Raw genomic sequence first — 55496 nt, 5'->3', positions numbered from 1 at the left:
ATCCAGCAGCTTTGGATCCACCACATCGACTTCGTTGGCGAAAAGATGTTTTTCTTCGCCCACCCAGACCGTGTTGTCAGAGGCATCGATTTTAATCACGAACAGCTTTTCGTGATAATCCATACCCAGGCCTTTGGATTGACCATAGGTGTAATTGTGAATGCCTTCATGAGAAGCCATCACCTGACCTTCCGGGAAGCGCTTGATCAGACCTTTTTTGCTGGCCAGAATTTCGGACTTCACGTGGTCTTTGATAAAGTTCTGATACCCTTGGTTACCGACAAAACAGATGCCTTGGGAATCTTTCTTGCGCGCAGTTACGAGTCCACGGCTTTCAGAATACTCACGCACCTGCGGCTTTTTCATGTCGCCCACCGGGAACAAAAGTTTCGGCACAAGCTCTGGATCAATCGTGAACAGGAAGTAAGTCTGATCTTTCCAGTCATCCGTGGATGTGTGGATAGAGGCTTTGCCTTTGTCGTCATAAACGATTTTGGCATAGTGGCCGGTGGCGATATAGTCGCACTCAAGCTCACGCATTTTTTTAACCAAGTGATCAAATTTCAAATAGGTATTGCAGTTCACACATGGAAGCGGTGTTTGCCCTTCCAGGTAAGCTTTCAAGAAAGGATCAATAACCGCGGCACGGAATTTTGCTTCGCAATTGATCACATAAAACGGAATACCCAGACGGTCTGCAACCGAACGAGCGTCATCCACGTCGATACTGGAACAGCATGTGCCGTTTCCTTCCTCGATATCGCAGGTGGAATAATCCCAGACCTGCATCGTGGCTCCGATAACTTCATAACCCTGTTCGACCAAGAGCGCAGCCGCGGCGGAACTGTCCACGCCTCCGCTCATAGCAACAAGGACTCTCCCTTTAGACATGACAAGTCTCTCCTTTGTCGTCGTTCAAGGATCGCAAGCGATCCACTACTGTTTTCAATGTATCCACAAACGAATCCACCTGCTCCAGTGTACTGTCCCAGCCAAGACTTAAACGCAGGCTGTTCTGAGCTTCGTCGCGAGAAAGCCCCATCGCCAAAAGCACCGGGCTTGGCTCGGGATTCCCGGAAGAACAAGCAGCTCCGGTGGAAACCGCATAGCCCTTGATATCCAAAGACATCAGCATGGTTTCCCCATCAGCGCCCTTCAGTACCAATGAACTTGTGTTCGGCAAACGCGGAGTTTCCCCGGCCGTCACCGTCACTTCGGAAATTTCAGAAAGGATGCGGGCTTCCATGTGATCGCGAAGAACAGCCAAGGCTTTGGCTTTTTCCGCAATCATTGGTGCACGCTTGGCCACCACACCCAGAGCACCAATACCCAGTGTGTTTTCAGTGCCACCACGGCGGTGTCTTTCCTGAGCACCTCCGTGAATCAAAGAACTCAGGTTGTTGCCTTTTTTCACGTAAAGAAAACCCGTGCCCTTCACTGAATAAAACTTGTGACCCGAGAAAGAGGCAAAGTCGACATTCAATTCTTTCAGGTTCACCGGCACTTTACCGAAGGCCTGGACTGCATCCGTATGGAAGAGCGCGCCTTTTTTGTGCGCCATCTCGGCCATTTCTTTGATTGGGAACAACGTGCCCGTTTCATTATTGGCAAACATCACGGACACCAATGCGGTCTCTTCGCTCAGATGCTCTTCATAGAATTTCAGATCAATCTGCCCCTGACGATTCACCGGAATGAAATCCACGCGTGCGCCCAGATCTTTCAGGTGCTGCATGGTTTTCATGATGCTTGGGTGCTCCACTTCAGAACTCATGAAGTGAGTGCGTTTGCGCTGTTCCGGAGTCAGGAACTGTGCTGTCTGATAGTGTTCAAGCAGACCTTTCAGAACTGTGTTGTTGGCTTCGCTGCCACCGGAAGTGAAAATGATTTCCAGCGGACTTGCGTTCACCATTTCTGCCACGGCCTTGCGCGCGTCACGCAGAATATTCTTCGGCTGACGACCACCCCAATGGATGGAACTTGGGTTCCCCCAAGCTTGTGCGAACTCGGGCAGAGATTCCAAAACCTCTTTGCACACCGGAGTCGTGGCATTGTGATCGAAATAATGAAGGACCTTGGTCTGTATCATAAGCTGCCGGAACCTATCATAGTTCTTAAGTATTGAGAACCTCTAAGATAATTTGCCCTTTTAGGGTGTCCACTGCGTTAACAGATCAGGAAATTTCTACACCCCGATTCTGCCTGTTTTCCGGGCCGACCGAGGATTTTTCGGGGCTTAACTGGACTAGACCTCAGTTTTCACTCAGGTTTTTAACAGGAATTCCGATAAACACAGGGATGAGTCATCATTTATGGTTTGAACATTTTAAAGAGCAACTTCAAGGACTTACCGAAGCCTTTGAACAAAGCGCTACGCCTCTGAGCCTCTTGGCTTACGCCATCAAGGAGCAACGCCTGAGCTCTGAAGACTATCTTCGTTGGGCAATGACTCACCATAAACTGCCTTTGCTTCAGTCACGATTTTTTACAGAAACTCCCGTGTCCCAGGAAATGTTCGCGAAGTGGGCGACCCATTATCCGTGGTCTGCGGAGTGTCTGCCTGTGGCGGAGTGGGATGGATCCCTCATCGTAGCATGTCTTCAGCCGCCGCAGGATTTTCCTTCCATGCCTTCCAGTATTCTGGTTCTGGCGACCTATGAAAATCTGGAAGCCACCTGGAATCTGCTGCACCCGGAAAGACAACAAGCCCCTGCTGCAACCCCGGTGGCCGAAGAAGCCCCTGAGGGTATCGACCTTTCCGTGGTCACAACTACAAAACAAGCTTCCGACAGCTTCTCTTTCGAGGATCTGGGTGTAAAAACCGACTCCAACGCAGCTCCGGAATTCCAGCCTCTAAGTGAGGATGAGCTTCAATTGGGCGAAACCGGTGGTGAAAAACTCGATGGTCTGTTTGACGGCCCGACGGTGATTCGTCTTGAGGCTTTAAGTCCATCCGCAGAAGCACCTGCACAAGCTGCTCCGGTTCTTGAACCGGTTGCCGTTTCCTCTGAAACTCCCGAGACTGAACTTAAAACTGTGATTTCTCCTCTGTCACCGCTGACTCCGCTTACGCCGGCACCAGCGGTAACAGCGCCAACTGAATCGGCGGCTGTGGCAACCGCTGTGGAAAATTCTGCACCAAAACGTGCAACGCCTCCACCGCCTCCGCCTAAAGCTGAAATGCCTCCTCCATTTGAAGACAGCTTCAGCAACAAACCCATTGCGATCACTCCGCGCCCGGCGGGTGTGGCCAAGCCAACCATCAATCCGGTGGCCAGTGGTCATTTTGCTTTGGAAAAAATCAAAAAGAAAAATGCGGCTTTGCTGAATGAGAAAATCAAAACGGCCCTAAGCCAGATGAAAGTGCACTTTGAAAAGTCCATGATTCTGACTTTGGACGAACAAGAAACGCAGATGACCGCCTTTGCCTGGGATGAAAACTTCCAGGGCATGAAGGACACGTCCATGCGCTTCCCACTTCAGACTCCGAGCGTGTTCAACATCGTGGCTACGACGCAAAAACCGTATCACGGCTATATCTCCTTAAATGCGATCAACGAGAAATTCTTTGATGGCTGGAATCAGGGCCGCATCCCAGATCATGTGACCATCACCCCGATCATTATTAATGAAAAACTGGTGGGCATGCTGATGGGCTTTGCTGAAAAAGCGGCCTACAACAAGGTCTCTTTGACTCTGGCTGAAAAGCTTTCCGGCGAATTCACAAAAGGTCTGCAGGCGGCATAGTCATGACCATTTTCCTGCAGATCCTCCTGAGTTTCTTTCTGACTGAGGCTTCTGCAAATTCCTGTTCCCAGCACAACCCGATGGCCGCCGATGTTCCACTCTGTCCTGCTGGCGGCAGCAAACTGCTTTCTGAAAATTTTCCGATAATGGCGGCCACTGTTTCTGATGATATGGGGGGACCTGGTTACGTTAAAGAATACGTCACCAAGGTTTTAAAAGCCCAGTCGCAAAAACCACCGCAATTCTTCCTGGCCGTGACTGATGAAACCTGGGACGACGTCGTTCGGGAAATCAAAAAACAGGCTCCGGATCAGGCCACCGCCCAGCAATGGATTTCAGGTCTGAGCCGCGTAAAAACCAACAGTCGCTGGAACTGGCAGCAGGATTACTTTGAAAGCTTCTTTGATGCAAATACCGGGAAACCGGTTTTGCGCGAAGTGCAGGGGTATGGTCGACACGGCAACGCTTTCAATGATTTGATGAAACAATCCGGCAAGGATTGCTCTTTTCAAGAGGGAAAAAAGCTGACGAACAACCCGTACAAATCCGGGCACAGCGGCGGCAACATCGAAGCCGTCAACGGACTTTGCCTGATTGGTTCGGATCACTTCGAGGGCAACGAATGGGACCGGTACGCCAAAGTCACTTGCGAAAATCCGGCCATGGCCGTAAAAACACCGTCAGATTTTTTAAGCGTTGGTCACACCGATGAGTTTTTCAAAACCTTGAAAGATCCAACCCAAAAAGCCCCTTGCGATTTCAGCCTGGCGTTTGCAAGTCCAAAAAAAGCACTGGACCTGCTGAAGAAAAACCCGCAAGGCCGGGCTTTTGATTTTTCGCACCTGACTCCGGATGAAGCTCTGGCCCGCATGAGCCAGACCCCTTACACTTATATCTGTCAGGAATTTTCTTACAGCAAAGCCCTGAAAAACAATGGTGGCAATCCGCAAAAATCCCGCGAAAAACGTTCGCGCGGAGTCAGTCAGTTCCTTTTTGAAATCATTCTGCCACCCGTCTCTGCTGGCGCCACGGTTCAGCCCCTGAAAGACGCGGAATCCAAACGCATGCAGGAATATCTGGAAAGAATTTCCGAAGGTGGCATTGACGATCCCGCCCTGGAGCGCAGCAAACGTGAAGAAAAGTACGCTCGCTTAAACCGTCGCCGCGCACTGATGCGCCAGGCGGGTATGATCAAGGATTCAACCAGCATCCAGAACACCATGGATTGCTACAATATGACCAATAAGGATCTGGCCGACCTGATCGAAGAGGATTTTGAGTTCAAAGAATTCAATGACTCCATCGAAGAGGCGACTCAAAAGTTCAAAAAAGACCTGCTGGCGAAAGTTAAAAAGTCCTATCCGCAATGCAGCCCAAAAACGGTGGAACTTCCTGATCTTTTCATGGGGGAAATGGACTATGACAGCAATCCTCCGAAATACGTGAACGGTTCAGCTGATTCGATTTTCCCGAATCCCACCAACGGCGATATCGTGGAAAACACCTTTATTTTGCCTGAACCAGTGAACCCGGCATTTAAAGCGGATATTGATTCTTCGATTAAAAATCTAGGTCTTAAAACGGACTATATCGACACGCATTTTGCCCATTCCATGAATGGAAATCTGCACTGTTCCAGCCACACCATGCGCTATTGCCGCCCTCAAGGAGGCACCAAATGATCCGTCACCTTCTGATTTTCACCTTTATATTCGGATTGATTGCAGCGGCCGAAGCTCAAAACAAAAAAACTCTTTATTCCTGCCAACTGCAGGACGAATGGCTTCAGGCCAAGAGTCTCTCGGCTGGAATTAATATCGAAGATCTCGACCACGCGACAATCACCATCAAGTCCGAATCTGAAACCGTGGTCTGCCCGATGGCGGTAGAAACGGTTCAGGATGCCTCTCGCAGCCGAATCGCACGCATTATATTTAGCATGACTCCTTCCGGATGCTCGCCTCAGGAAAAGCTTTTCCATCGCAATTTGCGCCGTCGCGTGGAGCTTTTTATCGACGCCCATCCCGATGCCAAAGGATCAGCCCAGCTGTCCTGGCGTCATCGTGGGGCTCGTTCCGAGTGCAAAGAAACCGTGAACAACCTGAAGGCCCTCGGGATTGGAAATAAATTCCATCCAACCGCGACGACTCCATCCAGGAATGCCTCAGGAACAAGATAAGCCCGTCTCACAAAATAGGCCGGGAAATTAATACGTTATCCCCCTGCCACTATTGAGTTTTCACCTTAAAGCCGCTACTTTTCAGGGCCATGAAAAACCTTTCAGTTCTTTTCATTGTCCTGCTTCTTCCTTCTCTTCTTTGGGCCCAAGGCACACGCATTAAAGTTCTCAGTGTTCATGACGGCGACACTCTGACAGCGGTGGATGTTGCAAACAACACCCGTGTTAAAGTGCGCTTGATGGGCGTGGACACTCCGGAAGTGGACTTTATGAAAGAAACCCAAGGCGATGTAGCTCTGGCCGCGCGCGATTTCCTGCGATCCCTGATTCCGGCCGACGGCATCATCACCCTAAGCGAAGACAGCCAGATCGACAAACACGGACGCATCCTGGGTCGCTTGTTGAATGGAAAAACTGAACTCAATATCGAAATGCTTAAAAACGGCTGGGGTATGATTTACTTCATCTACCCGTTTGAAAAACGTGTGGTGAGTGATTACAGCAAAGCTTCCAAAGAAGCTTACGACAACCGTCTGGGCATCTTCTCGAACGACTATCGCGACACCCAAGAGCCTTATCAGTTCCGCATGCGTGTGCAAAAGCAAGTGGGCAGAAATCCAGTCGGTGATCTGGAATTAAAAAAGGTCGTGCCACCAGAAGAGATCAACAAGATCCCCGTCTGGAAACGAGTCTTCTTCCCGAACTATGAAATGGCCTATCAAAACGGTTACAACTAACGCATCACCTATTAGACTTGGCGGGTGGTGATTTTTCTTTCGGTGTCGCTGAGTTTTTCAAAGCGCACTTCGATGCGCTGCCAGTTGAGTGGCAGGTAATCGAAATCCAGGCGGTTTGCCCATTCGATAATGATCAGTGAATTCTTCTGGGCAAACAGGTCCCAGAAACCGGAACTTTCCAGATCATCGTCATCTTTCAGACGATACAGGTCCAGATGATCCATAGCTTTGCCTTCCGCGTTTTCATAGCGCAGATGAATGGCAAAGCTTGGTGACTGTACGTCCCGCATTCCCAACTCGCCGGCAATCATTTGCACCGACGTCGTTTTACCGGCACCGACATCCCCGCTCATCAGCAAGATGCAGCGGTCATTCAGGTGCGGCAAAAACTCCTGCCAGAAGCTTTTCAGCTCCTGGAGGTTTTTTACGATGTGCTGGGAATTCAAAATGGTCATATTATTTCAGGATTTTTCTCATCTTACGCACAGACTCTTCCATGCCATGCTCCAGCGCATAACACACCAGAGAATGCCCAATATTCACTTCCTGCAGATGCGGCAACTTATTAATAAGCTTGGAGTGCTCATAATCAAGCCCGTGGCCTGCGTGCACATTCAAACCCAGATAGTGCGCCCATTCAGCGGCATCACAAAGACGCTTCCATTCAGCGGCTTTACGAGCGCCTTTTAGCATCACCCATTTGCCGGTGTGGAACTCAACCGCATCCGCCCCGATCTCATAGGAAGCTTCAACCTGCTCAAGGGAAGGCTCAACAAACATGGAAATTTCAATGCCGATGCGCTGAAGCTTTTCAACCATCGGGAACATTTTCTTAAAGCCTTTCTTTACATCCAGGCCGCCTTCCGTTGTCAGCTCAGCACGCTTTTCCGGGACGAAACAAACCCAGTCAGGACGGTATTTCTTGGCGAAAGTCACCATCTGAGAGGTCGCTGCCATCTCCAGATTCAACGGCACTGAACAATGCTTGGAAAGCACTTTAAGATCTTCCAATTGAATATGACGGCGGTCCTCACGAAGATGAATCGTGATTTGTTCCGCGCCACCTTTGACGGACTTTTTCACCATATCCAGCAAATTAGGATAAGCCGTTGTTCCCCCACGCACCTGACGAAGCGTCGCCACGTGGTCCACATTTACACCCAAACGAATTTTATGTTTCATAGACTTTTAGGACGGCAGAACTGCCATCCCCCTTTAATTAAGACAGTTCTTTTTCCAGGAAAGAGGCGATCTCTTCAGCAAATTGAGTGATCTGAGCTTTCTCAGTCCCCTCAACCAGCACACGAATCACCGGCTCAGTTCCAGAGAAACGAACGAAGACACGACCATTGCCAGCCAGTTTCTTTTCAATATTGCGAATCATGTCGTTGTAGCCAGCAAGCTCAGAAAGCTCGGCCCGGCGTTTTACACGGCAGTTGATCAGGATCTGCGGAACGTCTTCAAAGACGTGATTCAGATCGCTCATCTTCTTGCCAGTTTGTTTCATCACCGCCAGAACACTCAACGCCGCAATACAACCATCACCCGTTGTGGTGTGATCCAGGAAGATGATGTGGCCAGACTGCTCGCCACCCAGGTTGTAACCGTGTTTACGCATCTCTTCGACCACGTACTTGTCACCCACGCCGGTTTTCACAAGCTTGATGCCTGCTTCATTCATGCGCTTTTCAAGACCGAAGTTCGACATCTGAGTCGCCACCAGAGTGTCACCTTTCAGCAAGCCACGCTCTTTCATATGCAAAGCACAGATCGCCAAAATGCGGTCTCCGTTTACGATCTCGCCTTTTTCATCGACCATGATCACACGATCCGCATCCCCGTCCAGACTGATGCCCACGTCCGCACGATAGTGCAAAACGGATTCAGCCAGCTTCTGCGGATACAAAGCACCAACCTTGTCATTGATGTTAGTGCCATTGGGATCATCACCCAGCTGAATCACTTCCGCACCCAGCTCCTGGAAGATGGATGGAGCAACCTTATAAGACGCTCCATTAGCGGTATCCAGAACGATACGCATGCCATCCAGGGTGTACTCCAGAGGGAATGTGCCCTTTACGTAAACGATATAACGACCCTGAGAGTCTTCAATACGACGGGTGCGACCGATTTCTTTGCTTGGAGGCAGAAGTGGCGTCAGGTCTTCTTCAAGCACCAGGCGCTCGATTTCACGTTCCATCTCTTCAGAGATTTTGAAACCATCAGAACCAAACACTTTGATCCCGTTGTCATGGAATGGATTGTGGGAAGCAGAGATCACGATCCCGGCTGCTGCACGCATGGTGCGGGTCAAATAACCGATCCCTGGAGTCGGCAGTGGTCCCACCAGTTGCACGAACACACCCATGGAGTTTAACCCGGAAGCCAAAGCCTGCTCGATCATGTAACCGGACAGACGCGTGTCTTTTCCGATAACCACTTTGCGCACGCTGGAGGATTTTTCTTCAGCCTCTTTGCGCAAAAGATAACCGATGGCCTGACCAATTTTAACGACCATTTCCGGAGTCATTGGATACTGATTCGCAGTCCCGCGAATACCATCAGTTCCAAACAGTCTTGTTTTCTTTTCCACTTTATCGGTTTTCTTGTTCGTCACGGGGCTTTTCCTTTATCAGCAACACTTCTGCTTGAATTTGATTTGGACGGACACCCAGAATTCGCACACCCAGCGGCACTTCAATTTTGCTGAGAGGGATATCCACATTCACCACACCTTCTCCTCTTTGCGAGATGTCCAGCGTGATACTTTGAGCCAGCGAGCTTTCCAGGAACTTCTTCAATGAAGAACGAGGACCTGAAACCTTCACCTTGATATGATCCGTTGTCTGAGCCACCACATGGGTGCCTGGAGCAGTGATCAGCTCAATATCAATATTTTTGCTTAGAACAAAATCACGGCGACCCAAAATGGTCAGCCACAGGATCAACGAAATAAACAACGCCACAACTTTGTAGCTGAAGTTTTCGGTAATGACATTCGACCAACGCCGTCTCATTAAACCTCCCCTTGCTGAGAGAAGGCCTTGTACTTAAGACCGAAGGTTTCATAAAGAGCTTTACGAATGTCACCCAGTTCCACGTTAGGACTCAAGTGACCCCCTTGGACGATACCAATGGATTTGTTTTCTTCAGAAACCACAAACACCAAAGCATCAGTTTCTTCAGTCAAACCAATAGCCGCGCGGTGACGGGTCCCCAGGTTTTTATCCAGAGCCGGATTTTTACTGAGCGGCAGGAAGCAGCCGGCAGAATGAATTTTACCATTGCGAATTAAGACAGCTCCGTCGTGCATCGGACTTTCCGGGTGGAAAATCGAAGCCAGCAATTCCGCGGACACCTTGGAATCCATCTCGGTTCCGAATTCAATGTGATAATCGATGACGATTTCACGCTCCACCACCACCAATGCGCCGAAGCCCTTTTGCGCAGTCAGGATAATACCCTTGGCGATCTCTTCAATCACCTGGGTTTCCTGGATTGTGGAGGCATCGCTGAAGAACGGGTTGCTGCCGATGTGAGCCAGCGCACGACGAATCTCGCCCTGGAACAGGACAACCACGATCACAAACAAATTAGAGAAGAATTTTTCCAGGATCCAGTTAAAGGTGAAAAGCTCCAGCCAGATACTCAGAATATATCCGATCGCCAGAACCCCCAGGCCGGAAAGCATTTGGATCGTCCCGGTTCGTTTGATCAGAACCAGAATGCGATAAACAACCATCCAAACCAGGAGCATGTCGATAGCATCCTGCACCCGCAAGTGCTGGACTATAAACACAAGGTTGTCGACAAACTGCTGCAACATCAAGATGCCTTTGTAAAAATGTTGTCGTCAAAAAGGCTCTGCCGACGGGGTGTCGGCAGATTGGGTTTCAGAATTTTTAGATCGTCACCGGGCCGGTGCTACCCACCGGATCTCCAGATCCTTTCTTTTCCGCCGCGTTCATGATGGCCGCGTTGGTGTCTTTCTTGGTGTTGCGGTATTTTTCAATTTCCGCAACTGCCGCGCCGTTCACCAGCATGTCGACTTCATGACCGTCGATTGTTTCGTATTCAAGCAATGCCTGAGTCAGGCGCTCCAGAGCATCCTGGTGGTCACGCAGAATCTGGATAGAAACATCGTAACCGTGCTTGATGATCTTTTCGACTTCAGTGTCGATCTCCTGTGCTTTCGCATCAGAGTACTCTTTGGACTTGTTGCCATAGCCCATACCCATGAACACCGGATTGTCGCGGGTTTCATAAGCCAAAGGACCCAGCTTACTCATGCCCCATTCACACACCATGCGACGGGCGATTTCAGTCGCACGCTCGATGTCGTTGCCGGCACCGGTGGTGATGTCCTTAAAGATCAGCTCTTCAGCCGCACGACCACCAAACAGGAAGGCGATCATGTTTTCAGCTTTGGATTTGGACAAAGACACGCTTTCTTTTTCCGGCAGAGTCTGAGTCACACCCAACGCCATACCACGAGGAATGATGGTCACTTTGTGGATCGGATCCAAGCCAACAAGCTTTTTACCCACCAGCGTATGACCCGCTTCATGGTAAGCAGTGACTTTTTTGTCTTCGTCAGAAATCACCATAGAGCGTCTTTCCGCACCCATTGTGACTTTGTCTTTCGCTTTTTCGAAATCATCCATTTCAAGATACTTCTTGTCAGAACGAGCCGCCACCAGGGCTGCTTCATTCACAAGGTTCTCAAGATCGGCACCCGAGAAGCCCGGCGTACCACGTGCGATTTTGGAAGCATCCACATCAGGACCCAATGGAGTCTTGCGCATATGAACCGCAAGGATCTGCTCACGGCCTTTAAGATCCGGTTTATTCACGATCACACGGCGGTCGAAACGACCCGGACGGAGCAACGCAGGATCCAGAACGTCTGGACGGTTGGTTGCAGCGATCATGATAACACCTTCAGAAGATTCAAAACCATCCATCTCAACCAGCAACTGATTCAGAGTCTGTTCACGTTCATCGTGACCACCACCCATGCCAGCACCACGATGGCGACCGACAGCATCGATCTCATCAATAAAGATCAGACATGGAGCATTCTTTTTACCTTGTTCGAACAAATCACGAACACGGCTGGCACCAACACCAACGAACATTTCGACGAAGTCAGAACCGGAAATAGTGAAGAATGGAACTCCCGCCTCACCCGCAACGGCGCGAGCCAGCAAGGTCTTACCAGTCCCTGGAGAACCCACCAGCAAAACCCCCTTAGGGATGCGACCACCAAGTTTGGTGTATTTTTTTGGATCTTTCAGGAAGCTTACGATTTCTTGCAGGTCTTCTTTGGCCTCATCCACGCCAGCAACCTCTTTGAAGGTCACACGGTTTTTATGCTCCGTCAGCAGACGGGCGCGGGATTTACCAAAGGACATGGCTTTGCCGCCACCGGCCTGAATCTGGCGCATGATGAACAGGAACATCGCTACGATCAGAATCAGAGGCAGCCAGTTCACAAGCAATGACTGGAAGAAACCACCATTGTCAGCACGCTCATAATTGGGCGTGATGCCGTGTTGTTGCAGGAATTTATAACCCTCATCCTGGGTGTTCCCGATAATGGCAAAGTGGGTGCCGTTGTATTTCTTTTCAAACTCCGGCTTCATTTCACCAACGACTTCGCTGGTATCCTGACGGAAGGTGACAGTCGCCACCTCGCCGGCCTTTACGGCTTCAGTGAATTTGGAGAAATTAAAGTCAGCAATCGCTTTTTGATGCTTGCTCTCATAGGCTTGAAATAGAAACACAGCCATGATGATCAGGAAGAACCATAGAGCCAGCGTTTTCTGGGTTGATCGCATTTCAGTTCCTTTCAGTCGAAGGTAATACCCCCAAAGGGTAGCATGAATGCCCTCTCAAAAAAAGAAACTTTAGAGTGAGAAACCAGTCCTCTCAAATCAGGACTGGACCTTGATTTGCTCTGCGTTAACTTCCCATTGGCACCCAGCGACTTTGAATGTGATCACTTTTTGCGACTTGTCCAGGCGCTTTTGAACTTCTTCCAAGTGAGATTGCGAAAAATCTCGTTTCCCGAGGGAAAACAGGTACTGAGCCAACAGTCTTTTTTGTTCAAACGGACTCAATGTGAGGTAAAAGGCTCTGCGCAGCCCCTGTGTCTTATAAGCCTCATTCTGCCCCAGCAAATCTCCCCAAGGGCGATTTTCAATCTCTTGGGCAATGGTCTCCAATGACCGGGCCAAAGCCGCAGTCGAGCCTCTGGAGCGCCTTTCAAGGGATTTTAACCACTCTTCGCGCAGCCAGTTACGCAAAGGGTCCAGGGCCTTGTTAGTTGGGTCCTCAAAGCTTCGAAGCCGCTCTTCACGCAGATATTTTTTAAGCTCTTTTTTGGAGATCTCCAAAAGGGGGCGGAACAAACCATCCCGCAAAACATGCATCGCCGCAAACCCCTGAGCCCCGGTGCCGCGAATCAAGCGAATCAATCTTGTCTCCAACAGGTCGTCCCGATGGTGCCCTGTAGCCACAAGTTCGAACCCCTCCTCCTTCTTCAGGCGGTCCAAAGCCTCATAACGCAGCTCGCGATATTCTGCCTCTGATTTAGCCAATTGCGAGGCGCGCAACGGGTAAAAGTCAATTTCTAGTTTCTTGCAAAGCTTTTCGCAAAACTCCTGAGCCTCTTTGCGATACTCCTGATTGGAGTCCTCGCCATGATGAAAATAACAAGCCCCGAGAAGATTTTTTTTGTGCACTTTCGTTAAGCTGCGCAGTAAAGCCACTGAATCCGTGCCGCCAGAAAGCGCCACCAGAATCTTTTTATCCTGAAGCGAATGAAGTTTGATCAGCTTCCATACATGATGATCCAGATCCTGCTTGGCCTTTGACAGTTTCACTCTACTCCCCCGCAACCGCGACGGTCTTGATGTTCACGAATTCCATGATTCCGAAATGACCCAATTCGCGGCCATAGCCGGATTCTTTGATCCCGCCAAACGGGATTCTTGGGTCCGACTTCACATAATCATTCACCACGACAAAACCGGCCTGCAACTCTTTTTCAATCAGCTCTTTGCCCTTTTTCACGTCTCGAGTAAAGACTCCACCACCCAGACCATACGGCGAAGAGTTGGCCACTGCCAGGGCCTCTTCTGTGTTCTTCACGATGAAAACCGACGCCACGGGGCCGAATATTTCCTCGCGATGAACCTCGGGATGATCTTTTTCAAAGACCACCACCGTCGCCGGATAAAAGGCCCCCGCCCCTTGCGGTGCCGAACCACCCAGGACCACTTTGCCACCCCATTTTTTCAGTTTTTCCACCTGGTCCACGATGGTTTTTTGAAACTTCACGGAAGCCAAAGGTGCCAGCTCCGTTTCTTTCATCTCTTTAGTGAAATGATGGATAAAGTCTTTGGCGACTTTTTCGTTCACGATAAACCTTTTCCCCGCCACGCAACTCTGCCCGCAGTTCACCAGACGCACTTTCGCACACGCCTTGGCCGCAGCCTCAACATCGGCATCTTCCAAAACCAGATAAGCATCACTGCCGCCAAGCTCCAGAACGATCTTTTTCAGATTCTTGGCCGCTTCGGTTGCAACCGATCTGCCCCCCTGACTGCTGCCAGTGAAGGTCACCCCATGCACCACCGGATGAGCAATCACCTGGGCTGCCACATCGTGATTGACCTGAATGTTGCGCAAAAGTTTATAGTCCGGCGTCAGGTCATTAAAAATTTTCCCAATCAGCTCAGAGGTGCCTGCTGTTAAATCCGCATGCTTCAGCAAAATCACATTCCCCGCCATCAATGCCGGAGCCGCAAAACGGATCACCTGCCACAGCGGAAAATTCCAGGGCATGACACTGAATACAACCCCGACTGGCTGAAAACTGACTTCGGCATGTTTGTACGGAGAAGAAGCTGCCACCTGGTTCTTTAGCATCGTTTCAGCTTCCTTGGCGTAGTGTTCGCATGTGACGGCGCACTTTTCAACTTCGGCTTTTCCTTCGCTGATGAGCTTTCCCATCTCCTGATTCATCATTTGCGCCAATTCGGATTTATGACTGCGCAAAGCCTGCGCAAGCTTTAGCAAAACTTCCGAGCGTTCTTTGAAAGAAACCTTGCGCCAGATTTGAAAATCCTTCGCTGCTTGTTCAATATTTTTTTCTGTGTCGGACCAGGAAAGGTGATTGTAGGATCCAAGAACATCGCCAGTGGCGGGATTCACGGTTTGAAAAGCACTCATGACAACCTCCGAAAATTTAAGGCTGCCATAAGAATGAAAGATGCGCCTCTCTCGGCGCATCAAAGAAACAAACTACAAAGTCAGAAAGACCTGCTGGAAAGAAACGACAAGGCCTCCTAAGAAAGCCATGGTCATCGTGCCCCAGGCCATGGACTTATAGAACTTGCCAAGCTGCATAGCACCCCGGGCATAGGGTCTTTCCGACGCCAGCACAGGAATAGGCTTCACCATCGTGCGAATGAACTGATGGCAGCACAGGCAGAATAAAACGACAGAGATCAGGCTAAGGATAAGTTGTTCCATGCTGAACTCTTCGGCAGAAGTCCGTCTCAACTTGAGACGGACTTTGGTCTTGTATTTTAAGCTTTGTCTTCGGATTCGTCCTTGGATGCAGGCGTATCCTTTTTGATGATATCGATTTCGGCGGTGATTTTAAACTTGTGCGTTTCAGCGAACTTCGAGGCTTCTTTGACGAAGTCGATCTTCTGAATGATCCCGACGATCTCTTTGGTCACACGCTGAGTGACTTCGTCCTTGGATTTTTGCGCCCCTTGAATCAGCAAATTCAAAGCTTCTTTCGGAAGTTTCAACTCAGAGACATAGGCGCGCAGGCTTTCCTCGGTCATAAACGCCGCACTGACACCGGCGGTGAAAACCTTTTTCACGGTATCACCCAGAAGACCTTTCAGGTCCCCGGAGTTGTCCTTGTCGTCTTTTTTGCTTCCATCAGTTGCCATAAAGTTGTTTCACTCGCTTGTGATAACTGCTGATCATATTCGGAAGATTCACACTGACCAAGGCATTGGCAATCGGACCTGGTACGAACATGCTGAAAGTGGCTTCAACAGTGTACGTCGCGCGGGTTTTACCAGCTTCGTCTTCAAGCTTCCAGGAACCCACGGAAGTTTTAAACACATCGCCGGAAGCAAATTCCCAGGTAATGCTTTTCGGTGCAGATTCAGTCATCCACAATGAATATTTGAAACTTTTGACTACAGAAACATTGTATTCCACCAGCTTGCGGTTGCCTTCGGTCTTAAGAACCGAGCACTTTTTCACTTCCGGCAGAAACTCATGGTACTTGTCGTAGTCAGAGATGATTTTGAAGAATTGTTCGACGCTGCAGTTGAAAACTTCGGTTGTGGATGCTTTTGCCATAGGCCCTTAGTGTGTCGATTTCAAAGCATCGAGTCAACGCGGGCCTAGACCATCAAACGATTATGTTACATCGCCTTTGCTATTTCGCTCCCACGCGTGCGTACCAATCCTCAACCCAGGAATGCCATTTGGACTCACCCTCGCCATCATCCACGATCAAAGAATCATGGCTGATCATTGTTCCGTTGGGCTTTTGCACCATCTGATAGTGCGCAATCCAGTCAATTTCGCCATCCACAGACACGCGGAACAACCATTGATCGATCGACCAGTTGCCATCTGTATCAATCAGCCATTGTTCGGACACACCCTCCAGGTGCCCGGCGTGAAAATTTCCATTTTCATCATAACCGCCCACGGCACTCAGATAATCCGCCTGACGAGCCCCTTCGGTCCCAATCGGCACAATACTGGACAATGTCAGGTAAATCCCAAACTGGGTTTCTGAAACCGTGCCGGTGTCTTTGATGATTTGATTTAGATTTTCCCACTGGGAACCAGAGGCCAACGCCGCAGAACCCAACATCAGAACAGAAACAAAAATGGATGCGATCAGTTTTTTCATGCTTTAAAGCATATCCAAAAACCAATCAGACTAAAGAACAAACACAGATAACGCAGTGTGGGCCTAAAAAAGAACCGGGAACCTTTTTAGTAGTTTTCGAAAAACTGCTTGCGGGGGGTGGTTCTGTCCATCTCCAAATTACAATCTCGTCCGATGCAATAAATCTTATTGGCCGACGTGGTGACATACAAATTATCCCCACCACTGATACTGACCGGCGTCCCCGTCATGCCAGTTTTCAACACCGCCACTGGGAGCGGATTCACTTCCCCCGATAACCCTGAAGGAATGTCTCGGCCCCAGCAGTAAATATTGATGGCCGAATCCAGAATCCCACAGGCAAAACGTTCAAATGATTTCACCATCAGTGGAGCCGCCGGCGCCAACAAGCCCCCGACAGAAACCGGTACCGGAGAATTAGACACCACTGCCGTGTTGTTTCCTAAATTACCGTAATACCCTTCACCCCAGCAATGGGTGACGTCATCCGTAGTGATCCCGCAGAAAGTTTCATCATCGCCGTGAATATCCTTGAATAAGGTCGATCCAACCATACCCGACTTATCCAGTGCCGCCGGAGTGTATACCGAAAACATACTGCTGTGACCCAGGCGACTGTAGACCGAGTTACCCCAGCAATAAACTTCCCCGTCGGTCATAAGACCACAGGCATGATACTGACCGACTGAAATCTTTTTGAAAGTTTTGGCACCCGCAATGCCCGTGACATTTATAGGGTGGGGCTTGTAGCGTATCATTGCCGACCCGTTACCCATGACCGGGTTATAAAGTCCGGAAGCATACGAGGCTCCACCCCAGCAGTATCCGATCCCATCTGTCGCCACACCACAGGCAACCATTTCGCCCATTTCCACATCCGCAAAAGTGGTCGCACCCGTCATAGAACTTGTGTCGACAGCCTTCAGGGTGGTTTGTTCGACTATCGCGCCTCCCTGTCCCACGACGGCGCCCCATCCCATGCAATGCAAAATATCATCATTGTTGATTCCGCAAATCGCCCCGCGATTCAGGGTCAACATTCTAAACTTAGTGCTGCCGCTCATCGTGGATGTATCCAAAAGTCGTGGAGCTAAATCCCCATTCTCTGTTCCCGGTGAACCACTTCCCAAAGCATAGGCCGTCCCATCAGAAGAGCGCAGCACCAAACCGTGCCCGCCGGAATACTGGGTGACGGCGGACCAATACTGTCCAGACGGCAGAACAGAGGTGTCAACCTCCACCGGCACAAAGGCCTCGGTATCCCTGAAGAATGCCTCATTGTAAGGACTTCCCCAGCAGTATAATTCATCCCCGGTACTGCCAGCGCAAGTGCGACCCTCATGCATATAGACTTCGCGATAACGCTGCCCTGAAGGGAGCATGGATGAGTCCACAAGAGTCGGAACAAAAATCACTCCGGAACTGCCGTTCCCCGACAGGTAATGCCAGTTGGAACCGAAACAATAAATCTTACCTGCCGAAGACGTTGCGCAAGTTCCCTCATAGCTGGCCGTCACGGCCTGAAACTTTTCTGATCCACTTAACATGGAGTTCACAACTAGCACCGGAGTGGCCCGATTATCATCAGTGCCATCCCCCAGTTGACCATAGGAATTGCTGCCCCAGCAATAAACCAAACCCTCCACCGTCACGCCGCAGGTGTGGTTCTCCCCTGACGCCAGATGGATGAACTTGGGCTCACTGGAAAACGCACTCCAGTCAGGCAATACGGCCACTGCCGAATCAACAAAAGTGCCATCGCCGAGCTGCCCCTGATCATTAACACCCCAGCAAAAAATACGACCGTGTTCCGTCAGGCCGCAGGCAAAATCATATCCCACTGACACCTGAACAATCCGCGCAGCGGATTGCGCCAGACTTGTCCAATCAATCTTCGTCAGCAGGCCCGTGGTGGCCGATGAAACTTTGCCCGCGCAGTACAAATCTCCGGCAATGGAAATCGCACACATGGATTCATGCGCCATTGCAAAATCAATAAATCGAGCCTCACCCGTCACATTCGTCATCAACGCCGGAGTCGGCAAAAGAACTTCGATTATACCAGGGCCGATCCCCAGCTCATCCTCATAGTTGTCACCCCAGCAGTACAACTGGCCTTCTTTCGACAAAGCACAGGAACTATAGCTTGCACCGGAGGCCTTCACGAATTCACCAGAACCGGCAATAAGCGAGGTGTCCACCGTTCGCCCCGTATAGTACGATCCGGAACTGCTGTCGCCAATGCCAGTCTGGCCGCCGTAATAATACCCCTGACAACGAATGGCTTTAGCCTGATCCACATAGCAAAGATGTTCTTCTCCGACAGCAACACGGGATTGCTTGGCCGCAAATGTACTGACAGACTCGTCAGAGCGAGTACCGATGTTTATCGTGCCATCCTGAAATTCAACGGCCCCTTCAGGCAAATCCAGCACCACCGTGCCTTCCTGGGAAGACACCGAGACATATATATCAAATTCAAAAGGCGAGTCTGTGGGCTCCACCACGACCACCACCCCCAGAGCCGAACCACTGTGCACGAAGTCTTCTGCACGGACCGACTCCGGCTTCAAAGGTTGCTGCGAAATCAGTTTGTATTTTTTTAAACTGTCCAGTGGTGAGGCGGAAAGCGCATTCACCTGCTCAACGATGCGAATATCCTGCGTGGAGGAAAAAGTGCCTTCCGTCAGCAGCGAAGCGGATAACATGCATCCCAACTGTGAGTACGAAATCAAAAGAAGAAGAATGTGAGCTAAATACGTCCAAAATGTGCCCATACTCACATTTCGGATTTTTGAGTACCAAACTAGATATATATTATGAAGATCAGTTCATCATTGCGGCTTCACAATCAAGCCACACTGCCGCCGTCTCAAAATGAACCAACTGAATTACTTTTTCTTAAACAACGCTTCAGCCGCAGCTCTCAATGCGGCTTTTTTGTCTTCGGCGGAACTGGCCCCTTTGCGAGGCGCGAAGTAATCGCAGAAGTTGGCGCGGTCCTTTTCGCGGACAACATCAGCCTGAGTTTCGCGGCATTCGTTATAGACCTTGGGATCATAATGCTCACAGTTTTTACAAACATGAACGTCCGCGCGACAGTGAGGACACTCATCGCGACGGCCGACATTCCCGGGGAATGTCAGCTCTTTGTTGCAGCTAAAACAGTGAAGCGATGTTGCCATCTATTTGCTCGGTTTGCGGGACAGATCGTGGAAAGCTTCAATGGTACGAATCGTCCCGGTCTGGGAACGCATCACCACGGAATGACTTTTTGCTTTACCATCCGGAAGGAAGCGAACACCCTTCAGGAATGGCCCATCAGTCACACCTGTAGCCACAAACATCACAGAACCAGAAGCCAGTTCATCCACGGTGAATTTCTTGTCGAGATCTTTCAGACCCATGCGAGTGGCGCGTGCGCGCTCTTCATCATTGCGGAACTTCAGACGACCCTGGAAGTCGCCCCCCAGGCACTGCATAGCCGCGGCAGAGATCACACCTTCTGGTGCGCCACCGACACCCATCAAAAGATCGATACCGGAATCTGGCCATGCTGCACCCACCGCCGCAGAAACGTCACCGTCCCCAATCAGATGAATACGCGCGCCGGTTCTGCGCACTTCAGCAATCAGAGCCTCATGACGAGGGCGGTTCAAAATCACCACGGTCAGGTCGTTCACCGCTTTGTCCAAAGCTTTGGCAACCGCGTGAATATTTTCAGTCGCGGATTTATCAATGTCGATCACACCTTTGGCCGCAGGACCACAGGCAATTTTATCCATGTAGGTGTCCGGGGCATGCAGGAATTTTCCTTTTTCAGCCACCGCGATCACAGAAATAGAACCCACACCACCCGTTGCACAAATCGTTGTGCCTTCCAATGGATCCAAAGCAATGTCCAATGCCGGAGCATCGCCAGAATTAGTACCGACTTTTTCACCGATATAAAGCATGGGAGCTTCGTCGCGCTCGCCTTCACCGATAACCACGGTGCCATCCATATTGATGATGTCGAAAGCTTTTCTCATGGCGTCCACGGCAGCAGCGTCAGCGGGCTTTTCCTCGCCACGCCCCACCCAACGGGCGGAAGCCAGAGCAGCTGCTTCGGTCACACGTACGAATTCTAAAGCCAGGTTTCGATCCATGCTTCTTTCTCCAATTCTTTATTCACAATGGCTTTCATATCTGCCGGGAATCTTAGTAGTTTCAAATCCAACCCCAGTGGGACGTGAACTGTCTTTGCAACAGAGCACACTTCGTTACCGCGCCCATGCAGACGGTACTGGAACACCAGCCTGTTGCCTTCGGTGCGCGCCTGCACTTCGATCTCCAGGTCATCCCCGAAGAACGTGGGTTTCAAATGTTTTACCTGAGTTTCATAGACCGCAAAATGACTCGCCGAACCCGGTTTTTGGTAATCCAACAACCCATGAGCATGCGCCCAGGCAACGCGGGCTTCCTCATAAAATCTGAGGTAATTGCTGTGGTGAACAATTCCCATAAGATCTGTTTCGTAAAACTGCACTTTGTGACGATGAATAAACATTGATTCTTTCTAGTCTAAATTGCTACCTTTAGTCCAGCGCGAAGCGATTGGAGTGTTTGTGGCAGTTACAGAATTTCAGAAGAATCTTCCAACAAGAATCACCTTAAGCCGGGTGTTCTTTGTGCCTGTTATTGTGGCACTGATGTGGCCCAACACTCTGGGCTGGAATGTCGCTGCTGCCTGCTTTTTCATTCTAGCCTCTATCACCGATTACTATGACGGTTACTATGCCCGCAAATACAACGCCGTCAGCAATTTCGGCAAATTCATGGACCCGATCGCTGACAAGATTCTGGTCACCAGCGTTCTGGCTATGTTGCTGGCTCAGGGCAAAATTGACGCCTGGATGGTGATCATTATCCTGGCCCGGGACAACTTTATCGGGGGCATCCGCTCCGTTGCTGCGGCAGATCAAATCATTATCGCGGCCAAACCAGCCGGCAAATGGAAGACCGCTATGCAAATGGTGGCCATCCCTATTGTAATTATTGGAAACCTAGAGCCCCAAATCCCTTATTTGGACAAAATCGGGTACGGAGTCTTGTGGGTGAGCGTCATTTTGAGTATAACTAGCGGAGTTGAGTACTATTTAGGCTATCTTAAAAGTCGTAAAGACTAATGGACACTTATGCTTTTGCAGCTAACCCCAAGTAATTGGTTCTTCATTTTCCTGGCTTTGCTTTTATGCAGCTGGGTGAAGCTGTCTTCCGGTAAGCCGCAAAGTCCGATCCAATTCGCCAGCGCCACAATCATCTCGGCGATCCGATAGAAAAAGCCCTCTTTCACGAGGGCTTTTTTTTTGCTTAGTGAGCATCCACGACTGTATTAGTCTTGTTTTTAAAACGGATCAGCGCCAGTGGGATGAAGGCCGTCGCAAAAATGATCATCATCAGGAACATCAGCTGGCGGAAGCTCAACATAAACACCTGATTCTGAATGCGCCCATAAAGACTTTTTAGCGCCGCCTCATTTCCCGTCGCCATCCCCAGCCCTTCACTCATTTTAGAGCCCAGCGTGTTGGCTGCTCCGTAATAAGCGCTTTGAGTGTTGGCGTTCAAAAGAGACACCTTGGAAGTCAGATCCAAATAGTTTTGATGGCTGTTTTTGTTCAGCATCGTGCCGATCAAAGCAATCCCCACGCTGCCACCGATTTGACGAGACAGATTCAACAACCCCGACACCTGACCCATCTCGACACCTTTAAACTGACTTAAGATGCTTGAGTTGATCGGTACGAACAAGAAGGCCATACCGAAACCGCGGATAAAGAGCATGCGCAGTATCTCGCCTTCCGAAGAAAGCGGCGAAAGCAGAGTCATCGTGTACAGGCACACTTCCAAGGACAGAAGCCCCACAAAGATCAGCTTTCTTGGGTCCACCCCTTGCACCATGGCCCTGCCAATGAACGGCATCAATGCCGCCGTCAGAATCGATCCCGGAATAAACAGCACCCCAATCTGAGTTGCATCATAGTGCAGAGTTCTGGAAACAAACACCGGCAGAATAAAGACCACACCGTAAAGGAAGAAGCCGATCATGCCCATCAAAAAGACGCCATTACTTACCAGCGGCTGCAGGAACAGGCGCACGTTGATGATCGGATTTTTCACGCGCAGTTCCCACCATACAAAAAGAGGCAATGCAACTGCCGCAATGACGGCGTTGAACAAGATAATGTTCGAAGCAAACCAGTCATCCGCCTCGCCGCGCTCCAGAACGTATTGAAGACAACCAATCCCCAGTACCAGGAATGTAAGTCCCCAGATGTCGAGTTCAGATTTCTGATTTTCTTTACCCGGTTCTTTTTCGCGATCAAAGATAACCAGGCTTCCGATAAACAGCGCCAGCAAGCCCAACGGCAGATTGATGTTGAAGATGGATCTCCAGCCGAAGGTATCAGTCAGGTAACCGCCCAGCACCGGACCCAATGCAGGGCCGATCATCACGCTCATCCCAAAGATGGCTCCGGCGATACCGGCTTTTTCTTTCGGGAATTGTTCGTAAATCAAGGTCTGGGAAGTCGGCAGCAGCGCGCCCCCGGCAAGACCTTGCAGGATGCGAAACACGGTCAGCGTTTCCAGATTCGGCGCCAGACCACAGGCCACCGATGTGACCGTGAAGAGCGCAATACATCCCAGGAAATACACGCGGCGGCCAATGCGTTCGCCCAGCCAAGCCGATACGGGAAGGATGATGGCATTGGCGATGGCGTAACCGGTGATCACCATACTGATGTCCTCCAGGGTCGCCCCCAGATTTCCCATCATCGACGACAGCGCCACATTCACAATGGACGCATCGACGATCTCAAGCAGGGAGGCCATCACGGCCACCACGATAATCAGTACGGATTCTCTTTTCATATAGCCCTCTAACAGGAGGATTTAGTGCTTATGCACTTTCACGAATGCTGAAAGCCCCGCTTTCAGGGTTTCAACTTGTTCAGCAGTGACGTTTTCAAAACGGATTTTCACCGGCACACGCTGCACCACTTTGGTAAAGTTCCCGGTGGCATTGTCTGGCGGAAGCAAAGTGAACGTCGCCCCGGTTGCAGAACTGACGGACTCCACCACTCCGACAAAGCTGTGGCCCGAAATCGCATCCACATCGATATTCACTTTCTTGCCCGGGACCACACCTTCAATTTCAGTTTCTTTGAAGTTTGCCGTCACCCAGCGTTCACCCGCGTCGACAAAACCGACCAAAGGAACACCCGGAGAAGCCAACTGCCCCACTTCTGCGGCGCGCTTGGCGATAAAGCCATCTGATGGCGCAAGAATTTTAGTGTTCTGGAAATTCAATTCTGCCTGAGCCACCTGAGCACTGACAGCTTCGTACTTGGCTTTAACTTCTGCCAAAGATGTCGTCGTGCCATCAAACTGCTGTTGGGAAACCACGCCCTTGGAGAATAATTCAGAGATACGGCGCAGATTTTTATCCGCGTCTCTTTTCTTCGCTTCCAAAGAGGCCAGCTCGCCTTTGATCTGACGCAGGTGATTTTGATAGTCGCGATCGTCGATCTCGATCAGCACATCGCCTTTTTTAACTTTCATGCCTTCATTAATATGAACCGCGTTGATATAACCACCCACTTTGGCAGCGATCATCACCGAGTGCGCTTCGACCTGCGCGTTGTCAGTCGTAACGTACATCATGTGTTCATACAGAAAATATCCTGCAACCAGCACCGCCACAGTTCCGAAACCTGCCAATAACTTCTTCTTTTTATCCATTGTCCTGATCCTTAATTAAAATTAACCAATTGCTGACCGGTGCTAAGCTCCAGATTGACGATCGCTTCGATCGCGCCGACCTGGGCATTCACCGCACCCGCGCGAGCGCGGTAAAGTTCGGCCTCGGCATCCAACACGTCCGTATTGGTGCGGGCCCCTACCTTCTGACCTTCGCGGGCCAGACGAACGCTTTCCTCTGATTTGGAAATATCGTTCAAACGGGCTTCATATACTTTGCAGTAATAAAGAAACTTCTTTTTCCACATGTCGAAGTCGCGCTGACTTTTCAGCTCAGCCTGACGCACTGTCTTTTCAGCCTGGTATTTCTGTTCAATGCTTTGCTTGGAACGGGAAATCGAAGTCATGCCGTCGAACAAATTCCAATTCAGCATCACACCGAACTGATAGGCATCACGGAACTGATCGAAATCATCAAAGCGGTCGTTGCGATTGTTGTAGTACTGATATTGACCGATCAAAGAAATACGCGGCACCCAGTATTTTTCCGCAGAGTCCTCTTGATGTTTAAAACCTTCGGCGCGCTGACGCAGAGCCTGCAAATCCTTGCGACCTTCCAAGGTCGCCTTATCAAGCTTTGCGACAACCTCCGGACTCAAGCGCGGCAGAGTCCCGTCGACCTCCGGCACGTCCTGATCCATCCCCAAGGACTCACTTAAACGTCCGCGGGAAAGTTCGACGTTGTCGGTGGCATTTAAAAGTTCAGACTGAGCCTCGCTCATCTGAACTTCCACACGCAGGACATCATAATTGGTGGAAGATCCGACTTTTTTAAACAGACGCACGTCTTTCAGATGATCTTCCAGGGCGCGCACGTTTTGCTCAGCCACGGCTTTAAGCTCTTTGGCAGCCAGTGCCTTATAGAAAAGCACCGTCACTTCGCGCTGAACCTGAAAACGAGTCCAGTCAAAGTCACTCTTGGCGGATTCATTAAATGCATCCGCACTCAGGTAACGGTTCGTACTGGCGAAGCCATCAAAGATCGACCATTGAGCCGTCAAATAGGCATTGGTCGTCGGCACCACCTGCGGGATCGCCAAGGGCACATTATTAAGATTTACATCCACCAGGGCGTACTTCTTGTCAAAGAGGTAACTGGCCTGAGCTGACAGCGTGGGCAGAAATCCTGAATAGGACTCTGTCTTTTTCCAGCCGGTTTCGCGGTATTGGGATTCGGATTTTTGCACTTTTGGAGAGTTATTCAGTGCTTCACTCAAGGCATCCTGCAGATGCAGACCTGCCGCCCGAGACTGGAGACAAGACCCCAGCAACGCACCAACAACAAGAACTTTGCCGTAGTTTTTCAATGTGATCATAAGCCACCTAACCTTTATTGGTTGTACGCCCAAATGGTTTGCGTTGCAAACGGTTTGTGTTACAATCTATCAAACAGGAGGTCTTCTTTGAAAAAATCATCTGCAACCCCTTCCAACTGCGATGCCACCTCGTTCAATCCTGTTCTAAAGGCCTTCTTTGGGTACTGTCTCAATAAGTGTGCACTTAGATACAAGGACATGATGGGACGCGCCCTGCTTCAACATAAGATTGTCGGCCCTCAATTGGGAATTATGAAGCTTCTTCAAGTTCAGGGGCCCAAGAGTCAAATCGCTCTGGGGCAGGAAATGTATATAGACAAAGCTTCCATGGTAAAATTCATCGATGGACTGGAAAAACTGAAATATGTGCGCCGGGTGCCGGGCGCAGAAGACCGTCGCATCAAGGTCATCGAACTGACCCCGAAAGGACTAAAAGATCTAAATGCCATCGCAAAAACCCAGCGAATGGTAGAGGACGAGTTCCTTTCACCCCTGTCCAAAAAAGACAAAGACCTGCTGAAAGAAATCCTGCCAAAGCTTCTTACTTAAAAGGGAGTTCCTTATGAACAGCGACCAAATCAGATTTTTGGAAATGGCCGTAAATCTTGCCGCAGAAAATCTGCAGGAACAACATGGACGCCCTTTTGGCGCGGTGCTAGTTAAAAACAATGAAGTCATCGCCACCGGAGTGAATCAGATCCTGCTAACGCAAGATCCGACTTCTCATGCGGAACTTTCCGCCATTCGCGCCGCCAGTCAGGTTCTGGAAAGTCCGCGCCTGGATGGATGTGTGATTTATGCCAGCGGCCAACCCTGCCCGATGTGCCTGGCCGCCATGCACATGACCGGAATCAAGGAAGTGTACTTCGCTCTTTCCAACGAAGACGGCGAAGCGGTGGGGCTTTCCACCGCCCGCATCTATGAACAAATGCAAAAGCCCCTGACTGAACAGTCCATTAGAATCACCCACACCCCACTGGCCGGAGCCCGGGACCGCCTTTACGAAGGCTGGAAGCGGCTTCAGAGACTTTAAGGTGCGTAGGCTTCCGGCGGAAGCTCGCGCGCACTCTTGCCAGACCCCGGCAGCTTGTCGGCAATGACATCGATTTGCTCAATACGAGGTTCGGTTGCAAACAGATCCGGCGACTGTGCAAACAGCGCTTCTGCCACTTTACCGGCCAGATGAGCTTTTCGCCCGGACTCATCCGGAAAAGCATCAAAGATACCAAATTCATGGGAATTCAATCTTAAGGCGAACCACGCCGTGGTTTCTGGCTCATCCTCCACCAAAGCAAGACCATCCTTTAAAAATCTTTCCACTTCAGCCTCTTTACCCGGCTTGGCCTCAAGACGAACCAACAGTGCACACTGAACCATAAAAAACCTCTCTTGTTGCCTTTGAGTACATGCCATTTTTCTGCGAACACCAAGAGACAAGATTTCACTCTGTCAGCTTTCAGACTAATAACACGGTCAAACTCAAACCTTGGACCTGTGTTCCCCACAAAAATACAAATTGGAACTTGTTAATTGGTGAACATTGAAAGCAAACTAAGAATATGAAAACACTCATGATGATCGCCACTCTGATTTTTGTTGCAGGCTGCTCCAGTCAGCCTAAAACCACACCGTCTGCTGAAGCCGAGCTGCCTAAGGCATCTCCACCTCCTGGCGGCGGGACACGTATGTACGAAGGCGCAGCTCCTACAGCCATCGAGGCCTCTCCGTCCAAAGCTGCTCCCGTAGTCAGCGAAAAAAGAAGTTGCGACACTCCGCTGGGCACAATCCCTGACGGAGGAAAAGCCACAGGCTGGCTTAAACCATCTGTACCTGCGGATGAAATATGCATCTCAGACACACTGACTTGCAAAGACGGCACCTGGTCCGGCCAGGCCATTTACCCAACCTGCAAAAAAGAAAAAGCCAAGTAGTTCATTTATCAGGCGCGGCGCCGATGCAGCGCCTGATACACCACCAGCACGAAAGTCACAATTCCCACTCCGACATAGTAAACCTGCTCTTCAAAATGAAATAAAAAGAACAAAGCAATCCCGGCAGCCAACACCGGCAGCACCGGCCATCCACCCACTGATCCCGGAACTTGAAACGGTCTTTTCCGCTTCGGATCTTTGCGGCGCAGATATATAACTGCTGCATTAACAATAATAAAAACCACAATCGTCACAAAAGAAGATACGCTGGCGATGATTTCAATTTTCTCCAATGGCAGAAACAGCAATGTCAAAACAAACACCAACAGTGATGCCAACCAAGGACTTTGCCGCTTTGGCAGGATTGTGGAGAAAACTTTGGGCAAATCCCCGCCGCGCGCCATCCCCAGACCGATCCGGCTGGCCGCCAAAAGAGCAATCATCACTGTATTGGCAGTGGCAAACAAGGCGATGGCTCCCAATGCCCTGGCGGCCTCGGGCGAATGCCTCATCAGAGCTCCACTCAAAACAGCATCCGACTTTTGCAAACCATCAGGACTCATCATCGCCAAAGCTGCCAGACTGACCGCCACATAGAGCACGGTCGTCAGGGCAAGGCTGACTAATATCGCGCGGGGGATGTTCTTTTCTGGCTCTTTGGCTTCTTCCGCCAAATTCACCATGCTTTCAAATCCCAGGTAGGCAAAAAAAATCAGCGATGCACCTGTTGCCACTCCCCAGGAAAGCGGGGCCGAAAGAGCCTCACCGAAGCCCGGCTGCTTGATGCCGAAATAGACAAAAATCACCAGCCCCGAAAGCTCCACCAGCGTGAAAAAAATATTCATCCAGCCTGACTCACGCACGCCCCAGATATTCACCAGGGTAAAAAGCGCCAGCACCGCCACCGCAACCAGTGCTTGCGACGCCTGGAAAAAGTCCTGCAGATAGGCGGCAAAGGACAGAGCAACGGTGGACGCCGTGCAAATTGCAGCAAAAATCATCAGACATCCACATAAAAAAGAAAGGATCTTTCTTTGCGGAAAGATCTCTTTCATATAGACATATTCTGCGCCCGCTTTGGGAAAAAGTGCCGCCAGTTCCGCATAGGAAAGCGCCGTCAACAGAGCTGCCACGGCGGCCAGCAAAAAACTCAGCCACAATCCTTCATGAGCAACGCCGGCAGCCTTGCCAATCACCGAATAAACACCCGCCCCCAGAATCATGCCAGTGGCATAGAAGATCAGCATTAGCAAACCCAGGGTTTTTTGCACTAGTATCCCTCTTCGATTTCCTGCTTAACACTCATGACCAAACGGTCTTTATTGTATATGTACTCGGTCGGATACAAAACCCCGCCGTCAGTTCGCAGTGACGCCAGAATGCGCGCATAGAGCTCGGCCGCATGCAACCCCTGATCTGCCACATTCTTGAACTTCGCGCGAACCTTCGAACTTCGCTTGCTGATATTCAGATATATTATATCCATACGCAACTCCACCTCGTGCGCCACACAGGGAAGATCCACAGGAACCCCGCACTTTTGATCCGCCGGAACAAAGTCCGTCACCTCTTCAGTAAGGTCTGCGATGTTGCCTGACGGATTGGCCGCCAGATTTTCAAGGCGAGTGGATATGTAAAGAATCTTGCTGGCATAGTGATCCTCGCGCTGTTTTTTGTTTTTCAGATATGTGTGGGTTTGCGCTGCCGAATTGGAATAGGCTTTGTAAGCCGTCTTATAACCATTCAGATCCGACACCAGAAGCAACTTGTCGATTTCAGTGATCTGTCCTGAATTAAAAAGTCCGTCCACCAGCAGAAGCATCTTCTGATGAGCCTGATCCAACACCAGATCCGCCTCTTTGGGGGTGGCCGAAAAAACTTGCAAACTGAAAAGAAGAACACCGAGGATCGTTGAAAGGAAAAAGCCATGCGCCATAGATCACCTCTCTGCCCTTGAGTGTAGTGACAATATCTTCAGACGGTAGCTTGAAGGGGAAAATACAAGGGCGCCTAAAAGTCCTGCAGGCCCAGAATCTCTTTGCAGGCTTCCATTTGACGGTCAATTTCGGTCAGGGCTTTTTCAAGCTTCAGCATGTCGCGATCATCCAGGTCAGCTTCCATCGCAGCCACTACAATGGGGTGCTTTTTCAGCCACTGCCCCTGTCGGGAAGCGTAGTTTTCAGGCACACCGGATCGCAAAGCCGCCAGCCGGGCATCGCGGTCCTTGAAAAACTCGACAATAAATTTCAATGTTTCCAAAGTGAGAAGTTTGCGATGCGCCTTCAAACGCGAAGAAAAACCCATTTGCCTGATCCGCATGAGACCGCCTCCGAAAAGAAAAGCTTCTCATCTCGCACCCAAAGACGCAAGCCCCCTCTAATCCTCCCAGCGTGCGGCGTGCCCACTGCTCCATGAAGGAGGATCACTGGCCGGGAATGAATCCTCCGAAGAGGTGTCCACCTCGTGCTCTTCATGGGGATGGGTTTCTTCGCGCACCTCCCGATAGGAAGACTTGTATTTGCTGTAAGCATAAAGCCCCAATGCAGCGCCACCAAATATCCCCAGCAACGCAGTCAGCGGCAGACGGCGGGACGCAGACGACACAGAAATGGCTTCTTTCATAAGACACCTCCATAACAAAAGAGAGGCGATAACGCCCCTCTTCTGCAAACCTCACAAGTTCGTCACTCTTCCATTTCCTCATCGCGTGAGTATCTTTCAGTGGTTGAGCGCGAACTTCTATTATCGCCTTCTTTATGGGAAGGCTGTTGAGTTCTTTCGGTTCTTTCAGCGGGTTTGGCAGCAGGTTGTTTTACGCTGCTGCTTTTATCCGCGCTTTTTTCGTTAAAGTTTTTATTGGTAGCCATAAAGACCTCCCTTTAAACCTACCCTATGATAAGCCCCGGGGAGTCAGATGGTACTGGACCGCTGTGCAAAAGCAGCGATATCGAAAGTCCAGTGTCCAGAAAATAAAAAAGCCCGCTGCATTAGCGGGCTTGTTCACGGCCACAGTCTACGGCCTAAGTGGGCCTAGTCTAAGTGTGCCAGGCATTCTAGAACGGATGGTCCGAACAGTTTCACTTTAAGAGATTCAATAAATCCCATCATGGAAGCCTCCTTTTTTCGTAATTGCTTCTTGAAAGCAATATACAGAAAAGCCCCTTTCAGATCGACTGCATAGAAAGAATTCAGATATGCACTTTATGCATAGCCCAAATAGAATAAAAAAGGCGCTGAAGGTAAACCCAGCGCCTTTTCAGAGTCATACTTGTATTTTACAGGGACTATTGCTTACCGATCATGCACTGGGCATTAACGGCTTTTTTATTCACCAGGACAGTCTGGATGAATTTGCCGTTTTTATCAGTGTAGGATTTGTAGCCTACGGACTGATCACCGGAAATGCCCCAGAACTCGATGATCTCAAGATCAAAATCTGTGTAGTACTCACCCGCTTTATAGAAGATGTAGGAACCATTGGCATCAGCCTGGAAGGCATCAATACCGGAACCTGCCGCAGCCACAAAACCTGTCACCTTGCGACCTTCAACGATCAGGTTTGCAGTAATCTGGGTGTCACCACCAACGCAGTCCACCTGCATAACAGCGGCTTGCGCCGTCACGGACAAAGACAACAAAGAAACAAAAGCAGTCAGAAGCATTTTCACAGGAAAACCTTTCGTTAAAATTTCCAATTTCTATTCACGCCAAAAACTATACGAACAATAGATGCCCGGCTCAATAGATGCCGCAGCTCTGAAAAGCGCAATATAGGCGGAAATTCGCGGAACGATCAGGTCAGTTTTTTGGACGATGGCAGGGTCTCTTCGCTTGGAGCAGACTCTTTTAGCATTGCAAAAACGGCATTCTGGAAGCACACGAGGGAATCCCCGGACTCTGAGTCAAACTCTGCGATGAACTCGCGCTGAAAGGCCCGTAAACGCGCAATAGCCTCTGGCAGGCGCGAACGTTCCATGCGGATAAAGTTGGTCGAATACTGGCGGGACTCTTTCGGAACCAAATCAAAAGATCGTTCCAGCAGACCCAGAACTTCCTGGTGCATTGACTTGGGATCTGGCTTTTCCGGAACCCCGGGCTCCAATGCCAGAACCTCTGAAGAATTCATCCCCAGAATCGGTGCCAGCATCTCGGCCAGGCTTTCGGTGTCCTCAAAGCGAGGCATGCGAAGTCCTTCGCGCACGATATAACGAGCAAGAGAGTTCTTCTTATCCCCATCGAGATGATTCAGGACCATGATACGAAGTGTGCTGCTTTCGATGGATTTTTCGTACTTTACCAGATTGGCAAAATGATTCTTTTCAAGCTCGGTGAAATCGAAGTACTGGCACATAGTCTCCAGCAACTTGTCGCCAATATGTCTTTTGCGATTCAGGATCATCGACAAAGCGGACGGATAGGAAAGCCCCAGATGACGAGTCCACACGGACAGACTCCAGCCTGCGCGGTTTTCACTGCGCCAGCTGTTATAGTCCGCCAGAAAGGCGCGATAGTCCTTGTAGTTCAGAATATCAGACTTGTTCATCGTGGCACCCTTATACCTCAAGGTCCCACCAACCGTTCACAGGTTTAGTGAACGTTCACAAGGGAAGTGAAAGGTTTTCATGGAGCACCGCTTGTCCTGGAAAATTATCTATGTCAAACATCTCGACATCAAAACAAAAGGAGTTTTTATGAAACTGATGATCGCTATGCTTATGATGTTGCCGACTTTGGCTACCGCTGCCACTGAAATCGTTTACAACAGCTCTTCCAACCCATACATCCCGGCTCGTGGCTATGTTACAGCTCAGCAAATCTGCCTGAACGCCAACAAAGATTCTTTCAAAATCTTCGTGGCTCAGCACACAGTTGAAACTTGCGACTCTGTAAAAACAGACTACTCTGACTCCACTCGTCCTAAAAAAGTATGCGTAGGCCGCAAAATGGTTACTGTTCCTGCGACGACAACAACAGTATCTGCTTTCACTAAAAAAGAAGTTTGCCAAAAATGGAACCGCAATGACTCTGCTTACCCACGTTGCGTAAGCTCTGTTATGAAAGACACAATGTACTCCACTTCCTACACTCAGTACAAATATGAGCAGGCTGACTGGAGACGTGAGCGTCCTATTTCTGCTGTAAACAAATACATCGAAACTTGCAAATAAGACCCTTTGACCAAGGATCTTTGCAAAGGCGCTGGCTGAAGAGTCAGCGCCTTTTTATTTTCACGATTGCCCTGGCCCCCCACATTTCGTAGGATGTCCCCATGACATCTGAAATGCCTGAAGTAAAAATCACTGACACCGTTATTGGAACCGGCCAGACCGCCAGCAAAGGCGCTCTGGTGTTTTGCCATTATGAAGGTTTTCTGGAAGACGGAACAAAGTTTGATTCCAGCTATGACCATGGACGGCCTTTTGAATTTGTCGTGGGCTCAAAGAAGGTCATTGCCGGCTGGAGTATAGGATTCCTGGGCATGAAAGAGGGCGGCAAGCGCACGATCTTTGTGCCGGCGCACCTGGCCTATGGCGAACGCCAGATCGGCCAGTTCATCAAGCCCCATTCCAATTTGATTTTTCATGTCGAACTGATTGAAGCCCGCCCGCGAGAATAGACTCTTCACTCACCATCATCGAACAGAGCCATCTGTCCGGAGTGATTCTTCAAAGCCTCACGTTCGGTGAAATCGAATTCAACGATCTCACGTGTGTTCTTCAAAAAATCCACGTATTGCTGGGCGGATTTGCGGGCAGAAAGCCACTCGTCCCAATGAGACTCAGCCAGAAAAATGGGACAACGGTCATGCCCCGCCGCCAACACGTCTTCCGTTGGCGGCCCCGTAAGAATAGCAACGGATTCGATCACTTCACCGGTTTTTCGATCAGTCCATGAATCCCAAATACCAGCAGCACTGAGCAGACGCCGGTCCTTGGCGGCAATTGCAATATTATGACCGGCGTAGCGACCTTCGTAAACGGATTCAATAAAGAATTTCACCGGAACCAGGCAATGACGGCTTTTAAATGGCTCTCTCCATGAAGGTTTATTCAGCACCTCTTCAATGCGGGCATTGTAGGTGGCAAATTTGGGCTTTCGAACTTCAGACCAAGACGGAATCAGGGAGTAATTCATCATCTTTGCCTGCATTCCCTCCCGTCCCCTTAAAATAACCGGAGCTGGAGTGTGAGGATAGATGATCTGCAAAGGCAGGGTCATCACCTCTGGCAGCTTCAAATGATACGTCCGCATCAACAAATTAAATTCGTCCGCAGATCCATACCTGGCACACATCACTCACCTCAGAAATGATTTTGGCACTAAAAGGAACCAACATCAAGTCGCCGGCGGATTATTGCAAGGGAACCGTCAGCGGGAAGAGCTGAATATTCAGATTATAGACCTCGGACGGCTCACCTTCTTCCGCAAGCAATGAAAGACGTTGACGGAACTTCTTAATCAGGGCTTTGACTTCGGTCATCTTGTCAGGATTAAAGGCCATGGTGATTGCGGAGTAGTCCCGGCGGTCCGGAGTGGTGACTTTCAAAACTTCAATCGCCTTGTTCATGTCAGAAACGTGGGCCTGCACCAGGGCATGGCTAGGAATATCGGACGTCGTCCCCAAGCTGGCTACAGTGCGCACAAAAGTCGCCCCTTGCATCTTGATAAAGCCAAGGTTCATCAAAAGATCCAGACTGTGCTGCACTTTTTCAACCGGTATTGCCAATCGCTGGCTGATCCATTTTTCGCTGGATTGAAATTGCGGGATGCGCATCAGATTCAAAATTGCAAAGTGCTCCCAGCTGGAAATCAGCTCCAGCTGCTGCTCGGTCAATCGCTTCTGCACACCGAACTTGCGCGAGCGTGTGGCGATCATGGAATAAACTTGATTGCGCTCTTCCACACCAAGTTCGAGTCCCAGAACAATTTTGCTGGCATAAAACTCACTTAAAGGTCTTTTCCCATGCATAAGCTCATTCAAACAGCCCGGGGATATTGCTACTTTCTTTGCCAGAGAGCGGAACGAAAAACGTGGATTTCGTTTTTGAATTTCATCGAGTTTGCTTTTCAAAAAATTACCGAATGGATTCGACATAAATCTCCAAAAAAATCTTGTGGAATTCTTTAACTTTTTTGGGTGTACTGGCAAGTCTTATATAATCGTTTAGTTCCTCGCACAGACCAGAGGGAACACATCATTTCATTCAACGAAGATCACGGAACATTAACTATCTCAGAAGGGAGTTCACGGCATCCCAGTAGGATTCAAATTCAGAGAGATTGTTGTGATCTCCCCCCGGAATAAGAACATATGAGCTCCTATTGGAAAACCGAGAAAGCTTATAGCCCATCTCTGCCGGGATAACCTGATCCTGATCCCCATGAACAATCACAATCGGTGATTCCACATTGCGAATCCACTGATTTGACGGCATTGAATATTTCAACAGAATTTGCGGGAACCACGAAAAACGCAACTTCGCCATCTCATACAAACTGGTATAGGGTGTTTCCAGAATCAGACCATCGACATTGTTATCCGCTGCGGTTTTTACCGCCACACCAGAACCGACGGAGCGACCATAGATAAACAAACGCAATGATGGAAACTCGCGACGGACCTCGTTGACGAACGCCTGCGCCATATCCAACAGCTGCTGCTGCGAGCGAATGGAACCCGAGCTTTTACCAAAACCCGGGTAATCCATCATCCACACATTGCAGCCGGTTTTCTGCGAAAGTTCAGCGGCAACATCCCCCCAGCTGTCCATAGCCCCCGCATTACCGTGAAAATACAGAATCACTGCTTTGGGAGCAGGGACCCTAAAAAGAAGGCTGTGAACTTCAGCCCCACCAACGGTCAGTATTTTTTCCTGAAAATCTCCAGCGAACTGGAATTTATAGTCAGCAGGAAGAACTTTTGGGAAAAAGATGAATCGTTCCTGAAAGAAATATAACAAAAACACAAGCCCCAAATACGAAATGGCAACAACTCGAACAATGCGTTTCAAATAAGAAAAACCCTGATTTCTCATGTTCACATTGTACGCCGAAACGGTTTTTATTGTAAATTTCCGGTAATATCGAATGACACTCTGTCACTCATTATATCTCAGTATTGACACTCGACACGGCCGCAACAACCATAGAGTCACTTTCCAAACAAGGCGGGCCTGTATGAAATCAACATTGTTTGCATTGATAATGGCATCATCTTCACTGGCTTGGGCCGGCGAGACTGTTTGCACTCTGGAACAATGGGATAACGAAAAAGTTGCTTTTTCTGCAGACTTTCAAACTATTCGCCATGATATCTACGATGAAAATGGCAATATCTTTAAGTCAGAGACCCTGCATGGCGAAGGGCTTGTGGGCGGTATAAACATTCACCCAAAAAACGATTCCTGCGATCAGAGTGTCTTTGAATTCAAAGGCATAAACCAGATTCTGACAACCTGCCAACTTGACAAGGCCATTCACAGTTTTGACTATCTTACCGTGGACTTCCGGTACGACCAGGATAAAAAGAACGGTTATTATATCGTGAACTCCTACTATCAGGCCGGATCCAGCAACCACAGTCTGAAATTTAAAGATTGCCACCAACAACAAAAGCAATAGTGCCAACAAACACGTTGGGAATATCCTAAAAGTAGAAGATCATTCAGGGAAACATCTGGCCATAGGTGAGCCCATGATTGAGCCACAGACCCTCTCCACGGCTGAACTGCTTAGGCAGAACAGAGAGTCCATTGAGAAGCTTTGGATCGAACGGGTGCGGAGGAAAAAGTCCCCGCACCAAGCCACTACTTTGTCTGTCCTGCAAAAATCAGTGGGCAGTTTCGTTGAGCATCTGAGTATCGTTTTAACCCGTAAAGACCCCTCGATTGCAGCAAAAGTCGCCGCGAATATCGCTCATGAGCAGAGCCAGGAGCCAACCTCTGAAAACCACCGCCTGGCCTCGTTGCTAAAAGAATTCAGTGTGCTGCGTGAAGTAATCATCGAGGTGTTACTGCAAAGAGGCCATCTGTCTCATGCTGACAGGTCGCTGCTTGACCAGGCAATCGACATTGCAATCACCACGGCGGCAGAAGAGTTTGTACAAAACCAGAATGCTGAGATTCACAACGCACTTTCCAATGCAGAGTCCAGCAACCAGGAGCTCACCCACTTTGCCGCGATCGCAGCCCACGATCTGAAATCCCCTTTGGCGACTATCATCGGATTTGTGGATTCCCTGCAAGACGACGAATTCAAAGAAAAGCTGGGAGTCGAAGGGGGCCAGATGCTCCACCGAGTCAGCTCGGCAGCGCATCGCATGAACACCCTGATAGACACCATGCTTGAGTACGCACGAATTGAATCCACAGAAAGGCTGTTTGAAGCGACACCTATAGAAGTCCTGGCCCAATCCGCCGTCGAGAATCTGAATGACCAGATCCAGACCACTCAGGCCCGTATCACGATTGAACCGCTCCCCACCCTTCTTTGCGATGCACCTCTCGTGACACAGCTCTTTCAGAACCTGATAGCGAACGCTTTAAAGTTTCGGAGCCAGAAAACACCTGAGATAAAAATCAGCGCACACCTTAACGGCGACACCTGGGAATTTACCGTCGAAGACAATGGAATCGGTTTTGATCCAGAGAAAAAAGATGAAATCTTTGATCTCTATAAAAAGCTTCACGCGCCTTCACAGTATCAGGGTTCCGGAATCGGACTTGCCACTTGCAAACGAATCGTCGAACTGCATCGAGGCAAAATCTGGGCAGACTCCATTCCCGGCGAGGGCTCAACGTTTACCTTCACACTGAGCGCATGAATCAGGTGTTCCTTACATTTAGGAAATGTTTTTTCAGCTCTTCTTTTCATTGGACAGCGGCAAATAATTTCAAATACCGGACAGATTAGAACTGCTCCCCAATGTACACTTGCTCGAACTTAGAGGGGCTGCTAATTCTGCGATCCTTATGTCGGGACTTGAGAATCTGCCGTATTTTGCACTCAAACTTCAGGAACAGTTTCAGGCCAAGAAAGCCCGAAACAAGCGCTATTCTCTGCGCTCTTATGCGCAATTTCTGGAGATGAATCCCGGCACTCTGTCCTCGATCATCAAAGGTAAACGCCTGGTGCCTTTACAGGAAGCCGCCAAGATTATGCAAAAGCTTTCTCTGGCCCCCAAAGATCAAGAGCAGTTCCTTCTAAGCCTCGGGGTCAACACACCCCCAGACTCCGCATCCTACAAACTGGATCCCAGCCGCTATGCTGTGATCTTTGATGAGTGGGAGTACTTTGTGGTCCTGGCGGCATTTCGTCTGGCGGACTTTAAAAGCACCACCAGCTGGATTGCAAACAAAACCGGAATCACCGAGCTTCGCGTGGATGAGTGCCTGGAAACAATGGAGGATCTGGCGATCATCTCCCGAAAAGGTGCTGTCTGGGTGCGCAGCCATAAGAACCTGTATTCAACTCACGACATCCCGTCCCGGTCCCTGCAACAAGCACACTTAAACTCTTTGATCATGGCCAGACAGATGCTTTCACGGGTGCCGGTACCGGAGCGGGATTATTCGTTCCTGACCGTGGCTCTGGACGAAAAACGATTTAAAAAACTGAAAAAACTGACCCTGAAGTTTCGTGATGACGTCTTTGACCTGGATGAACAATCCAAAAAGGGCGAGCTTTACCGCGTGAATCTGCAGTGTTTCCCCATCCTTTCACCGAAATCCAAATAGGAGCTTCATCATGACGACACTGATTCATCTTCTTTTTTACTCTGTGATTTCGATGGCCGGCGGTGACTGGGTCGGCAATGGCGGCAATGTTATTTCCTGCGGAGACTCCTTGCGACTGCTGGACTACTATGAAGGCGAAGAGCAGCGCCGCATTCTGCCCGAACTGGGTCCAGAACACATGAGCTTTCAGCAGAAGGTGTATTATGTATTACACCGCCTTGAAGATGTGAACCCCACCCGGGCCAGAATGTATAAAAAATGGTTCCGGACTTTCGATGAAGAAACCCAGTGGTTCATTGTTGGCAAGTTTCTGCCGATTCGCGACTCGGGCGTGGTGATTATCCCAGAAGATTGCAATATTCAACAAGTCGCCATCCAGCGCCCGACACCTCTGATCATGCCGGGTGACCGGCGCTACGTCATTGACCTTCGTTTGTTCGAAAAACTCAGCGAAGATGACAAAGCCGGTCTGATTTTACATGAGCTGATCTATCGGGAGGCCATTGAGCTGGGGACCGCCTCCTCCCCGGGAGTGCGTTACTTCAATCAGGTGATCAGCTCTTACCTGATGAAGTCCTTCGACAGCCGCACGATGCTGGATCTGGTACGCACGGCGGGCTTAAAACACGTCGACTATCACGGCTTTGCCGTGGGACTTGAAGCGGCTCAATACCATGATGACGGCAGTATCCGGACGGCGACGGTCTGGGGCGGAAGCCTGCACGGACAAAACATCACCGGAAAGTACGTGAATTTCTATCCGAACGGAAAGATCGAATCGTTCCTTTACACCAGTGCCGATGCCTACACCTTCAACCTCAACGGGCAGACTTTCCCAATCGGCCATGATGGCTCCTTGTCCCGCATGATTTTACTCAAGTTCCATGACAACGGAAACCTGATGTCCGTATCCATAAAAAACAAAACCCCGTTCATCTTAAACGGCAAACAAGTGTTGCTGTCCAATCTGAACGGGGCCGTGACCTTCTGGCCCAACGGTCAACTGCACACAGGAACTATTGAAAGCTCTGAATATACCGGACCACTGGTTTTAAGCCAGGAAGGCTCCCAAATCATGAAACCATGAGCGCCGTTACTGGTCGTCACGATGATCTGATAAACACCACCGTCGTGAGCGTACAGCTTTAAAAGGAAGTTGCGCTCGCTCACCGCCAAAGTATCGGAATAGAACTCAAGAACAACCTGATGAGTGAATTCATTCACGCGGAAGATACGAGGTGAAGCCGCGATTGCGTGCACATCACTTAAGTCTGTCAAAGAAGGTTTCGCAAAGCGGTTGGAGGTATTCGGAACCACTTTACCGTCCTTGCATTCTGCATCCAGCACATCCAGAAGGATCTGCGTAGTATAGGCTTTTCGGATCACCATACCCACAGAGAGCACCACAATATCTTGGGCATCAACCTGTTTTGAACAATAGTACTTGGCATGCTCTGGAGCGTCCAACGACACAGACTGAGCCTGGGCAGACAAAGAAATCAAAGCGACGAAAGACAGTACAAGAATACGCATAGTTTCCTCCAAAAATATGAACGGAGGAATAACCACGATTCAGCCCTGAATAAAGAAAAAACCTGCCAGACAGCAGGTTCAGGTAATAAAGTCGTTGCAAACTTTGGAAGTTGCAACACTTTTAGTTCTTTTCACAGGTGATCTTTTCTTTCTCACAGAAGGACAACAACGTGCGGCTTTGACACTTGCCCATGGCGTCTTTGCGGGCTTCGTCCTCGGTTTTTCCAAAGCCGAAGAAACGGTTCCCCATGGATTTCATTCGGCAGGTGTAGGTCCCCACAACCTTTGGACCGTCGCCGGACCAGTCCACCGCCAGGGTGCCTTTGTTCGGATTTTCATCCGCAGGATTAATAACTTTCAGACCGCATCCAGCCAGCAAACTGCAAAACACAAAAAACTGCATCAATGAATTTTTCATAGACTCCATGCTAACAGCCCCTTTCGATAATCAAAAAGACCAGAAAAGGGGGCCGAAGCCCCCTTCATGAAGTTACTGAACATCATTGAAGTTAACACCCGTGAAACTCAAGCCCGTCAGCTGAGAAACCCAGGCTTGAGTCGAAGTGTACTGCGTGCTGGGGTGCAGGTTGAATTTGAAACTAGCCTCTTGTGGCAATTCAATACCTGGATTCGAGCTACAATCCGCCTGATCAGATGCATGAGTGTAACAACGGTTGTTCACAACCTCAGAGTACTTGGTCGCATCACCCAAGTCTGCACTGGTGTTTGAATTCACCATGAAATAGCGCGCCTTCAGACCATTTGCCAGACTGCCTTTGATTGTGGAAACACGAGCCGAGTACCAATTGCCGTCACCATAGATTTCCCCGGCGATGGCTTCAATTTTAGATACGGACGTGATTTCACCATTGGTCATACCCACCTGAGCCAACAAACGCTCGTGACGGGACCAACCGCAATTACCACCCTGCTCCGTACACTGGAATCGATCGCCGCGACTTTCGTACTTCAGCTCACCCGTCAGCAAATCAAAGCTGGCAGCAAAAGTCCCGGTTTTATCCGGATGAACAGAAGTCTGATCTTCATGAGTCAGGAACTCCATCTTAGTGCCACTCAGTTTCGCTGCGACTCGATAAAAACCCATTCCTGGAATCGTCATCGAAATACCGGAGTCATAGTAGGTATTAAAGAAGGCTGGCTTTGAGGCCCGCACCGAGATAGTCATGGCCTGGATCTGCATATTCTCCAGCTGTTGAGCCGTGAAGCAGGATGTGTCCGGGGTCACACTGACCTGACGTTCCTGATCGTCGTAAACGATGCCCACTTTTTCAAGCATGCAGGAAATGGCTTTGATCTGCTGGAACGAACCCGGAATGGAGTCCGGAGATCCGCTGTTTTGAGCAAGTTTACAGTAAAACAAACGCGACGGATAATCCGGCCCCTGACTGTCCATATAGCCGCCTTGTTCATCCAAAGGCATGGCGTGCTCATTGCACAAAGCATTCACGTTCTGCGCTTGAATCTTGCCTTGCACGCTTTGAGATGACCCATCACTGACCAGGCCGTTACCGACCTCAACAATCACTCCCTGGACCGCCCCAACAACTGTGGATGGCTTGTCAGCAGAAACTATGATGGATGGGGATTCAACGACTTCGTCGACTTTCCCTTGACAGGCCACCAGGGTTGCAACGTGGAACAGAACTACCACGGACAGGACTTTTCTGATTTCGTTATTAAAGAACACGAACTCTCTCCTTGTTTAAAGTTTCACGCAATTTCGTCTGCGCTACTTTCCTTAAGGCAAGGATCCGGCCAACGGCTAACTCCACAATTTCACTACAGTCTTAAATCAAGACGCCCACTGTGGTTGTCAGGTTGGCGCCAACTAGCGGTGGAATCTAGGCGGGTTTCTTAATAAGTATCTTTCTGAGACCTTCGCGGGAAACACCCAGGCGACGTGCTGCCTCGGATTTGTTGCCCAAAGAACCCTGAATAGCCCGGTGAACAAACTCAGTCTCAAAGGCTTCACGCGCTTCGCGCAGGCTGAGGTTTTCATAACGCTTCAGGGAATCTTCCTGCACATCCGGAACGACGCTGAGCTGCGGGCGGGCCTTGAATTGAAAATCATCCGGCATCAACACCGCCCGATCCCCGGCCGACAGGCAGGCACTTTCAATTTTGTTTTCCAATTCGCGGATGTTTCCCGGCCAGTGATAGTCAATCAAGCGATCCAGGGCTTCTGGACTGATACTTTTCAGTCGCCAGCCGCGCTTATTATGCAGTTGTTCCAAAATGGCCTGAGCCAGCTCTGGAATATCGCCTTTGCGATCACGCAACGACGGGATCTGCAAGTTAACCACGTTGATACGATAGAAAAGATCCTCGCGGAATTTTTCCTGCTGGATCTGGGTTTCAATATGCTTATTGGTGGCACAGATCAAACGGAAGTCCACAGCCTTCGGGGAATCGGTGGAACCCAGTCTTTGAACTTTTCTTTCCTGCAAAACCCGCAAAAGCTTGGCCTGCATCTCGACCGGCATTTCGCCGATTTCATCCAGGAACAGCGTTCCCCGGTGAGCCAGCTCAATCTGCCCCTGACGAGCCACTGTCCCGGTCGCAGCCCCTTTGACCACACCGAAGAGTTCCGCCTCGAACAAAGACTCAGGGATTGCCGCGCAGTTGATCGCAATAAATGGACCGTCACGACGGCTGGAGTGATGATGCGCAAGCCTTGCGATCACCTCTTTACCCACCCCGCTTTCACCAGTAATCAGGATGTTTGAGTCCGACTTGCCGAAGTCCCCGATGTGATCATATATCTTTTGCAGCTCCGGAGCTTTCGAGTGCAGGCTGACGGAAGAAATACTTTTACGCCAGATGTTCTTGCGGTGCTCGATGGCGGATTCAGATTCTTCGTTCTTCTGATGGACTTCATAGTTTTCAAAAGCCACGGCCGCCAGCATGGAAAGCGCTTCCAGGGCGTGCTGATCGGCTTCGTCAAAATCTCCGTCGGCTTTATTCAATACTTCGATGACCCCGATGACTTTGCCATCTTTCCAGTGCAGCGGAACCGCCAGAACTTTTTCCGTCTGATAGCCCGTCTTGCTGTCGACGCCAAGATAGAAGTCGCTGTCCTGAGCCACACAGTTGGAGAAATGACTTTTGCGGGTTCGAAAAACCTTCCCGGCAATTCCCTGATCTGTGTTGATCACGATAGTCTGATTGCGGATGCCCGTCGCAATATAACTGTTCAGATATTTGAAGTGCTGTTCCAGATTGATTTGGGAATCAAAGAAGATCGTCCCCCGATCTGCGCCAGTAGCCTGAATACACAGATCCAAGATTCGCGAAATGAGACTTTCCCCCGCCTGTTGTTCAAAGAAAATTTGCGCGGAGTCGCCTATAAACTTAAGAAGCTCATGTGATTTTGACATGTTCTTGTTATCGGCAGGTCCTGCCAACGAAAGTAGGCTGCCAACTGCACTTTCCACATTTAAGCCACCAATTGTGGGCGTTCCATTTTAAGACCTAAAAGTTTTCAAGCCCTTACACTTGGGCCCGGGAATAGCAGTTTAAGTTCATGAAACTTTGGAAATAAACAAAAGGATTAAATATGAACAAAGACAACGTTCCCCAACAATTAGATCGCATGGATCGTGAACTGAGATTCCTGTGGCAGGAAGCCCACGAAGAAACCGTACAAAGCATCAAGGAAAGAAAGCTGAAGCAGTACTATGAACTGTTCAAAGCCTACAAAAAACAGAAGCAGTTTCTGACCGCTCTTGAGGCCAAGTAATGAGCACGGTTCATGCACTTTAGACGACTGATTGAGTTTAAATTAAAACAAAGGTTGTCTTATGAGAGCGTCGATTGCCGCTTTTTGTCTATTGGCTATTTCTTCTACATCCCTGGCTTCCACGGTGAAGGTCATGGATCTGGGGTTTAATTGCGAACCTTCCGTTTCGGATGTGTTTTGCCTGGAGCAGGCCAAGAAACCTAATTCTGGGTATTTGAACGGAAAAGTCAAAAGCGCCACCCTGGTTAGCAACGCCGACTTTTACAACAAGTCAGGGGATCTGATAAATGCTTCCCCTGCGATCGTCGTCGTCACTGAAAAAGGCAAAATAGTCCTGACCAAAGAAAGCGCCGTTCGCCTGGGCATGACAATGGGTGATTTGCTGAATGAATTCTCGTCTCCAAAGTCGAACATCATCCTTCGCTATAACGACGAAAGCAGAATCTTAGGATTGGTCTTAGCCATCGAGAAAAAATAAGTCCGCGCCGGTCCAATTGATTAAATTGTTTTAGTCCTCAGCAAGTTTCTGGGTCACGATCTGCACCCCAGAAACTTGCCTCCAAAGGTACACAAACCCCTCCGTCTCCACCTGAGACAGTAAAATGAAATAAAACTCAATAAATCCTTAATAACTAATTAAAGCCGAATAAAAATCCGAAAAGAAAACATGGACGTATCTGGAACTTTGTACACCTACTTGCGAAATTTTCTGATATTTTTGGGATCAGTCTTCGTTTTTTCTGGCTGCACTCTTAGCGCGAGCTTTACCGATTTAACAGGCTCAGCCGAAGCCCCCTCCGTTCCCTCCGGAAGCAACTTTTTAGGACAGCTATCAAAAACCAGTGCAATAAACTGGAGTTATGAATTCGACGCCACTGAATCCGTGGAACGCGCCATCCTGAGTGCCTCGGGCGACAGAATTGTCGCTGCTGTAGTGAATAGTGGTCCGGTCGTGATGCGAATTCGCCCTGACGGCAGCGTCAACACGGCGTTTGGTAACAATGGTCTCATCACGCTACCAACCGTTCCAACATACAACGGATTCAATGCGATCTATGTCAGTGAGGACTCCAATCAAAACATTCTTGTGGGCTGGAGTCTGGAAGGTGACTGGAATGCCAACGGACGTGACTACGCCATTGTGATAGCCAGATTTAGTTCATCTGGAAGCCTTGACCTCACCTTTGGCAACAGCGGACTTTTCGTTTTTGAGATTCCCGAGCCGATCTATGTCAGAGGAATTCTGGCGGATGCCTCAGGATACTTCATAATAGGTCCCGGCAACTTTAATGGCACTGGATACCTAGGGTATATCTTTAAAATTAAAGAAGACGGTACGTTTGACACCAACTACGCTAACAATGGCCGACTGATTTTCAATCCTCCTGTTGTCACTGGGGAGAATTTTCGGGATATGCATTTGAGTGCCGCCTCTATTGCTCCTGATAATTCACTCTATATCACCGGGCAGATCTATGGCGACATTTCTGGATACTCTGGCGTAATCTATAAAGTTCTAGCTACGGGTGCCATAGACGGTACCTGGGGTAATTCAGGCCTTGTACGCTATGACAGCCCCGCCCAGGCCTGGGACACATTCCACGACATCAAAATTCACGACAATAAAATTTATATCGCAGGCGAAGGCCCCAATTTCCCAGATCTGGATGGAGTTATCTTGCGATACAATCTTAATGGCACATTAGATAACACTTTTGACGGCGACGGCGTACAAAGGTTAAAAGACGTCGCGGGATTTGGCGGTGGAGCCGACTATGTGAGAATATTGGCTATCGACTCTGCAGGAAACATATTCATCCACGGCACCTCTCTGGAGGCCGCCGATTCAAATTACACCTTTATCGCCAAGCTTTTACCCAATGGAAACCTTGACGCCTCTTACGGAATCGCCGGAATCGCATTTATAGATTTCGAAAGAGATGCCTGGGACTATCCCCGTGCTGCCGTCTTCAACAGTGACGAATCCATTACAGTTTTCAATAATTTCGTCATCAGAGATGCATCGACGAGCCAAAAAGGCAATCTGGTTTCTGCAAAGCTTTTAACCTCAGGAACCATGGACAACACCTATGGAGAGAACGGATTCAAAGAAAACTCTGAAAAGTATCTGCAAATGGTCAACTTGGAGCCAACGCACTCACAATTCCACGATGGTGCATTTTATGCCGTTTATTCTGCACAGACCGGCAATGACGGCCCCATTTTGGTCATTCATAAAACACTTCCCAATGGAAACTCAGACACAAATTTTGGTGACTCAGGATTCTTCGTTGTCAAAAGAGTTCTCGCGGCAAAGATGATCATCAGTGATGGCATCTATTTGTTGGCTGAGTACTTTGACAGCAATTCTTACGAATTAAATCTCAGAATCTTCAAGTACTCACTTGATGGCAGTCCGGATTCGAACTTTGGCGTCGGAGGCATCATGGAACTGCCCTGGGACGAGGACTTCGAGACCTCAACCAGAAACGGTCAAATGGCGATGGGACCTGATCTACATCTGTATGTGACAGCATATATCTTTGATATTGCTAACGGAGAACCTCATACCGCCCTTTGGAAAGTCCACTCGCAGACCGGAGCGCCCTGGGAAGATCCCCAAACATCAAAAACGATTAAGATCCTTGCACCCGCAGACAATGGGCGCAGTAACGATCCCACGATCATAGTGGATGATATCCATAACAAGGTTTACCTTATGAGTGGCGACGCACCGGGAAGCGAGACCATGATCATACGACGGTATAATTTAGACCTCTCTCCGGACACAGACTTCAATTCAACTGGAGCTCTTGCAGAAACTGAATTTTCCGGACAATTTACAGAATTCGTTGAGATCAACAAGATACATCTGTTCAATGGCGATCTTTATGTTTCGGTCTATGAACAAAACGAAGACTTTGGGGTGAGTGCTTTAGTGAAGCTTACGAACACAGGCGCGGTGGACACGAGTTTTGGAGAAGATGGCCTTGTGCACCCGGGTGGAAATCTAACAGACAGAATCTGGCATAGCGCCGATTTTTATTACGACGAAGTCCGAAAGAACATTATTGCTGCTAACTACACAGAAACTGAAGACGAGAACTTCTTAATGTCCTTCAGCAAAATAAATATCACTTCAGCACCAGTATCGACCACATTTGTGACCGAGGTGCCGAATCCCGTTTATTTCAATAATTGCTCTTTCTCAAGTGTTCACGGACTCCACTGCATAAAAAACGATTGGAGTCCTAGTAAAACAGAAACCTCACTGTCGATATTTAAATAATGATCGCAGGAGAGGACTCATACGGAGTTTGCTGCCGTCGACAGCAAACGACAAACCCCAAAACAAACATCGAAGGCGGAAAACTTCAGAAACTACTCCTGCGAAGCAGGAGTGCAGACAGATAAAATAAAAAAAGCCGACAGTTGTCGGCTCTTTTTATTTGGTGCGCGAGGGGGGACTTGAACCCCCACAGGATTTCTCCCACAGGCTTCTGAGACCTGCGTGTCTACCAATTCCACCACCCGCGCGTTGGAATGAAGGACTATCTTGTACGCTTTCCCCGCCTTTGAAAACAGTTTTCGCAGAAGGTCATAAAAGGATTTGCAAGTTGCCCAAGTTTTAGGCTTTTAGACTTACCAATACCCCAAAACCTTCCACCAAACAGCACAACCACCAGCGAAAATCAGCAGATTCAGAAGTGTTACCACAAAGCCCCACTTCCACCACTCTCCCATTGTCACATATCCCGCACCAAACAGCACTGGAGCCGACCCTGTCCCGTAGTGAGTTAAAGAGGCACACAACGAGGAAGCAAAGCCCAGAAACAGACCAAACATCAATGGCGGGGCCCCCAAGGCCACTCCCACCCCAAAGAACGAAGCAAACAGCGCCGAAATATGGGCCGTGTTGCTGGCAAAGAAGTAATGGATGAACACATAAAGCAGAACCAAAATAGCGGCCGCTTCCATCCACCCCAGACCCCAGTGCGCGATCGAGGATTCGACGGTTCTAGAGAACCAGGCCACGACGCCCAGCTTGTTCAGGAACGTCGCCATCATCACCAGGGACGAGAACCACGTCACCGTGTCCCAGGCACCTTTTTCTTTCAACAGGTCATCCCAAGTCAGGACCCCGCTAAACAGAAGCACCCCAAGCCCCACAAACGCGCCAGCGGTTGCATCCACCTTAAACAGCGGATCTGACGACAACAACTCAGGCGCCCCTGCCCAGATAAACAGAAGCAGGAAGAAGACACCAATCAGAATCTTTTCATCCAGTCTGAGCGGCCCCAGCTCTTGCAATTTTTTATTGGCATAACCAGCAGCATCCGGAGTTTCTTTGATCTGTGGAGGATAAAGCTTAAACAACACCCACGGGATGATCAGAATCGCCAGCAAGCCCGGCACAAATGCCGCCATTGCCCACTGAGCCCAGGACACATCGATCTTGGCAATGTCACGAATCCCCGCCGTCACCAAAGGATTGGGCGCTGTCGCCGTGATGAACATCGCAGACGTGATCACGTTGATCTGATAGGCCACCAAAGTCAGGAAGGCGCCAACCTTCAATCTTGTGGCATCATCCGGAAGTGATCCCATGGATTCTGAGATGGAGCGATTGATTGGGTAAAGCACGCCGCCACCACGAGCGGTGTTGCTTGGCATGACTGGAGACAGCACCAACTCGGCAAAAGACAGCCCATAACTGATCCCCAGAGTCTTTTTCCCAATGGCGCGAACAAAATAGTAAGCCACGCGGGAACCCAGGCCGGTCTTAATGAAAGCGCGGGAAATAAAGAACGAAATACCAATCAGCCAGATTAGTGTGTTGGAATACCCACTGAGCGCATCGCCCATGGCTTTGCCCGGGTTTCCGGGGCTGGTGACTTGAGTGATACCCACCAGCAGGATCCCGATCATGGCAGCACCACCGATAGGAAGCGCTTTACCAATGATAGCAGTGATGGTGCCGACGAAGATCCCCAGCAAGCGCCAGGCGTTGATGTCGACCCCTTCCGGCGGAGAAATCACGAACCAAAAAAGACAGGTCACAAAAAATGCAATAACGGCCGGTACAATCTTCACGTGAGGCAGCTTCATTCATATCCCCGGTTTGGAAATTACAAACAGGATATGCTTTAAGCCCCTTTAGAGGAAGTAGTTTTTCAGCATTATTTCCAACAAGCGCGCACCACAAACTGACGTAAGATCTTCTTCACAACATCAAACAGCGTGATGCGATGAAGACACCAAAAGTGTGCAATCTTTACCAAAAGCCACCGAAGACAAAAGCAAAACCACGGTAACAGCAACGGTCGATTTCAATGAATTCATAAGCCACCCTTGGGACGCGAAAACACCTCCTTATCGCATTTAAAGGGTCCCCACCACGCAACCGAGCGCTCCTTGCAATTCTTACTTAAGTGTCTAGATTCACGACAGGTTCCAAAATCGGAATCTCGTGGAAACATTTGGAACAAATTGCAGGACTAGAGTCACTCCTCTAGATGACACAGCGAAATTCAGATATATAAAGGGCGTCACAAAGAGGAGCTCTTATGACCAAAAAACATCATTACAGAGACTTTATCCTGAAAGAACTTGAACGTCGCCAGCGCAAAAATCCTTCTTATTCTCTTCGCGCATTTTCCCGTGACCTGGAAGTTCCTTGTTCTCGCTTGTCTGAGATCTTGAATGGCAAAGTCGGCCTGTCTGAAAGCCGTGCTGTGAATCTGGCAACCAAACTGAACCTTTCCCCGTCTGAGCGTGAATTCTTCGTGGATCTGGCTTTGTCTGAACACGCCCGCAGCGCCGTTCTTCGCGAAATGGCTTTGCAACGTGTGAATGCCCGCGAAGAAGCTTTTGAAAAAATCGGTGAAGACCAATTCGCAGTGATCTCTGACTGGTACTACACTGCCATCACCCAGATCCTGCAATTGAAAGACTTTGAGCCTACTATTGAAAACATCTCCCACCGTCTGGGTCTTCTGCCTGATGTGACTGAAAAAGCTCTGGAGCGCCTGGAAGCCATGAAGCTTGTCGAAAAAACCGCTGAAGGCAAATGGTCATCCAGTGATGCGAAGTATTCCTCCAGCTATGGTGGTTCCTCCGTGGCTGCCCGCAACTACTTCCTGCAGATGCAGACCAAGGCCACAGAAGCCATGAGTGGCGAAAACAAACGTCGCTGGGACATGGGTTGCACCATGGTTCCCACCAGCCGCGAGAAAGCCAAAGAGATCGCTGCCAAGATCCGCCAGTTCCGCCTGGAAGTCATGGCCGACCTGCAAAACAGCGAAAACAAAGACTCTTTGTTCGCCCTGTCCACCAGCTTCTTTGAAATGACAGATGTGCAACCGCACTAAATAAAAAAGGCGCAGTCTACTGCGCCTTTTCCTTTTTCAAATCATTCCGATTTAAAATTTATTATTTAACTGCGGCTTCGAGCTTGGCGATATCGATCTTTTGCATCGTCATCATGGATTCAAAAGCCTTCTTGGCTTTGTCTGCATCTTTACCGGTCGTCAGATCCAGCAGAATTCTAGGCGTGATCTGCCACGAGAAACCCCAGCGATCCTTGCACCATCCGCAGTCACTCGCCACACCACCGTTTTCGATAATGGCATTCCATAGTCGGTCTGTTTCAGCCTGATTCTCGGTGATGACCATGAAACTGACGGACTCATTGGGCTTAAAGATCGGACCACCGTTCAGGCCCACAAATTTGCGCCCCATCACGGTAAACTCCACCGTCAACTCTGTCCCTTTCTTGCCGCCCGGAAAATCACCGGGAGCTGTATTCACGCGTCCCACTTCACTGCCGGGGAAAGTCTTTGCATAAAATGCGGCAGCTTTACCAGCTTCACCGTGATCGAACCAAACACAAGTCACTAACTCAGTCATTGGAACTCCCCTTCGTCAATTTTATTGAAACAGAATCTTTATAAGCGTGGCTGACACTTCACGGGCAGGCAACTTATCTTTGGGGGCCGGGGATTTTACATTTCAAACAGAACCAGAACCAAACCGACAACCCCAAGACCTACGACCACGCGAAAGCGCAGCATGAAGGCCGGAAGGATAGATTCAAGTTTATCAAGCAGCTGCTTTGAAGCGGCCGTGCCGACGCGACTATGGATCTCTTGGGCTCTTTTCACGCCTTGCAGGGATTCGTCCACACGCAGGCCGGATCTTTGAGCGATCCTTTCCAGCTCACGCATAAGGCGCTGGTACTGGATCGTGGAGGCGATATAAATCACAACCGCAACACTGAATATCACCGCATAGATCACTGAAAAAAGTCCCACGACAGAGGCTCCTTTGTTGTTTGTAAGAATACGGGATTCTGGGAATAAAAAAACCCATGAAGTTTCCTTCAGGGGTTTTAAATTTTTTAGAATATCTCGGATGCGGTCACTCCAATTTAAAGAAAAATTGGAGCGGGAGACGGGGCTCAAACCCGCGACCTATGCCTTGGCAAGGCATCGCTCTATCAACTGAGCTACTCCCGCATCGTTTCGAGAGACACAAAATTACTGTTGCCTGACCCTATTGTCAACGGGTAAAAATCAAAAAAATGAAAACTTTGTTGGTTGGTCGCATCAAAAAATGGATGATCTTTGCTCTCATAGGCTGCGTTGCCTATTTTACAGGCTATATTTGGGGGCAACACCAAAAGCAAAAGTCTCCACCACCCCCACCGGTGCTCAGCAATCCTGAATAGACCTGTCGAAAACGTCATCTAGGTTACCTGCTTAAAAGATGACTCTTGCATGCAATCGCATAAAAGGTCCCTAAACATAATTTAGGAGACCCCATGTTGAAGCTTTGGCTCTGCACCCTGACCATTCTTTCTGCCGCCCCGTCGGCAAACGCGGCGCTTTTTTCCAACATGGAAGGCACCTATCGTGTGCTTTCCTGTGAAAACCTCGGCGCCACCCCCCACGAATCGCTGTGTGAATACTCGCAAACGACCGTGCATCCGATGAACGATGCCACGGCGATATATTTCTCGCGCTGGGAAGGCGAACAAGAGCACGTCCGATCTTTCGGTCTGCCGGTTTCCACCCGTCACTATCCCCACAGCCGCTACTGCGAAAAAGGTGACGTCTATGCAGCCTATGAACGCCTCTCTCAAGGGCAAGGGGAAGTCATGATAATGAAGCGCACCTCTGATGATCTTTACCATCTTTCGATTCACCTGCGCGCAGACGTCTATGGCACTCTGGATGTGATAGAAATGGACCTGGAGCGCCTGACAACCATGTCCCGCCCGGCACCTGCCTTGGCACAGGGGCCTATGACAGCGTCGTTTTAAAGCGCCGCCAGCTTGCGGTGATGGCAATGACTGCCATCGCCACAAGAACCAGAACATTCGTCGTAATCAGACGCAGATCCCCGCCTTTAAGCATTATGTTTCGCAAAAGCTCGATGAAGTACGTCAGCGGATTGATATAAGAAAAAATCCGCATCACCCACGGCATGTTTTCAACCGGAAAGACCATCCCGGACAACAGTACCGACGGGAACAGATATAAAAAACCACCCATCATCGACTGCTGCTGATTCTTGGCGATGGTCGAAATAAACAGCCCGATCCCCACCGTACAAAACACAAATGCCACCGCCGCCAGCAGCAGCATCCAAAGACTTCCCCGCAAAGGCATATCAAACAACGCCACGGCCACGCCGACAATCAATGGAATATTACTTAACCCCAGTAAAACAAACGGCACGGTTTTACCCAGGATGACTTCCTCGGGCGACACCGGGGCCGAGATCAATGTTTCAAAGGTGCCCATCTCTTTTTCTTTTGTGATCGACATACTGGTCAGCAGAATCGTGATCAGACACACCAGCATGCTCATCACCCCCGGCACCAAAAACAAAGCCGAACGCATCGCCGGGTTGTACAAAACCCGCACATCAAAACGCAAAGGCGGATCCTGCGGGTGCAACGAACGCACTATGCTTCCCATGTAACGCTCGATCCCCTGGGCCCGCGTGACGTTGGTGGCGTTAATCAGAAGCTGCACCTCCCCCTCTCCTCGCCCCAGACTGCGGTCCAAACCTCCGGAGGGAGCCACCAAAACGACATCCGCATCGCCTTTTTGAATTAGCTCATAAGGATCCGTCGTCTGGGTTTTAGCCGGAATAAACCAGCCCGAAGCCAAAGCTTTGCGGTGAATCTCCTGCAAGGCACTGTCATTGGGAGCACCAAAAATCCCGAGACGGATATTCCTGGCTTCCGTCGACAAAGCCACACCAAAGATGGTCAGCTGCACACACGGCGCCAGAAAAAGCAAAATGCGCATGCGCGGGTCCCGCAGGGTCTGAAGAAATTCTTTTCGGATAAATCCCAGCAGTGTTTTCATGGTTCGACGTCTCTTTTAAATTTTTTTGTGGCCAGCGTGATCATCAATGTGAAAAGCGCACAAAGCGCCAAGAACGACGGCAGAATACTTAAAAACCCGGCTCCTTGCAAAAACAGCGCACGACTGATTTCTATAAACCACCGCGCAGGCAGAAGCATGGTGAAATAGAAAAAGAATTTCGGCATGTGTTCTACCGGAAAAATAAATCCTGAAAGCAGAATCGTCGGCAAAAGTCCCGACAGCATCGCAAACTGCATACTCAGCTGCTGTTTTCTGGTGACCACTGAAATCAGCAAACCTTGCGCCAGATAAGTCGACAGAAAAATCAAACACGCCAGCAGATACAAAATAAAATTCCCACGGAACGGGACAGAGAACACCACTTGCGACATCAGAAAAACAAAAAACACGGCCACAATTCCCATCACCGAATAAGGCAAAAGCTTTCCCAGGATGATTTCAATCGGACGCACCGGTGTGGACAGCAATAACTCCATGGAACCGTTTTCCCATTCGCGCGCCACGGTCAGGGCGGTCAGTAAAATAGACAAGATGGCGATGATCGCTGCCGCCAACCCCGGCACGACAAACCAGCGGCTGTTCAGTTCTGGATTAAACAAATACCGCGTTTTCATTTCGATCGGTTCGCGTAATTCACCAAACTCATTCTGCAACACCCGCTTTTGGACCCCGCCCAGATACCCAAGAATTGATCCGGCTGAAGAATTATCCGCCCCGTCGATCAGAATCTGCACCGCACTTTCATGCAGTGGTTTCAGATCCCGCGCGTAAGCCGGAGGCACCAAAAGGGCGGCATGCGCCCTGCCTTCATCCAAATATTGCAGGGCTTCGGCTGGACTGTGCACATAGTGGGACTGAAAGTAATCAGAGCTGGTAAACGCTTGTTCCAACAGACGCGAGTTTGGGGTTTTGCTGGCATCGTGGATCGCCAATGAAATGCGTTCCATATTGAACTCAATGGCAAACCCAAAAAAGAGCACCATAATAACCGGCATCCCCAAAGCCAGCGCCAGCGTGAAGGGGTCCCGCACAATATGGAAAACTTCTTTCTGCGCAATGGCCCAGATGGAGCGAATCTTCATCGCCCCTCCACTTCCGCAATAAAGACCTCTTCCAGACTGACCTCGTGAGGATTGCGATCCGGGAAGTTCGCAGTCTTCAGTCCCTCCGGAGAATTCAGAGCAATCAATTCCCCCGATCTCATTAAAGCAATGCGGCTACAGTGTTCGGCCTCGTCCATGTAATGAGTGGTGACAAAAGCAGTTTTGCCTTCATTGGCAAGCTCACGGATCAGCGCCCAGAAACGCTGCCGATAGGCCGGACTGACTCCGGCCGTGGGTTCATCCAAAAAGACGATCTCAGGGTCATGCAATAGGGATGACACCAGACTGACTTGCTGTTTGATTCCACCGGGCAGATCTTTCACCAAAGTTTTTTCAGAGGCTTTGAAACGGATAAACTCAAGCAGCCGTTCTTTCTGCATTTTTAGCTGCTGTTCAGGAAGCTTTCTTAAGGAGCCGGTGAAGGCCAGATTTTCCGCGACGGTCATGTCATCATACAACGTGAACTTCTGGGACATGTACCCGACCTTCTTTTTTACCTCAAAGGCCTGCTGTTGCACGTCCAGACCACAGACTCTGGTTTCGCCGTGCGAAGGCAGCAGCAATCCACAGAGCACTCGAATTGTCGTCGTCTTCCCCGCCCCATTGGCCCCGAGAAAACCAAAGATCTCGCCCTTCTCAACCGTAAAACTGATGTCCTTCACTGCGTAATAGTCACCGAACTTCACCGATAAATTTTGCACCTCGACTGAATTCATGGTGCTTCCTCGATGGCGTCGTATTGCAAAAATACCTCATCAAAGGTGCGACATTGACGCTCTTTTAAAATTTTCCCGGGCGCGCCCGCCAATAAAGACTTCCCATCAAACAGCAGATGCACTTCATCACACTTCAAGGCTTCATCCATGTAGGACGTCGTGACCAGGATCAAAATATCCTCTTCCCGTATCAGCTCATACAACAGTTCCCAGAAATCCCTGCGACTCAAAGGATCGACACCGTTGGTGGGTTCATCCAGCAACAGAACCTTGGGTGCGGATAAAAGCGAGCAGATCAAACCCAGCTTTTTATACATCCCGCCGGATAACTGCGAAGCCAGACGGTCGGTGAAATCTTCAAGCCTTGCCATGCGCAGAAGCTTTTCCCGGCGCGAAAGATAAACCTGATCGGGAACCTCAAAAAGGGTGCGAAAGAATTCAAGATGCTCATGAATGCTCAGCTCCGGATAAAGACTTTGGGTCTGAGGCATATAGGCGATATCTTCACGCAAGTCAGAAAAGGACACCGGCTGACCTTCCCGCAGAAATGTGATCTTGCCGCTATCCGCCTTCAAA

62 protein-coding genes and 2 tRNA genes (2 of these 64 cut by a window edge) are annotated in these 55496 nt (G+C 49.6%); 19 read left to right on the top strand and 45 right to left on the bottom strand.

Annotated features, from left to right (window positions below; translation table 11 throughout):
* Nucleotides 1-891, bottom strand: partial view of a tRNA 2-thiouridine(34) synthase MnmA gene (mnmA, locus tag ACNQKP_RS16225; protein ID WP_417866055.1) — the 5' portion only. It extends 192 nt beyond the left edge of the window; only the first 891 of its 1083 coding nucleotides appear in the window; its start codon is at nt 889-891; the stop codon falls past the left edge of the window.
* Nucleotides 884-2089, bottom strand: a complete 1206-nt coding sequence (locus ACNQKP_RS16220; protein ID WP_417866053.1) for a cysteine desulfurase family protein — start codon at nt 2087-2089, stop codon at nt 884-886. Before ACNQKP_RS16220 ends, mnmA begins: the two co-directional genes overlap by 8 nt.
* Nucleotides 2090-2298: 209 nt before the next feature.
* Between ACNQKP_RS16220 and ACNQKP_RS16215 the strand changes: the two genes are divergently transcribed.
* The 4 genes from ACNQKP_RS16215 to ACNQKP_RS16200 all read left to right on the top strand — a co-directional run bounded on the left by ACNQKP_RS16215 (nt 2299) and on the right by ACNQKP_RS16200 (nt 6663).
* On the top strand, nt 2299-3747 hold the full coding sequence (locus ACNQKP_RS16215; protein ID WP_417866051.1) for a hypothetical protein: 1449 nt from the start codon (nt 2299-2301) through the stop codon (nt 3745-3747).
* Nucleotides 3748-3749: 2 nt separating this feature from the next.
* The gene (locus ACNQKP_RS16210; RefSeq protein WP_417866049.1) at nt 3750-5429 is read left to right on the top strand and encodes a protein-arginine deiminase family protein; all 1680 of its coding nucleotides are present in this window, start codon (nt 3750-3752) and stop codon (nt 5427-5429) included.
* On the top strand, nt 5426-5926 hold the full coding sequence (locus tag ACNQKP_RS16205; RefSeq protein ID WP_417866047.1) for a hypothetical protein: 501 nt from the start codon (nt 5426-5428) through the stop codon (nt 5924-5926). The genes ACNQKP_RS16210 and ACNQKP_RS16205 overlap by 4 nt, the downstream gene beginning before the upstream one ends.
* Before the next feature lie 89 nt (nt 5927-6015).
* On the top strand, nt 6016-6663 hold the full coding sequence (locus tag ACNQKP_RS16200) for a thermonuclease family protein (protein WP_417866045.1): 648 nt from the start codon (nt 6016-6018) through the stop codon (nt 6661-6663).
* Nucleotides 6664-6674: 11 nt separating this feature from the next.
* On the opposite strand, the gene tsaE is transcribed toward ACNQKP_RS16200, so the two are convergent.
* The 16 genes from tsaE to ACNQKP_RS16120 form a co-directional block, all read right to left on the bottom strand.
* Nucleotides 6675-7118, bottom strand: a complete 444-nt coding sequence (gene tsaE / locus ACNQKP_RS16195; RefSeq protein WP_417866043.1) for a tRNA (adenosine(37)-N6)-threonylcarbamoyltransferase complex ATPase subunit type 1 TsaE — start codon at nt 7116-7118, stop codon at nt 6675-6677.
* A gap of 1 nt (nt 7119) precedes the next feature.
* Nucleotides 7120-7845: a pyridoxine 5'-phosphate synthase gene (locus tag ACNQKP_RS16190; protein WP_417866041.1), complete on the bottom strand. Its 726-nt coding sequence runs from the start codon at nt 7843-7845 to the stop codon at nt 7120-7122.
* 37 nt (nt 7846-7882) lie between these two features.
* Nucleotides 7883-9256, bottom strand: a complete 1374-nt coding sequence (gene glmM, locus ACNQKP_RS16185; protein ID WP_417866091.1) for a phosphoglucosamine mutase — start codon at nt 9254-9256, stop codon at nt 7883-7885.
* Between the two features lies 1 nt (nt 9257).
* On the bottom strand, nt 9258-9680 hold the full coding sequence (locus tag ACNQKP_RS16180) for a CdaR family protein (protein ID WP_417866039.1): 423 nt from the start codon (nt 9678-9680) through the stop codon (nt 9258-9260).
* Nucleotides 9680-10489, bottom strand: a complete 810-nt coding sequence (gene cdaA, locus ACNQKP_RS16175) for a diadenylate cyclase CdaA (protein WP_011164382.1) — start codon at nt 10487-10489, stop codon at nt 9680-9682. The genes ACNQKP_RS16180 and cdaA overlap by 1 nt, the downstream gene beginning before the upstream one ends.
* Nucleotides 10490-10565: 76 nt before the next feature.
* On the bottom strand, nt 10566-12503 hold the full coding sequence (ftsH, locus tag ACNQKP_RS16170; RefSeq protein WP_417866037.1) for an ATP-dependent zinc metalloprotease FtsH: 1938 nt from the start codon (nt 12501-12503) through the stop codon (nt 10566-10568).
* A gap of 96 nt (nt 12504-12599) precedes the next feature.
* Nucleotides 12600-13463 carry a tRNA lysidine(34) synthetase TilS gene (tilS, locus tag ACNQKP_RS16165; RefSeq protein WP_417866035.1) on the bottom strand — a complete coding sequence of 288 codons (864 nt, stop codon included), beginning with the start codon at nt 13461-13463 and terminating at the stop codon, nt 12600-12602.
* An 88-nt stretch (nt 13464-13551) separates the two neighbouring features.
* Entirely contained in the window at nt 13552-14901 is a 1350-nt protein-coding gene (locus ACNQKP_RS16160) for an NAD-dependent succinate-semialdehyde dehydrogenase (RefSeq protein ID WP_417866033.1), read from the bottom strand.
* Between the two features lie 72 nt (nt 14902-14973).
* Complete coding sequence (locus tag ACNQKP_RS16155) at nt 14974-15204, bottom strand: hypothetical protein (RefSeq protein WP_235046074.1); 231 nt, start codon at nt 15202-15204, stop codon at nt 14974-14976.
* A gap of 56 nt (nt 15205-15260) precedes the next feature.
* Nucleotides 15261-15638, bottom strand: a complete 378-nt coding sequence (locus ACNQKP_RS16150; protein WP_417866031.1) for a hypothetical protein — start codon at nt 15636-15638, stop codon at nt 15261-15263.
* Nucleotides 15628-16059 carry a type II toxin-antitoxin system RatA family toxin gene (locus tag ACNQKP_RS16145; RefSeq protein WP_417866029.1) on the bottom strand — a complete coding sequence of 144 codons (432 nt, stop codon included), beginning with the start codon at nt 16057-16059 and terminating at the stop codon, nt 15628-15630. The genes ACNQKP_RS16150 and ACNQKP_RS16145 overlap by 11 nt, the downstream gene beginning before the upstream one ends.
* Before the next feature lie 79 nt (nt 16060-16138).
* Nucleotides 16139-16624: a hypothetical protein gene (locus tag ACNQKP_RS16140; protein ID WP_417866027.1), complete on the bottom strand. Its 486-nt coding sequence runs from the start codon at nt 16622-16624 to the stop codon at nt 16139-16141.
* Between the two features lie 86 nt (nt 16625-16710).
* Complete coding sequence (locus ACNQKP_RS16135) at nt 16711-19332, bottom strand: RCC1 domain-containing protein (RefSeq protein ID WP_417866025.1); 2622 nt, start codon at nt 19330-19332, stop codon at nt 16711-16713.
* A gap of 183 nt (nt 19333-19515) precedes the next feature.
* Entirely contained in the window at nt 19516-19809 is a 294-nt protein-coding gene (locus tag ACNQKP_RS16130; protein ID WP_417866023.1) for a hypothetical protein, read from the bottom strand.
* Nucleotides 19810-20772, bottom strand: a complete 963-nt coding sequence (glpX, locus tag ACNQKP_RS16125) for a class II fructose-bisphosphatase (protein ID WP_041577561.1) — start codon at nt 20770-20772, stop codon at nt 19810-19812.
* Nucleotides 20751-21173 (bottom strand): acyl-CoA thioesterase, encoded by a 423-nt coding sequence (locus ACNQKP_RS16120; RefSeq protein ID WP_417866020.1) that lies wholly within the window; start codon nt 21171-21173, stop codon nt 20751-20753. Before ACNQKP_RS16120 ends, glpX begins: the two co-directional genes overlap by 22 nt.
* A gap of 58 nt (nt 21174-21231) precedes the next feature.
* Between ACNQKP_RS16120 and pgsA the strand changes: the two genes are divergently transcribed.
* A complete protein-coding gene (pgsA, locus tag ACNQKP_RS16115; RefSeq protein WP_417866018.1) occupies nt 21232-21792 on the top strand; it encodes a CDP-diacylglycerol--glycerol-3-phosphate 3-phosphatidyltransferase in 561 nt (186 codons plus the stop codon).
* Between the two features lie 184 nt (nt 21793-21976).
* On the opposite strand, the gene ACNQKP_RS16110 is transcribed toward pgsA, so the two are convergent.
* Genes ACNQKP_RS16110 through ACNQKP_RS16100 form a run of 3 tightly spaced genes read right to left on the bottom strand, consistent with a single transcriptional unit; the run spans nt 21977 to nt 25740 of the window.
* Nucleotides 21977-23536, bottom strand: a complete 1560-nt coding sequence (locus ACNQKP_RS16110; protein ID WP_417866016.1) for a DHA2 family efflux MFS transporter permease subunit — start codon at nt 23534-23536, stop codon at nt 21977-21979.
* 21 nt (nt 23537-23557) lie between these two features.
* A complete protein-coding gene (locus tag ACNQKP_RS16105) occupies nt 23558-24406 on the bottom strand; it encodes an HlyD family secretion protein (protein ID WP_417866014.1) in 849 nt (282 codons plus the stop codon).
* Nucleotides 24407-24417: 11 nt separating this feature from the next.
* Nucleotides 24418-25740: a TolC family protein gene (locus ACNQKP_RS16100; protein ID WP_417866012.1), complete on the bottom strand. Its 1323-nt coding sequence runs from the start codon at nt 25738-25740 to the stop codon at nt 24418-24420.
* 87 nt (nt 25741-25827) lie between these two features.
* Between ACNQKP_RS16100 and ACNQKP_RS16095 the strand changes: the two genes are divergently transcribed.
* Nucleotides 25828-26289, top strand: a complete 462-nt coding sequence (locus ACNQKP_RS16095; RefSeq protein ID WP_417866010.1) for a MarR family winged helix-turn-helix transcriptional regulator — start codon at nt 25828-25830, stop codon at nt 26287-26289.
* Between the two features lie 13 nt (nt 26290-26302).
* The gene (locus ACNQKP_RS16090) at nt 26303-26773 is read left to right on the top strand and encodes a nucleoside deaminase (protein WP_417866008.1); all 471 of its coding nucleotides are present in this window, start codon (nt 26303-26305) and stop codon (nt 26771-26773) included.
* Here the strand turns inward: ACNQKP_RS16090 and ACNQKP_RS16085 are convergent.
* Nucleotides 26770-27117, bottom strand: coding sequence for a putative quinol monooxygenase (locus tag ACNQKP_RS16085; RefSeq protein WP_417866006.1), 348 nt, complete (start codon nt 27115-27117; stop codon nt 26770-26772). The two genes, ACNQKP_RS16090 and ACNQKP_RS16085, sit on opposite strands and share 4 nt — an antisense overlap.
* Before the next feature lie 182 nt (nt 27118-27299).
* Between ACNQKP_RS16085 and ACNQKP_RS16080 the strand changes: the two genes are divergently transcribed.
* On the top strand, nt 27300-27671 hold the full coding sequence (locus tag ACNQKP_RS16080) for a hypothetical protein (RefSeq protein WP_417866003.1): 372 nt from the start codon (nt 27300-27302) through the stop codon (nt 27669-27671).
* 8 nt (nt 27672-27679) lie between these two features.
* On the opposite strand, the gene ACNQKP_RS16075 is transcribed toward ACNQKP_RS16080, so the two are convergent.
* The 7 genes from ACNQKP_RS16075 to ACNQKP_RS16045 form a co-directional block, all read right to left on the bottom strand.
* Nucleotides 27680-28942 (bottom strand): APC family permease, encoded by a 1263-nt coding sequence (locus ACNQKP_RS16075; RefSeq protein WP_417866001.1) that lies wholly within the window; start codon nt 28940-28942, stop codon nt 27680-27682.
* Nucleotides 28942-29607, bottom strand: a complete 666-nt coding sequence (locus ACNQKP_RS16070; RefSeq protein WP_417865998.1) for a hypothetical protein — start codon at nt 29605-29607, stop codon at nt 28942-28944. Before ACNQKP_RS16070 ends, ACNQKP_RS16075 begins: the two co-directional genes overlap by 1 nt.
* 74 nt (nt 29608-29681) lie before the next feature.
* Nucleotides 29682-29990, bottom strand: coding sequence for a hypothetical protein (locus ACNQKP_RS16065; protein ID WP_417865997.1), 309 nt, complete (start codon nt 29988-29990; stop codon nt 29682-29684).
* A 57-nt stretch (nt 29991-30047) separates the two neighbouring features.
* Nucleotides 30048-30293, bottom strand: coding sequence for a hypothetical protein (locus tag ACNQKP_RS16060; RefSeq protein WP_417865995.1), 246 nt, complete (start codon nt 30291-30293; stop codon nt 30048-30050).
* A 62-nt stretch (nt 30294-30355) separates the two neighbouring features.
* On the bottom strand, nt 30356-30538 hold the full coding sequence (locus ACNQKP_RS16055) for a hypothetical protein (protein WP_417865993.1): 183 nt from the start codon (nt 30536-30538) through the stop codon (nt 30356-30358).
* 417 nt (nt 30539-30955) lie between these two features.
* Nucleotides 30956-31333, bottom strand: coding sequence for a hypothetical protein (locus tag ACNQKP_RS16050; RefSeq protein ID WP_417865991.1), 378 nt, complete (start codon nt 31331-31333; stop codon nt 30956-30958).
* 131 nt (nt 31334-31464) lie between these two features.
* Entirely contained in the window at nt 31465-32214 is a 750-nt protein-coding gene (locus tag ACNQKP_RS16045; protein ID WP_417865989.1) for a hypothetical protein, read from the bottom strand.
* A gap of 148 nt (nt 32215-32362) precedes the next feature.
* On the opposite strand from ACNQKP_RS16045, the gene ACNQKP_RS16040 reads away from it, so the two are divergent.
* Both ACNQKP_RS16040 and ACNQKP_RS16035 read left to right on the top strand, forming a co-directional pair.
* Nucleotides 32363-32839, top strand: a complete 477-nt coding sequence (locus ACNQKP_RS16040) for a hypothetical protein (protein WP_417865987.1) — start codon at nt 32363-32365, stop codon at nt 32837-32839.
* Nucleotides 32840-32940: 101 nt separating this feature from the next.
* Complete coding sequence (locus ACNQKP_RS16035) at nt 32941-33288, top strand: FKBP-type peptidyl-prolyl cis-trans isomerase (protein ID WP_417865985.1); 348 nt, start codon at nt 32941-32943, stop codon at nt 33286-33288.
* A gap of 5 nt (nt 33289-33293) precedes the next feature.
* Here the strand turns inward: ACNQKP_RS16035 and ACNQKP_RS16030 are convergent, their stop codons facing one another.
* From ACNQKP_RS16030 to ACNQKP_RS16020, 3 genes are all read right to left on the bottom strand, one after another.
* Nucleotides 33294-33965: an SOS response-associated peptidase gene (locus ACNQKP_RS16030; protein WP_417865982.1), complete on the bottom strand. Its 672-nt coding sequence runs from the start codon at nt 33963-33965 to the stop codon at nt 33294-33296.
* 58 nt (nt 33966-34023) lie between these two features.
* Nucleotides 34024-34641, bottom strand: a complete 618-nt coding sequence (locus tag ACNQKP_RS16025; protein ID WP_417865980.1) for a DUF4423 domain-containing protein — start codon at nt 34639-34641, stop codon at nt 34024-34026.
* A gap of 259 nt (nt 34642-34900) precedes the next feature.
* The gene (locus ACNQKP_RS16020) at nt 34901-35707 is read right to left on the bottom strand and encodes an alpha/beta hydrolase (RefSeq protein ID WP_417865978.1); all 807 of its coding nucleotides are present in this window, start codon (nt 35705-35707) and stop codon (nt 34901-34903) included.
* A 142-nt stretch (nt 35708-35849) separates the two neighbouring features.
* Here ACNQKP_RS16020 and ACNQKP_RS16015 point away from each other — a divergent pair, with 142 nt between their 5' ends.
* From ACNQKP_RS16015 to ACNQKP_RS16000, 4 genes are all read left to right on the top strand, one after another.
* Complete coding sequence (locus tag ACNQKP_RS16015) at nt 35850-36293, top strand: hypothetical protein (protein ID WP_417865976.1); 444 nt, start codon at nt 35850-35852, stop codon at nt 36291-36293.
* Between the two features lie 73 nt (nt 36294-36366).
* Nucleotides 36367-37494 carry a sensor histidine kinase gene (locus ACNQKP_RS16010; RefSeq protein WP_417865974.1) on the top strand — a complete coding sequence of 376 codons (1128 nt, stop codon included), beginning with the start codon at nt 36367-36369 and terminating at the stop codon, nt 37492-37494.
* A 109-nt stretch (nt 37495-37603) separates the two neighbouring features.
* Nucleotides 37604-38407: a DUF4423 domain-containing protein gene (locus tag ACNQKP_RS16005; protein ID WP_417865972.1), complete on the top strand. Its 804-nt coding sequence runs from the start codon at nt 37604-37606 to the stop codon at nt 38405-38407.
* Nucleotides 38408-38417: 10 nt separating this feature from the next.
* Nucleotides 38418-39494 carry a hypothetical protein gene (locus tag ACNQKP_RS16000; RefSeq protein ID WP_417865970.1) on the top strand — a complete coding sequence of 359 codons (1077 nt, stop codon included), beginning with the start codon at nt 38418-38420 and terminating at the stop codon, nt 39492-39494.
* Here ACNQKP_RS16000 and ACNQKP_RS15995 read toward each other — a convergent pair.
* From ACNQKP_RS15995 to ACNQKP_RS15980, 4 genes are all read right to left on the bottom strand, one after another.
* Nucleotides 39407-39940 carry a hypothetical protein gene (locus ACNQKP_RS15995; protein ID WP_417865968.1) on the bottom strand — a complete coding sequence of 178 codons (534 nt, stop codon included), beginning with the start codon at nt 39938-39940 and terminating at the stop codon, nt 39407-39409. The genes ACNQKP_RS16000 and ACNQKP_RS15995 overlap by 88 nt on opposite strands.
* Before the next feature lie 121 nt (nt 39941-40061).
* Nucleotides 40062-40358, bottom strand: a complete 297-nt coding sequence (locus ACNQKP_RS15990; RefSeq protein ID WP_417865966.1) for a hypothetical protein — start codon at nt 40356-40358, stop codon at nt 40062-40064.
* Nucleotides 40359-40430: 72 nt separating this feature from the next.
* Nucleotides 40431-41648, bottom strand: a complete 1218-nt coding sequence (locus ACNQKP_RS15985; protein ID WP_417865964.1) for a hypothetical protein — start codon at nt 41646-41648, stop codon at nt 40431-40433.
* A 154-nt stretch (nt 41649-41802) separates the two neighbouring features.
* Nucleotides 41803-43338, bottom strand: coding sequence for a sigma 54-interacting transcriptional regulator (locus tag ACNQKP_RS15980; RefSeq protein ID WP_417865963.1), 1536 nt, complete (start codon nt 43336-43338; stop codon nt 41803-41805).
* A 179-nt stretch (nt 43339-43517) separates the two neighbouring features.
* On the opposite strand from ACNQKP_RS15980, the gene ACNQKP_RS15975 reads away from it, so the two are divergent.
* The 3 genes from ACNQKP_RS15975 (at nt 43518) to ACNQKP_RS15965 (ending at nt 46989) form a co-directional block, all read left to right on the top strand.
* Nucleotides 43518-43700 carry a hypothetical protein gene (locus ACNQKP_RS15975; protein ID WP_144313820.1) on the top strand — a complete coding sequence of 61 codons (183 nt, stop codon included), beginning with the start codon at nt 43518-43520 and terminating at the stop codon, nt 43698-43700.
* Nucleotides 43701-43761: 61 nt separating this feature from the next.
* Nucleotides 43762-44178, top strand: a complete 417-nt coding sequence (locus ACNQKP_RS15970; RefSeq protein WP_417865961.1) for a hypothetical protein — start codon at nt 43762-43764, stop codon at nt 44176-44178.
* Nucleotides 44179-44367: 189 nt separating this feature from the next.
* Complete coding sequence (locus ACNQKP_RS15965) at nt 44368-46989, top strand: delta-60 repeat domain-containing protein (protein WP_417865959.1); 2622 nt, start codon at nt 44368-44370, stop codon at nt 46987-46989.
* A 161-nt stretch (nt 46990-47150) separates the two neighbouring features.
* Here ACNQKP_RS15965 and ACNQKP_RS15960 read toward each other — a convergent pair.
* Together ACNQKP_RS15960 and ACNQKP_RS15955 are read right to left on the bottom strand one after the other, a co-directional pair.
* A tRNA-Leu gene (locus tag ACNQKP_RS15960) sits at nt 47151-47237 on the bottom strand.
* Nucleotides 47238-47342: 105 nt separating this feature from the next.
* Nucleotides 47343-48809: an anion permease gene (locus ACNQKP_RS15955; protein WP_417865957.1), complete on the bottom strand. Its 1467-nt coding sequence runs from the start codon at nt 48807-48809 to the stop codon at nt 47343-47345.
* Between the two features lie 458 nt (nt 48810-49267).
* Between ACNQKP_RS15955 and ACNQKP_RS15950 the strand changes: the two genes are divergently transcribed.
* Complete coding sequence (locus ACNQKP_RS15950) at nt 49268-50071, top strand: TIGR02147 family protein (RefSeq protein WP_417865956.1); 804 nt, start codon at nt 49268-49270, stop codon at nt 50069-50071.
* A 61-nt stretch (nt 50072-50132) separates the two neighbouring features.
* On the opposite strand, the gene ACNQKP_RS15945 is transcribed toward ACNQKP_RS15950, so the two are convergent.
* From ACNQKP_RS15945 to ACNQKP_RS15935, 3 genes are all read right to left on the bottom strand, one after another.
* Nucleotides 50133-50609, bottom strand: coding sequence for a VOC family protein (locus ACNQKP_RS15945; protein ID WP_417865954.1), 477 nt, complete (start codon nt 50607-50609; stop codon nt 50133-50135).
* 95 nt (nt 50610-50704) lie between these two features.
* Nucleotides 50705-51013: a hypothetical protein gene (locus ACNQKP_RS15940; RefSeq protein ID WP_417865952.1), complete on the bottom strand. Its 309-nt coding sequence runs from the start codon at nt 51011-51013 to the stop codon at nt 50705-50707.
* Between the two features lie 128 nt (nt 51014-51141).
* Nucleotides 51142-51217 (bottom strand) — tRNA-Gly (locus ACNQKP_RS15935).
* Nucleotides 51218-51522: 305 nt separating this feature from the next.
* On the opposite strand from ACNQKP_RS15935, the gene ACNQKP_RS15930 reads away from it, so the two are divergent.
* Nucleotides 51523-52023 (top strand): hypothetical protein, encoded by a 501-nt coding sequence (locus tag ACNQKP_RS15930; protein WP_417865950.1) that lies wholly within the window; start codon nt 51523-51525, stop codon nt 52021-52023.
* Here the strand turns inward: ACNQKP_RS15930 and ACNQKP_RS15925 are convergent.
* The 4 genes in view from ACNQKP_RS15925 to ACNQKP_RS15910 are tightly spaced (each overlapping or abutting the next) and all read right to left on the bottom strand, a layout consistent with a single transcriptional unit that may run on beyond the window.
* Complete coding sequence (locus tag ACNQKP_RS15925; RefSeq protein WP_417865948.1) at nt 52004-53080, bottom strand: ABC transporter permease; 1077 nt, start codon at nt 53078-53080, stop codon at nt 52004-52006. The two genes, ACNQKP_RS15930 and ACNQKP_RS15925, sit on opposite strands and share 20 nt — an antisense overlap.
* Entirely contained in the window at nt 53077-54183 is a 1107-nt protein-coding gene (locus ACNQKP_RS15920; protein ID WP_417865946.1) for an ABC transporter permease, read from the bottom strand. Before ACNQKP_RS15920 ends, ACNQKP_RS15925 begins: the two co-directional genes overlap by 4 nt.
* Entirely contained in the window at nt 54180-54920 is a 741-nt protein-coding gene (locus ACNQKP_RS15915; RefSeq protein WP_417865944.1) for an ABC transporter ATP-binding protein, read from the bottom strand. The genes ACNQKP_RS15920 and ACNQKP_RS15915 overlap by 4 nt, the downstream gene beginning before the upstream one ends.
* Nucleotides 54917-55496 carry the 3' portion of an ABC transporter ATP-binding protein gene (locus tag ACNQKP_RS15910; RefSeq protein ID WP_417865942.1) on the bottom strand. Its footprint extends 164 nt past the window's final position, so the window shows 580 of its 744 coding nt (coding positions 165-744); the start codon falls outside the window, past its right edge; the stop codon is at nt 54917-54919. Before ACNQKP_RS15910 ends, ACNQKP_RS15915 begins: the two co-directional genes overlap by 4 nt.

It is taken from the genome of Bdellovibrio bacteriovorus (genome assembly GCF_048286975.1).
Lineage (GTDB): Bacteria > Bdellovibrionota > Bdellovibrionia > Bdellovibrionales > Bdellovibrionaceae > Bdellovibrio > Bdellovibrio bacteriovorus_H.
The sequence above is the reverse complement of the archived record's forward strand: the minus strand, read 5'-3'. Positions and strand labels throughout refer to the sequence as shown.

Coding starts and splice junctions, on each gene's coding strand:
- ACNQKP_RS16220 (WP_417866053.1), bottom strand. CDS start 2,089: ATGATACAGACCAAGGTCCTTCATTATTTCGATCACAATGCCACGACT.
- ACNQKP_RS16215 (WP_417866051.1), top strand. CDS start 2,299: ATGAGTCATCATTTATGGTTTGAACATTTTAAAGAGCAACTTCAAGGA.
- ACNQKP_RS16210 (WP_417866049.1), top strand. CDS start 3,750: ATGACCATTTTCCTGCAGATCCTCCTGAGTTTCTTTCTGACTGAGGCT.
- ACNQKP_RS16205 (WP_417866047.1), top strand. CDS start 5,426: ATGATCCGTCACCTTCTGATTTTCACCTTTATATTCGGATTGATTGCA.
- ACNQKP_RS16200 (WP_417866045.1), top strand. CDS start 6,016: ATGAAAAACCTTTCAGTTCTTTTCATTGTCCTGCTTCTTCCTTCTCTT.
- tsaE (WP_417866043.1), bottom strand. CDS start 7,118: ATGACCATTTTGAATTCCCAGCACATCGTAAAAAACCTCCAGGAGCTG.
- ACNQKP_RS16190 (WP_417866041.1), bottom strand. CDS start 7,845: ATGAAACATAAAATTCGTTTGGGTGTAAATGTGGACCACGTGGCGACG.
- ACNQKP_RS16180 (WP_417866039.1), bottom strand. CDS start 9,680: ATGAGACGGCGTTGGTCGAATGTCATTACCGAAAACTTCAGCTACAAA.
- cdaA (WP_011164382.1), bottom strand. CDS start 10,489: ATGTTGCAGCAGTTTGTCGACAACCTTGTGTTTATAGTCCAGCACTTG.
- ftsH (WP_417866037.1), bottom strand. CDS start 12,503: ATGCGATCAACCCAGAAAACGCTGGCTCTATGGTTCTTCCTGATCATC.
- ACNQKP_RS16160 (WP_417866033.1), bottom strand. CDS start 14,901: ATGAGTGCTTTTCAAACCGTGAATCCCGCCACTGGCGATGTTCTTGGA.
- ACNQKP_RS16155 (WP_235046074.1), bottom strand. CDS start 15,204: ATGGAACAACTTATCCTTAGCCTGATCTCTGTCGTTTTATTCTGCCTG.
- ACNQKP_RS16150 (WP_417866031.1), bottom strand. CDS start 15,638: ATGGCAACTGATGGAAGCAAAAAAGACGACAAGGACAACTCCGGGGAC.
- ACNQKP_RS16145 (WP_417866029.1), bottom strand. CDS start 16,059: ATGGCAAAAGCATCCACAACCGAAGTTTTCAACTGCAGCGTCGAACAA.
- ACNQKP_RS16140 (WP_417866027.1), bottom strand. CDS start 16,624: ATGAAAAAACTGATCGCATCCATTTTTGTTTCTGTTCTGATGTTGGGT.
- ACNQKP_RS16135 (WP_417866025.1), bottom strand. CDS start 19,332: ATGTTATCCGCTTCGCTGCTGACGGAAGGCACTTTTTCCTCCACGCAG.
- ACNQKP_RS16130 (WP_417866023.1), bottom strand. CDS start 19,809: ATGGCAACATCGCTTCACTGTTTTAGCTGCAACAAAGAGCTGACATTC.
- glpX (WP_041577561.1), bottom strand. CDS start 20,772: ATGGATCGAAACCTGGCTTTAGAATTCGTACGTGTGACCGAAGCAGCT.
- ACNQKP_RS16120 (WP_417866020.1), bottom strand. CDS start 21,173: ATGTTTATTCATCGTCACAAAGTGCAGTTTTACGAAACAGATCTTATG.
- ACNQKP_RS16110 (WP_417866016.1), bottom strand. CDS start 23,536: ATGAAAAGAGAATCCGTACTGATTATCGTGGTGGCCGTGATGGCCTCC.
- ACNQKP_RS16105 (WP_417866014.1), bottom strand. CDS start 24,406: ATGGATAAAAAGAAGAAGTTATTGGCAGGTTTCGGAACTGTGGCGGTG.
- ACNQKP_RS16100 (WP_417866012.1), bottom strand. CDS start 25,740: ATGATCACATTGAAAAACTACGGCAAAGTTCTTGTTGTTGGTGCGTTG.
- ACNQKP_RS16090 (WP_417866008.1), top strand. CDS start 26,303: ATGAACAGCGACCAAATCAGATTTTTGGAAATGGCCGTAAATCTTGCC.
- ACNQKP_RS16085 (WP_417866006.1), bottom strand. CDS start 27,117: ATGGTTCAGTGTGCACTGTTGGTTCGTCTTGAGGCCAAGCCGGGTAAA.
- ACNQKP_RS16080 (WP_417866003.1), top strand. CDS start 27,300: ATGAAAACACTCATGATGATCGCCACTCTGATTTTTGTTGCAGGCTGC.
- ACNQKP_RS16070 (WP_417865998.1), bottom strand. CDS start 29,607: ATGGCGCATGGCTTTTTCCTTTCAACGATCCTCGGTGTTCTTCTTTTC.
- ACNQKP_RS16065 (WP_417865997.1), bottom strand. CDS start 29,990: ATGCGGATCAGGCAAATGGGTTTTTCTTCGCGTTTGAAGGCGCATCGC.
- ACNQKP_RS16060 (WP_417865995.1), bottom strand. CDS start 30,293: ATGAAAGAAGCCATTTCTGTGTCGTCTGCGTCCCGCCGTCTGCCGCTG.
- ACNQKP_RS16055 (WP_417865993.1), bottom strand. CDS start 30,538: ATGGCTACCAATAAAAACTTTAACGAAAAAAGCGCGGATAAAAGCAGC.
- ACNQKP_RS16050 (WP_417865991.1), bottom strand. CDS start 31,333: ATGCTTCTGACTGCTTTTGTTTCTTTGTTGTCTTTGTCCGTGACGGCG.
- ACNQKP_RS16045 (WP_417865989.1), bottom strand. CDS start 32,214: ATGAACAAGTCTGATATTCTGAACTACAAGGACTATCGCGCCTTTCTG.
- ACNQKP_RS16040 (WP_417865987.1), top strand. CDS start 32,363: ATGAAACTGATGATCGCTATGCTTATGATGTTGCCGACTTTGGCTACC.
- ACNQKP_RS16035 (WP_417865985.1), top strand. CDS start 32,941: ATGACATCTGAAATGCCTGAAGTAAAAATCACTGACACCGTTATTGGA.
- ACNQKP_RS16030 (WP_417865982.1), bottom strand. CDS start 33,965: ATGTGTGCCAGGTATGGATCTGCGGACGAATTTAATTTGTTGATGCGG.
- ACNQKP_RS16025 (WP_417865980.1), bottom strand. CDS start 34,641: ATGCATGGGAAAAGACCTTTAAGTGAGTTTTATGCCAGCAAAATTGTT.
- ACNQKP_RS16020 (WP_417865978.1), bottom strand. CDS start 35,707: ATGAGAAATCAGGGTTTTTCTTATTTGAAACGCATTGTTCGAGTTGTT.
- ACNQKP_RS16015 (WP_417865976.1), top strand. CDS start 35,850: ATGAAATCAACATTGTTTGCATTGATAATGGCATCATCTTCACTGGCT.
- ACNQKP_RS16010 (WP_417865974.1), top strand. CDS start 36,367: ATGATTGAGCCACAGACCCTCTCCACGGCTGAACTGCTTAGGCAGAAC.
- ACNQKP_RS16000 (WP_417865970.1), top strand. CDS start 38,418: ATGACGACACTGATTCATCTTCTTTTTTACTCTGTGATTTCGATGGCC.
- ACNQKP_RS15995 (WP_417865968.1), bottom strand. CDS start 39,940: ATGCGTATTCTTGTACTGTCTTTCGTCGCTTTGATTTCTTTGTCTGCC.
- ACNQKP_RS15990 (WP_417865966.1), bottom strand. CDS start 40,358: ATGAAAAATTCATTGATGCAGTTTTTTGTGTTTTGCAGTTTGCTGGCT.
- ACNQKP_RS15980 (WP_417865963.1), bottom strand. CDS start 43,338: ATGTCAAAATCACATGAGCTTCTTAAGTTTATAGGCGACTCCGCGCAA.
- ACNQKP_RS15975 (WP_144313820.1), top strand. CDS start 43,518: ATGAACAAAGACAACGTTCCCCAACAATTAGATCGCATGGATCGTGAA.
- ACNQKP_RS15970 (WP_417865961.1), top strand. CDS start 43,762: ATGAGAGCGTCGATTGCCGCTTTTTGTCTATTGGCTATTTCTTCTACA.
- ACNQKP_RS15965 (WP_417865959.1), top strand. CDS start 44,368: ATGGACGTATCTGGAACTTTGTACACCTACTTGCGAAATTTTCTGATA.
- ACNQKP_RS15955 (WP_417865957.1), bottom strand. CDS start 48,809: ATGAAGCTGCCTCACGTGAAGATTGTACCGGCCGTTATTGCATTTTTT.
- ACNQKP_RS15950 (WP_417865956.1), top strand. CDS start 49,268: ATGACCAAAAAACATCATTACAGAGACTTTATCCTGAAAGAACTTGAA.
- ACNQKP_RS15945 (WP_417865954.1), bottom strand. CDS start 50,609: ATGACTGAGTTAGTGACTTGTGTTTGGTTCGATCACGGTGAAGCTGGT.
- ACNQKP_RS15930 (WP_417865950.1), top strand. CDS start 51,523: ATGTTGAAGCTTTGGCTCTGCACCCTGACCATTCTTTCTGCCGCCCCG.
- ACNQKP_RS15925 (WP_417865948.1), bottom strand. CDS start 53,080: ATGAAAACACTGCTGGGATTTATCCGAAAAGAATTTCTTCAGACCCTG.
- ACNQKP_RS15920 (WP_417865946.1), bottom strand. CDS start 54,183: ATGAAGATTCGCTCCATCTGGGCCATTGCGCAGAAAGAAGTTTTCCAT.
- ACNQKP_RS15915 (WP_417865944.1), bottom strand. CDS start 54,920: ATGAATTCAGTCGAGGTGCAAAATTTATCGGTGAAGTTCGGTGACTAT.